We start from the raw sequence: 55,935 nt of genomic DNA on the forward strand, positions 1-55,935 counted from the left end.
TTTTTACTTAACAAAGCCCCAATCAACACCCCGAGAAAATAGAATGACTGCACAAGGCCAATCGTATCGGTATCGATCTGCTCCAGACCCATGCGCACAGGCATCAGGACATTAATCAGTCCATTTGCAGTCAAAAGAATAAAGCAGCTGCTAAACAGCGCCACAAAGGAGAGCAAAGTTGCGCGCACGATCGTACTCCATACAACACGTTTAAGTGTGTGGGGTTAAAGTCATCACACAGCCACCAGGGCTGACTTTCATTGGGTAATAGCAATGTTTGACGAGAATGAACGTCGATGGGTCAAATGAGAGAACGCTTAAAGCCCCCCTGATACCCGAAATACACGCCAGAACTGACGAGCTTGAAAGTAGTTTAGAATGCTATTCGCTGCGGATATTAATTTAGACTAAAGTCACAAACCACTAAGAAAAACTTATCATTCAATAAGTAATACTTACCGCGTAACACACTGATCTATAAGAAAAAAGCCAGCAATCATGCTGGCATAAAGGGAATGACTAGGAGTCTTAGGTAAATCGTTAAGGCACGGCAGCGTATGCCACCACCTCGCAAAGCATCTCTTCTCGAGCAAGCCCTGCCACAATCATCGCAGCACGGTTTGGATAAGGGGCTTCAAAATATTCAGCATAAACCTTATTGAAGACCGGTAGCTGGTCACGGGCAGTTACGTAGATCAAGACCTGAGTCACATCCGCCATCGTCAGACCTGCTGCTTCAATTGTATGTTTGAAGTTATCCATTGTCTGGCGTGCCTGAGCTTCTATGCCCCCATCAACTACCTGCCCCTCTGCATCGATTGGAATCTGTGCAGTGGAGAGTTGACCATTAGCAATAACCGCCCATTCCAGAGGCGCTTTAGATGCGAATAATTCAGTTTTAACAGCTTGTTTCATAATGTTTCACTATTTAACTTGATAGATAGGAAGCGGCAGATGCCGCTTCGTTCTTAATCTCCAGATGAGGAGTTATAGGCCCTGCTCGTCAGCCATTTTTCGAGCGATCTGTGGTGCTGTCCAAAGAGATGGCAGCAGTACCAGAGAGACCGGTACAGCGGTCACTACAATGAACGACTGAAGCGCTGAGATACCACCGGATCCGATTGAGATCAGCAGTGCAGCAACCACACCCATCATGATCCCCCAGAACACGCGCACACCGCTCTGTGGATGATCTGTGCCTGTCATAACCATCGACACTGCATAGGTCATAGAGTCACCGGTTGTAGCAACGAAGATCGTTGTCAGGATCAGGAACAACACTGAGATAATGAAACCCATCGGCAGTTGTTCAGTGATCGCGAGCAGCGCAGCAGGCAGGTTGAAACCGGTAAACGGTTCAGAGATCACACCCGGGTTAGCCAGTTCAAAAGCCAGACCACTTCCGCCAACGATAGTGAACCAGAAGCAGGTGATCACAGGGGCAACAATTGAGATCAGCAAGACCATCTCACGGATCGTGCGTCCTTTAGAGATACGCGCGACAAACATCGCCATCAGGGGCCCATAACCCAGGAACCAACCCCAGAAGAACACTGTCCACCAGTCCAACCAACCTGGGCTGGCACGGAAGGTCGCCATCGGGATGAACTGATCCAGATAGATGCCAAATGAGTGCAGGTAGCTATCGATAATAAAAGAGGTTGGACCAAAGATCAGAATGAACGCCATCAGAATGACTGCGAGGATCACATTGGCACGACTGAGAATCTGAATCCCTTTAGTCACGCCGCTGACAGCTGACAGCGTATAGATTCCGATCAGTCCCACCAGAATCATTACCTGGGTAGTGTAGGTGTTTGGAATACCGAATAGCTTCTCAAGACCGAAGCTCACCTGCAGCCCCAGGAATCCGATCGGGCCAACCGTACCTGCAACAACCGCTAATACACAGCTCGCATCTACGATCGCACCTAAAGGTCCGGTCATCACTTTGTCGCCAAATACAGGATAAAGCAGCGTTCTCGGTTTCAGTGGTAATCCCTTCTCATAATGAAGGTACATGAACACGATACCGGTCAGGCTTCCCAAAATTGCCCAGGCCAAAAAGCCCCAGTGCATAAAGCTCTGCGCCAACGCATTGTATGCTGCTTGAGTCGTTCCACTCTCTTCACCTGCAAATAGAGGTGGAGCAGAAGTAAAATGCGCCATCGGTTCTGCTGCAGCCCAGAAAACACCCCCGCCGGCCAGCAGCGTACACATGATCACCGAGATCCACTGGAAGGTTGGCATCTCAGGAGTTTTAACACCTCCCAATACAACCGAACCGGTGCGACCCACCGTCAGGAATAGGCCGATCACAAAGGTTAGTAGTAACAGTACCTGCCAGTAGGCACCGAAATATTTAGTTGATGTTGCAAAGGCGGTATTAACCAGCCCGGAAACCATCTCGATATCGTAGATGGCCAGTGCTGCAAACAGCACCAGAACACCACCACTGATCAGAAAGACAGGAAGATCAACCCCTGATAGAAAGTGTTTATCACTCACGGCGGCCTCACTGTCGGTCATTGGCGGTTGTTCATCCACAGAAACTTGCATGGTGTTACTCATTTTAGTTCTCCTGACGGATCTTTATATTTATTAGTTATCAGGTAGGCCTGGAGCAGAGAGGCTGACCCAGGCCTTCGTAGGGCGTTAAATCAGTTTTGAGGGGTGAGCCCCTTCTCCAGGAACTCAAGCCAGTTAAGTCCCATGATGCGTGCGACCTCATCTGCGCTGAAGCCACGATCAATCAATCCCTGAGTGATATTTGGAAAATCCCGACTGTCACGGAACCATGAGAGAGGTCGAGGCCAATCCGCATTGGATTTAGACCCTTCGCCATAATCCATCTCTTTCGACCAACGGCCGTTGCGCATCCATTCCAGCACAGAGATCGGTTGCTCCTGACAGAGATCAGTGCCGATACCGATCCGTTCGATCCCCATCAGATCGGCGGTGCTCGCAACCATGTCGCAAAAATCGTTCAACGTGCAATCGGGACCATTTTTCAGATGGAACGGATAGAGACTGAAACCTAGCAAACCACCGGACTCGCCCAACGCTTTCAGCACCTTGTCTGATTTGTTGCGCTTCGCTTCATGGAAGCTCAGGGGATTTGCATGGGAGATCACGATCGGTCTTTCAGAGATCTCGATCGCTTCCAGCGTGCTACGCTCGCCGCTATGGCTCATATCGACAATCATGCCAACACGGTTCATCTCTTTGATCGCCTGATGACCGAACCGGGTCACACCGCTGTCCTCATCTTCATAACAGCCACAGGCCAACAGGCTCTGGTTGTTATAGGTCAGCTGCATGATCATCAGGTTCAGCTCACGCATCACCTCAACCATGCCGATATCATCTTCAATCGGTGAGCAGTTCTGCGCACCAAACATAATGCCCACTTTACCGAGCACTTTTGCTGTACGTATATCAGCCGCACTTTTCACCGGCATGATCAGATCGCTGTTCATCTCGAAGTGACGATTCCACTCGGCGATACGCATCAGAGTTTCGCGAATCTGCTCGTGGTAAACGATGGTGGCATGCACCATCGTTACACCGCCCTCACGCAGCTGTTCGAAGATCTGGCGATTCCAGTTGGAATACTGCAGGCCATCGATCACTATTAATTCATTATGCATAACAGTTACCTTTCGATGCTGTTTCAGGCACTGATGTAAGTCGTTTTAACAACGGTGTAGAACTCTTTCGCGTAGGTACCCTGCTCACGAGGACCAAAGCTGGAGTCTTTACGGCCACCAAACGGAACGTGGTAGTCGGTACCTGCAGTCGGCAAATTCACCATCACACAACCTGTCTTGGCGTTGCGCTTGAAGTCAGATGCGTATTTCAATGACTGAGTACAGATACCACCGGTCAGACCGAAGTTGGTATCGTTAAGTGTCGCCAGCGCCTCGTCGTAGTCCTTAACCTTGATCACACAGGCGATCGGCGCGAACGCCTCTTCACGGTTAATGGTCATTTCATTAGTGGTTTCAGTGAACAGTGCCGGCTGCATGTAGTAGCCTTCCGTCTCCTCAGACAGCACTTCACCACCGCATACCAGATTGCCGCCCTCTTTCTTAGCCAGCTCCAGATAATCAAGGTTCTGCTCCATCTGACGGGCATCAGCAACCGCCCCGATATTGACGCCCTCTTTCAATGGGTGACCCACAACCAACTTCTTCATGCGCTCAACCATCGCTTCAACAAAACGATCGTGAATACCTTCGGTGACAATAAGACGGGAAGATGCAGTACATTTCTGACCGGTACCGCCGTAAGCACCGCCGACCGCACACTCAACTGCGTTATCAAGATCAGCGTCGTCCAACACAACCAAAGCGTTCTTACTGCCCATCTCCAGTTGGCACTTGACCAGATTGACAGCGGTAGCTGCGGCAACTTTACGGCCAGTTTCCAGAGAACCTGTGAATGTCAGTGCGTTAATATCACGGGAGTTGATCAGTACATCACCAACCTGAGAGCCAGGGCCCATCACCAGGTTGAAAGTACCCGCAGGCAGATTCTGGCGAGAGATAATCTCTGTCAGCGCCCATGCAGAGGCAGGCACTTGATTGGCAGGTTTCCATACAACCGCATTACCAAATGCTAGCGCTGGCGCGATCTTCCATGCACCGGTTGCCGTCGGGAAATTCCAGGGAGTAATAATGCCGACAACGCCTACAGGCTCACGACGGGTTTCAATCTCAATACCTGGGCGAACCGATTCTGCGGTCTCACCCATCTGACGCAGTACTTCAGCTGCGTAGTAGTGGAAGAACTGGCCGGAGCGGTAAGTTTCACCGACACCCTCAGCCAGTGTTTTGCCCTCTTCGCGTGCCAGGATCTCACCCAACTCATCTTTACGTGCGATCAACTCATCACCGATCGCCATCAATACAGAATAGCGCTGTTCCAAACCACTTTTAGCCCACTCTTCCTGGCCAGCCTGTGCTGCAGCAATAGCTGCTTCCGTCTGTGCTTTGTCAGCCTGAGCGTAATATCCAATCAGATCGCTGGTGTCAGCAGGGCTGATGTTTGCCACACTGCCAGTACCTTCTACCCATTCACCAGCTATAAAGTTACGAAAAACTGAATCAGACATATTTACCTCCACTAAGTTGTTGAATTCATCTTAGAGCTCACGAGCTGATAATAAAAATTAATAAATAATATTTGACGATAAGTAATCCTTATCTTTATATTGAAATGACAACGGTTACGGAGTTAACCCGTTATATCAGGGATGCTGATTAACGACCGATACAACAATAAAAGAGAGAGTGTCCGATGCTTCCTGAGTTAAAGATCACGCAGTTACGTCATTTCGTCTGGGTAGCAGAGCTTAAAGGTTTTCATGCCGCTGCGGAGAAGGCCCATCGGACACAACCGGCTATCTCGCTCTCTATCCGTGATCTTGAGAACAAGCTGGGCGAATCACTTTTTGAAAAGCGCAACGCCAAAACAGCGAAAACGGAACTGACACCCTTTGGTCAGTATTTCCTACCTAAAGCCAAAGAACTGATCGAGCACCATGACCGGGTTTCTCAGGATATGACGCTGCTCGCAGAGCACAAAACCGGTCACCTGCGTCTTGCCTCTGTCCCCTCTATCGCCAGCCGAATGCTTCCCAGCATACTCTCTCGCTTTGTTGAGAACGCACCGAATCTGCATATCAGCTTTTATGATGATAATGCTGGTGCGGTACTGAAAATGGTGGAGAACCAGCAGGTAGATTTTGGGATTGCCAGCATGTGGGAGGAAAAAGAGCATTCCGATAAAGTATTTACACCGATCTGGGAGGACCAGATCGGTGTTGTATGTAGACAGGACCACCCTCTGGCGGAAAAAACTGAGGTCAACTGGGAAGAGTTACAACAACACCGATTGATCAGTAACGGCACCTCCCGCTTACTCAGAGAAACGGATGCAGAACCGCTACTGGCCAACTCTCAGTTCTATATCTCTAATATGATCTCGCTAATAGCGATGCTCGAAGCAGGTATGGGGATCACTACTCTCCCCGGCTTTGCCTTTCCACAGCATAACAGTGAGCTGGTCTTTATCCCCATGACAGAACCTTATATTGTTCGCAAAATCGGGATCATCCAGCTGAACAACCGCTCCCTGACACCCGCTGCAGAATCACTGGTCGAGTTTATACTCACTCAAGCAAACAGCTGAGCCGCTGTTTAAGATCGATCCTTTGAGACAAACCCGAGCCGGGTCAGCTAACAGGTTGTGCACTGAGTCCCCAGTACACAACCTGACTGGTCAGTAATGATCACCTTTTTTACGCTGGAACACCTCATTCTTAACTGACCGATAGAAGCGCCCCAGAGAGCGATCTTTAGCTCTCTTTTCGGCCAAACTGGCTGCGTTGAACGCATGCTCTCGCTGAAGTTTGAAGTAGTTTTCAACTCGGCGTGGATCCAGTTCCGAAGCATTCACTGCTTTCTGAACTGCACACCCGGGTTCAGTTTGATGCTGACAATCACTGTAACGACACTGTGTGGCTAACGCACTGATATCAGAAAATACCTGATCAATACCCGCCTCACATCCAACCAGTTGAAGCTCTCGCATCCCCGGCGTATCCAGAAGTGCACCGCCATCAGGAATAAAGTGCAGTGACCGCGCCGTTGTCGTATGCCGCCCTTTATCATCAGCCGATCTGGCTGAACCGGTGAGCTGATCCTGCTTTCCTGACAGGGTATTCACCAGTGTCGATTTACCGACGCCCGAAGAGCCTAGTAGTGCGACTGTACTTCCTGGAGAACACCAGGGATCAAGCACGCTTGTACTCTCAGGGTCCAGTGCATTGACCACCTCAACCATCAGCATCGGATCGATAGCACGCACCTGATGCAGGTAATGATCGGGGTTATCACAAAGATCTGCTTTAGTGAGCACCACCACTGCATCAGCCCCCGCTTCACTGACTAGCGCCAGATAACGTTCAATCCGGTTCAATGAGAAATCCTGATTGAGCGCGGTTGTGATAAAAGCGGTATCTACATTCGCAGCGATATTTTGGATGCTAGTGTTTTTTCCTGCTGCCTTACGGGTAAAACGGGATCGTCTCTCCAGCATACGATGAAAGGTGCCGTCAGGCTGTAACAGAACCCAGTCACCAACCATCAGGTCATTGATTTCTGCCGTATGCGGGGTAACGATGAGCTTTTGCCTGCCCTGCTCAGTGTAGATCTCAAGCTGAGAGCGATGCTTTGCGATTATCCGGGCTGGGGTCGCGGCGGTGTACTCATCAAGGGTGAGTTGTTGTTGAAAAAAAGCGTTCCATCCCAGTTGGGATAGTGGGTAAATTGTAGTCATAATAAGCCCTGACGCAGCAGTAAAGTGCGTCCGATAAATGAGTTATCTGGGGCTGGGTGCCCCGGCTATAACACCGGGCAGAAAATTCAGCGAAGGCTAAATTCAGCTTACTGCCCGGAAGGTTTTGACTACAATCATGTTTACCCTCCAGCGTGATGTTGATTAATTACATAGCCATGATCATCTAAAGCGCCAACGCGGTCAAGCCTCGCTGCTTTAAACCTGCCTCTCACCCACTGCGGTGTCGGAGATCCTCAATTCGCCCTTCGTTTTGCACCGTGCGCGCTGATTTTTTACTTTGTCATTGCTGTTTCAGCTGAAGCTAACCATAGAAAAAATAATGGGTTAACTCAGTTTGATAAGTTCTGCTTATCGAATGATATAACCTTTTGATTTGTGTGAACAAAGCTTTTTAGCCCATGATGAATGTGTTGCCAGAACGGTTTTTCCGACCGGATGGTGATAATCAGATTCTGTTTTTTAACGCTCTGATTTGTTAACACCGTGATTAGGGTTAAAGCTTAACCATAAGGTGTGGCTCTCTCTGTAGAAAATAATGAATGCGAAACCCACAGAGAATAAGAGTTGATTGGTTTCCACACATCTATGCTGCCACCGGATATAACGCCGGAAAATAAAAAATTAAGATGTGTAGCACACGAGGATAATAATAATGACTTCACCTGCATCGATCCAAACCGCACTCAGAGGCGAACAGGCGCTACCGCTTCGCCCAGCCAGTCAGGTTATGGACCTAGAGCGTTTGGGCGCCTTGCACCAAAGCCGTCTCAGTTTTATGCGGACATTAGTACGCCGCATTATGACCGAACGCTGGCAGATCACACCGGCTGTTTTTCAGCTTGATGAGAATGGCTACGGCACTGTGGTTTACAGTGTTCAGGCACCCCATGGCCTTTTCAGTTTTGTACTCTTTTCCGATCACCTCTCTCCTGAAGAGCGTAATGACCGCGTCATCGCCACTAAATGGGATCTGACTATGGCACTGGTCGAAGGTGCTGTAGATGAGGTTTATCTGGAAAAGCTTCGCCAGAATGTTCCCAAACAGGAAGCTGGACGGGTAGATTCACGCGTATTTGTTCTCTCACGGGCAAATCGCAGCGCGCGCAACTTCGATTACGTAGTCGATCAACTGGCTCAGGGCAAACAACCAGATGTTCAGAAGATCGCAAAAGTGGGCTACTTATACCGTACAACAGCCGTCTATGGCAGCGGCAAGCTGGGTATGGCTGACTGGGAAAAAGTACGCAGTAAACATATCGATTTTGCACGACCTTTTGCTGGCGAGATGTTTGTCTGCCTGATGCTACGCAATTTCAGCCTTATCCAGGCGGAGCATATTGCCCGACACCGCTCTGCGGAGACATTCCAACCGATGGCAGCGGAGATAAAACGCTACTTCGGCATCGGTAACTCCACTGGATTGGGGATGGCCCCCTACCTGGTCAACCATCCACTTCTGATTAACCAGTGGATCGAGATGCGTGAACTGGCTCTGGCCAAAGTGCGCTCCCTTGGCTATATCGGTCCCAAAACTAAGGGCCTGTTACTTGAACTGATCGATCGTTGCGAGAACCACACCCGTGAAACAGAAACGGAAGATGAGTGGCAAAGCAATAACAATCTGACCGTTGTCCAGGATCTTCAGGCGCTGAAAACCTACGTTGAACAATCTTTTAGTGATTGGAATGATCTGCTCGCATGGAGCGAAGCACACTGCTCACTGCAGGGTCAGGAGATGCTGGTATCCATCATGCTCGAGCTTTACCCCGAGCTGGTGGACGAACTGGAGGAGTTCCACAATGCAGAGGAGTTTCTTGATCTTGATCCGTTGATGCCTCTGCAAACGCTGAAGTCAGTCATTGAGACCCGTTACAACTGGGCGCTTGAGATCGACTTTACCGCTCAAGGTGCACGTGAAACCTGCTGGTATCGCTCCGAAGAGAAGATGGAACCCCGTATAGGCAGTGCTGCCGATCTGGAAGCGAAAGACAAACAGATGGCGCTGGGTGTGGGTTATGCGGTTCACAAATGCTACGGCTTACTGTGCGATTATCTGAAATCTCACCCTGAGCATACGACGGCACGTTTCATGGTCGCCAATCCTAAGATGCGCGGTATTGTTCGCCGCATCCAGAGTATGAATCGCTGCATCTACGGTGATATTCAAGCTAACCTGCTGGATGAGAACGTACTACCGATGCACCTGCTGCGCTGTAAGCTGGCTTTCTTCGGTGTCAGCAAATTTGATCCACGCTCCAGACTTTGGGTCCGGAATACGATGTTCCAGGGTGCCCCTCTACTTGATGAGATCGGCCAACCCTTTAACGATGACTGGTTTATGCCATTAGCACCCAAACAGCAGGGAGATGCATCATGAATATTTCGATGAATGAACTCAATGCAGCCCTGCGACGCTGCTTTGAAGCAACAGGTTATTTCGTGGGTAACTATGAAGATGCCGCCAATATGATTCTCTGGCTGGAGAAACATGGCCTGAAAGGGTTGGAGGAGTTTAAACGCGCCCTACCCTATATCGATGCTGATCGCGAAAAGGTATTGAGTAGTGTCGTCTACGAAGATCGCACCTCCGCCATTATCGACAGTCAGGGCCGCAGCGCCCTTAACTGTATCGCGGCATCGGTTGATCTGGCCCACGCAAAAGCACTGGAAAACGGTATTGCGACCATTACCGTTCACAACTGTCACAACCGTAAATTCATCCTTAAAGCACTTACCGATTGTGGTCGTCGTGGCATCAGTGTGGTCGCTTACTGGCAGAACGGAAACTCAGTGGTTACCGAGCACACTGCGGCTATCAAAGCGGGTGATCGTTACCCCTGCTACAGCGAGGCGACAACCGATCTTGAAATGAGTGAAGTGGATGCACAAGCGCTGACAATCATCTGCAGCTCCCGTGTCGATCTGACCTCATCCCTGCAACAGTCTAAAGGTAACACTCAGGCCATCTATCTGGACTCGCAACAGGTTGCGGTCAACAAAGCGAAGACCGTTGAACTGGGTATCGATATCGATCCAGACCTTTGGGCAGAGATCAATCGACTGGGTACGGGTATTCTGGTGAGTAACAGCGAACAATCACGCCAGGGTGCCGGTGGCCGATAAGCAGTTCCCCTTTCCTATGCACTAGCAGCTCTCAGCTAGCTTTAGCCCTCTTCACAGAGGGCTTTTTTATCTCCCATCCGTAACACAGTAAAACCTCTGACAGTGCTAACCGATTAACACAAACATGGAACAGCTTTGAATTGTGCTTGGCCTGTTATCGTCTAGGCTTAACGGGTAAGACCCTACATATTGCAGGAGGCTGAACATGTCTGACCATCACACCTATAAAAAAGTGGAAGTTGTAGGCTCATCGCCTACCAGCAGTGATGAAGCGATCAAAAATGCGATCGCCGAGTGCGGCAAGAGTATTAAGAATATGGATTGGTTTGAGGTGATTGAGACCCGTGGCCATATCCATAATGGGCAGATTGGCCACTTTCAGGTCACCCTGAAGATCGGGTTTAGAATCGAAAACAGTTAAGTCTGAGTCCTAACGGTTATCGCCCGAAATACTGGTCGATCATCTCAGGGAGTTCATCAAATACGTTCATTTCGAACTGATCGATCTCCTGATCGAAATGAGCCAGGTAACGTTTAGCGTGTTCGCGCCCTAACTGACGGCCGTTAATGGCAAAATCCATCTCAGGCAATGTCTTATCATGCCGGGGAACCACAACCCAGTTGAGATAGGCTGGAAACAAGCTCTCAAACCGGCTTTGTGCGTAGCTGCAGAACTGATCGACATGAGAATTGCCTTCAGGCCCTAAACATCCCGATTCGATTCGAAAAACAATCGACAATTTTTTATCGTCAGCCAATCCCATTTATCTTCTCAATTCAGCAGGTTACAGATTGCCCCTACTATAAATCAACCTGCGCGATTTTGCATATTCAACTTAATTATGTGAACCCGAGCCGATATTAAAATCCGGTAACTAAATAGTTAGATTTGTTTTATAATCGCCGGTTTTCCGCGCAAGCCAGAGAGCACCCTATGAAATTTTCAGCATTAGACCTTCATCCATCGATTCAGCAGGCGCTGGATGAGTGCGGCTACTCTGATATGACTCCGATCCAGAAACAAGCGATTGTGCCTGGTCGACGCGGTAAAGATCTGCTGGCCAACGCACAGACAGGCACCGGTAAAACCGCCGCTTTTTCGATCCCGATTCTGCAAAAGATAGCGGATAACCCTGCTGAACTCGGTGAAGGACAGGTACGTGCCATCATTCTGACCCCCACCCGAGAACTGGCCCGCCAGCTGGATGAGACGATCAGTCGCTACAACCTGCACCTTGGCCTGCGTGTACTCTCTGTCTACGGTGGCGTTAATCTTGAAACCCAACAGAAAAAACTACGCCGTGGCGCTGATATCCTGATCGCTACCCCTGGGCGGTTGATCGAACATATCACTGCCTGCAGTGTGAACCTCGGTACTACTGAGTTTGTTGTCCTTGATGAAGCTGACCGTATGTTGGATATGGGCTTTGTATCGGATGTGATGGCGATTCTGGATCAAACCCCAGCCTCCCGTCAGACCATGCTGTTCTCTGCAACCCTCTCTGAAGCGGTTCATAAACTCTCACGCCATATTCTGAAACGCCCTGAAAAAGTCAGTGCTGCGCGCCAGAACACCATCGCTGAAACCGTAGAACATGTGGTCTACCCGGTTGAAGAGAAACGAAAAGCAGACCTGTTTGCAGAACTGATTCAGGAAGAGAACTGGTTCCAGGTATTGGTATTCACCAGCACCAAGGCTCAGGCTAATGAACTGATGATGGACCTGAAATATGACGGAATTGAAGCGGTCATCTGTCACGGCGATAAGAGCCAGGGCGCTCGTCGTCGTTCCATTGCCGATTTCAAAGCGGGTAAGATACAGGTGCTAGTTGCGACCGAAGTGGCAGCACGTGGTCTTGATATTCAGGGGCTTGAACATGTTGTGAACTACAACCTTCCCTACCTGGCGGAAGATTACGTCCACCGCGTTGGTCGTACCGGCCGTGCGGGTCAGACAGGAAAAGCGATCTCCTTTGTCAGCCGTGAAGAGGAAAACGCCCTCGACAGCATCGAACGCCTGATCGGTGCGCCCATTCGCCGGATTTTCCGTAAAGGCTATGAGGTGGGTAATCGTGAAGGCCTACGTAAGCGGATCCATAAGAAAGGCCCGAAAAAACGCACCAATAAGGCAACACGCACTCAGGTGATTGGTCGTAAATCACGTAAAAAATAGCCACCACCGGTATCTAAAGAATCCCCTTCTAAAGAAGGTAGCTTTGCATAAGCCACCTTAAGGGGGCATTTCACTACTGCAGTGATATCAGGCTCTTCGAAATTTATTTTCTTGATACATTCAATGCCATATCCGTAGGAGCGGTGTCCCACCGCGATCATTACACATGACTTTCGCGGTGAGACACCGCTCCTACAAAGTTTTATTCAGGCAAAGCCTATAACGGATGAGCACCACCGACGGAACTAGCGGCTTTAGGGCTGTAAACCAAAAAGAGCTACCGGTCATACCTGTAGCTCTTTTTTTTGGGGGGGGGAACCGCTAAATTAACAATGTTCGAAAGGCTCTGACAGCTGACGCTTCATTGCACGCTGTGCCATATAATCATCCAGCGGTTTTCGGCGTTTATTTTTCTGCTGTTTCTTTCTCTGGCGAGCCCCCTGCTCCTCACTATGATAATCACTGTCGTGATCCTCATAATCTAATACCAGATCATCCAACCTAAGCTTGCTACTCATTATTCTACCCTGATCGATTTCATAACCGTCTGCACACACAGACCTGTCTATAAAACCCTCTTTATATGACGCAGATATTAAAAATTGATGACCCGACCCTATTTTTTAACGATGGAGGCCACGATGCACTCTGATCTCAGACCTATCTGAGTTTTTTGTTATATTCCCTCTCGACACCCACTCTTTTAAAGCTCTCATCGAGTATGAGTTTAATAACATCGTCATATGAAATTTTATTTTCGATTTCACATGCTCGTGGAAAGTAGCTGGTACCGTGGTTCATTCCGGGAACCAGATTAGCTTCCATAAAATAACAGACCCCGAGACCGTCCATCTTTACATCAATCCGGCCAAACCCTCGAGCACCTAACCCCTGAAAAGAGGCAACGGCCAGTGCATTAACGGATGCAATATCATGGGGCTCGATTTTTTTAAGTGTTTCTGTATCACTCATCTTGGCGGCGGCTCCAAGTATCTTTAACCCTCCTGACGATTCAGGAGGAGCTATTTCGATTGCAGATATTGTTATTTTTCCAGATCCGTTCTTAATAACTGCCACCGTAAACTCTCTACCACTTAAATACTCTTCTACTAACACTGGCTGCTTGTATATCTCATATAAAGACAATACTTTTTCGCGAAATTCGCTAAAGCTTTCAACAAAAGAGCTGTCATCAACGCCATTTCCATTAGCGGCATCTAATGGCTTAAGAAACAGCGGAAATAAGATCGGCAACTCCTCTTCTGACTGATACTGATCGGGTATCGCGGTAAAATACTTTGCGGTTTTAATACCTAGATTTGTTAGGCGCTCTTTAGCGGAGACCTTATCTGAGTCATACCTCAGTGTTTCACGATTTGATCCCGAAAATGTGATGTGGTTTTGTTCAAAATAGTCTGAAAACCACATATCGTCCCGCCCTTCAACTGGCATGTACTTAGCTGCCAAAACCACCATATCTGGGGCGCGTCTGACAACGTTTTCTAAATCTTCAAGCGTTTCACAAATGGTCACTAAAACAGAATGCCCCATACCTTCTATAGAGCCCAGAACGTCATCACACGCATGTAACGAACCAAAACCAGTTTCCTTTAATTTAGAATTTCGAGACGTAATAATTTCTATATTCATTTCATATTTCCATTGGATGAGACCCAACTGGGTCGGAAGTCGGTGATATGAAATGAATTCAAAGAAGATGGATTGAAATCACAAAATCGACAGCGAGAGTGTCAACTTATCGAGGAGAAAAAGATAAGTCATGCATACTAACACGGTGACCTCTATTTAGATATTAGAAGACCTCCATGACCTGATGTGATGGAACAGCGAAATCCCTCTTTCTGGACGGCGACGAACAGGCGCTGCATCGCATAAAAAGAGCGCTCAAGGACAAGTATCATTGATCTGTTAGGAGGGGCATGCAACCGACATGAACGGACAAAAGTTGAACGACTAATATGCACTCTACCTGCGATTAAGCCACCCCTCTTATCTCAAGCGCAGTAGGCGCACCTTTCTCTGAGGCAACGCGAACCAGTTCAATCCGTGGGACTGTTTCCCAGCGAAAGTTAGAGATAATCTCTAGCTGGTCAGCATCGAGAACTACTTTCGTTGTCCTAACGTCCATTATTCCGATGAAGATGAACAGGGCCAACAACCACAACGCAATGTTCGTGTAGTTAGCCCCCTCCAGATTGGCCAATATCACAGCGAACACGACCAAAGCGACTAATGGGTGCCCCCATTTATCACTGTCTGTATTATTTTTAAGCTAGAAGCCCAATTACGCTGATTGGCCGTTATAGGTAAGAATAAAATTATTGATAGAGCGTGCCTTGATGCTTCAACCACCCATGTTCATGGGTATCCCGTGGGTCATGATGAGTCCAATGCACCACTCCACCTTTAGCATTCCATTCATACTCTCCATAGAACTCGACAAAATCACCTTTATTTAAACCATCTATTCGCGGAGCAAGATCGATATTATGTGAGATAAGAAGTGTCTGACCAGAAGACAATTTTAAAATGAATTTTTGATGCTGGCTGCCTACCGTATCATCAGGGAGAATCCGGATAACTTCACCAGAGCCCTGCACCTGTAGATCACTAATACCCTTTTGAAATGCATCAGCAATCTGCTGGTCACTGGCATGATTTGCAGTAACCGATGAATTTAAAAGTTTCGGATTATTTTCAAAATATCCATAAACAACAAAACCCACGATTAAGATTAAGAGTATTTTTTTCATCTGATCCCTGATTGTTTAAGTGGAGCGGTTATTCAACGTCTGTTATCACTCGCTGGTCACGTCCACGATATTGTCTTGATCTGATTCCCACTGATCGGAGGTCATTCGATACAACCGCACTGATCGACCGTGAAAATCGATAGATTCGAAACTGGAAAATCCAGTTTTTTCAGCCACCCTCAACGAGGCCAGATGCTCAGGTTCAATGATGACGAACACAGAGTGGAACTGTTTCTTTACGAAGGCGAAATCTAAAACAGCTCTGACCGCCTCAGAGGCTATCCCCTTGTTCCAATAGCGTTTAGCCAGGCGGTAGCCAAGGTTGATCACCTCTGCATCATCGACCTTCTCAGGCCCAACACCACAAAAGCCTATAAGCTCTGACGTTTGCTTATCAATGAGTGCCCACGGCCCAACCCCTTGTGACGCGTAACAAGCTAAACACCACTCTATAAATTTACGAGTGGCAGCTTCATCACAAACACCCTTAACCGAGTGTTTCATTACTTCAGGATCACTGAGAATGTCTGCTAACTCGGGCAGATCACCGAGGGACAACGACCTAATAATCAGCCGCTCAGTTTCACATATTTGCACCATCGCTTCTGTCCGCACCTAATTCCTTTATTATGTTTCCTGATCTTTAGGCCCTACCCAGAACAGCGGATTATGTGCCACCTCCCACAGATGACCATCGAGATCTTTAAAGTAACCACTGTAGCCCCCCCAGAACACTTTTTGAGGTTGCTTAACCAAGGTTGCCCCTGCCGATACCGCTTGCGCAACGACCCGATCAACCTCTTCTTCTGATTCGACATTGTGAGCTAACGTGAACCCTTCGAACCCAGTACCTTCGGCAGAAATCTCTGCATCTTCCGCTAATGCTTTACGACCATATAAGCCAAGCCATGAGCCATTGAGTGTGAAAAACGCAACATCAGGTGGTGATTCAGAGTTTATGTTCTTTGGCATCTAAGTTTCCTGACTATTGCATTTATATTTTTGTATAACATTTTGTTATAAGTAATTTACTCTGTACTTTACTTGAACAAAGTCGTTTGCAAAGGCCGTTGCTTCAGAGTCCACCAACTTTATTTGGTTGTCGAGTTTGCCAAAAAGAGGAATACCATCCCCCAACAGCAGAGGAACCCTAGTTATTGTCATTTCATCAATGAGACGACGATTGAGAAACGAGGTGATTGTAGAGCCACCGTCAATATAAGCGTGCTTAAATCCTTTGCTGTCCAACTCCCTTACCAAATCAGTAATTTCACCTGAGAACATCTCTACTTTGCCCCTAAGGTTCTCGGGCGGTGTTTTTATAGTGTTACTCAAAACGACGATATGAGTATCGCCATAAGGCCAATGTTCAGGAGACAGATTCATATTAGAAATCATTTCCATGCACTTACGCCCCATGACCATGCAATCCACCGATGCCATAAATGCGACAAAACCCATGTCAGCGTGGTCACCCATATCTGCTTCCGAGTTCCCTGCACTATGGAGCCAGTCCACGCCTCCGTCGGGAGTTGCGATGTATCCATCAGCACTTGTAGCAATATATACCGAGCATTTCATTCTCTATTCCTAAGTCTAATTCTGAGATTACTTATAACGCCCGCAGCACAGGCCGGAAAACCGCGTAGCGGTTTGGAGGTCCAGCCCACGGAGTGGGCGATTGTGCCTGCGCTTGTTATGCGCTGAACTCAACATCGTCTCTGACTAGATCATTACCTTGTAGATGAGCCATTTCACCCAACCTATTAAGGAGTTCATTAAATGCTCCTTGGACAGCATCAGCACCTGGAGAAAAATCATGCCAGTAAAGCTTGCCTTCTGATGGGGCAAATACCCATGGGTGATCCAAAACTTCAAAATCCCCTAACTCCCGACCGCGAAGATAAATCTTTTGTTCCTCAATTCGTAATTCAGGAGGCCAATAAACACCAAAGTGTTTTTGATTCATATGCTGGTAAAGCTTAGTTAGTTGTGGAGCACCACCAATTTCTCGAAAATGTCTAGATAAAAGAACTTCGAAAAAGGCTTCGGAAGGCACCATATCCAGTTTAAAGTCACTCTCAGTGTGCATTTTTACTTTTTTCGATATACGACGAGAAATGGCACTAAGAGGCCCTTTATCACCGATTATAGTCAATAACTCACCATTGATTTTTTTTGCCGCCCGAATTTCAAACTTTCGACGCTTAGAGTGAAAGACAATTCTGCTTAGGATGAAATCTTGCTTACGAGCTGAATAGCCAGCAAAAATGAACTCACAATCAGGCACTTCCAATGACGGATCCGCCGCATCGGAAACAAAACTGAGCGATTCGTTCAACATACGAATTATTTTATCGCGAACATCAATGAAATCTATCACCCGCTCTCGTAAGTTAATAAAAGACTCTACATAGGATGTGACTTGTGCGATAAGAGGATAACTCCAAGCTGTATCACCGGCAAAAGCGATTACAGCATCACTTCGACCTGTTCCAAATATCTTTGGGCCATAGTCCCAACACTTCCCGCCACTAAGCCTACTGTCTGACATTACCAACAGCTCGCGACCAGTTTTGGTTTTCCTTGTCCACGAAACTACGACTGTCATAGCTTTCCTTTTTAAATTTTAATGAATGACGAGAGTACCAGTAGACTAACGCTTCTAGCAGAGGCGCTAGTTTCGCTAACTTCCTGCTGACTTGGATTGTTAGGCAAGATCACGAGCTGCCCCTTCTATTTCACGTACAACATAACCTGATATCCGGATAAACTCTCGTGCAGAAGATGAATCTAAATCAAAGTCTGAAGCATGTGCCGCTTTGTTTCTTAGCAAACGTAATTCTTGGTATTGGGTCAATATATGCTCAATTGGACTACGGATATTTGAAGGTAGTCTACGCAAGCCTTGATAGGAGTACTTCTTTTCTAAACCTGAGCTTACAAGGTAATTTTCGGTGGCTTTTTCTATCTTTATCCAAGCCTCCATTATTGCTGCGCGGGGCGAAACCTCTGCTAGCTCTGAAAGAGAGACCGTTTCGGGATTGGTAGTATCAACAGGCTCAGGCTCTATAATTTCTTCATCTGCAGGCCTAATATCTTCCAATGTTTCTCGAAACTCCGCTTCAAGATCTTTGTATTTGAAACGAGAAACTCGATCCAAAAGCTTTCCCACCGGCTTGCGTAATATGTAGATAAGCGAGCCAACTAGGATAGGCCATGCTAAGGAGTCTATGGCCGATGCTAAAAATTCAAGAAAATCCATTCTATGCATCCATGTATATGATTGCCTAACGCATGTGGCACGGGCAGACGCGCAGCGGCTGTCCTAGCCAGCTTTGCTGGCTGATGTGGCCACCCTTGTTATACGGAACCACTTTCTTACTCAGCAAGATAATTGATAACCCATACAAAATTTTGAATGACAACCCAGCCAATAAGGATAAAACCAATTACGTATGCAGACAGGCAGATAGTGAAAGAAATATTCCTCTCTTTGTCTGCTTTATGGTGAATATTCCAAAAAAGGCTTTGGGTAAATTCTTTCCCTTCTAAAACTTCAATATGACCGTCTTCCATTGCATACTCCATTGTTTCCCGGTAATCGCTGTAATCTAGGCCAATGTCATGTGCATAGTCCTTAAGGTGCCACTCAGGCTTGCCTTCTATCTCAAAGGAAGAATATGTAGGGTATTCTTTTATAATTCTCGGACATCGTGCTTGATAAATTAAGGTTGCCAAAGCAAACGATAACGCTGAAAAATAAAAAACCTGCCAAGAAAATGGTAGTGACAAATGAACTGCAAATTGATATTTGAAGATTTCCAATGTTGCAACATTATCTGCCAAGGATAATAACTTAACAGCTATTGGAACCAAGAATATCCAAATATACATAGAGGATATGAGCTTGATCCCCCTGATCTGATTAAGTTGAGACCAATTCAACTGTATATCTTTAGTTTTATTTTTAAAGTCTGAAACTAATTTTTTGTAAATCTTTGCTAAATCCATTTGAATTTTTCCCTGAACTCGAGCGTTAGATCGTATAACAGCTAAATATACGTCAGAGTGTCGTGTTTAATCACGACAACTTGACGTATATCTATTTTTGAAAAAAACAGGGATGGCGTGTATCTGTTTGATCTGCATCAGCTTTCCCTGCCTGAGGTTTTCTCCTCCATGGAGAAAAGTACAAATGTGTCCCTATATCCTGACATAAGCCTCAACAGGAGGAAACACTGTTTTTTCAAACAGCTTTTTAAGGGATGGAGGCTGACGATCTATAGGTTGTGCTGTATCTATTGACCTATACGCCGCTTACAGAAAATAGAAGGTATTGTCTGCATTTCAAGAGTGGTTCAGGATCAGCTATTTTTGTACTGGATGATAAACTCCACCAGCGACTCAGGCTGGTTAAGATCAAACTGGGGCAGATCCCGTGGCAGTTCGATCACGGTATCGGCGGCGATCGCGATGATGTTCTCATCATTTTCACAAAGGAGTGGCTTACCTAACGAAGCACGATGCAGCTCTATTTTCGGAATGGCGTTATGCCGGAACCCCTCCACCAGTACCAGATCCAGTAGTTCATGATCCATGCGGTTCAGCAGATGATTGAGTGAGGGCTGATCCCCCTGATCCTGTTCGACCATCAGTGCCCAGCGCTGCCCTGAGCTGATCAGCATCTGATCGGCCCCGGCTTTACGCAACTCATAGCTGTCTTTACCCGGATGATCGATATCGAATTTATGGTGGGCATGTTTAATCACCCCAAGACGGACCCCGCGCGATTTCAGGCGTGGAATCAGCTGTTTTAACAGGGTGGTTTTCCCTGTTCCGCTCCAGGCCGCAAAGCCCAACAGCTTTGGCATCTTCTGCAAGCCTGCCAGATCATCACGATGATTAACATTGGTGAACGCTTCGGGATGATCTGAGAAATCCACCTGGGTTACCCGGTGTTTGGCGTACCAGCGTTCAACTTTACGCCCTCCCGCTGCAAGATCGGCTTTGACACTCTCCAGCAGATCCCGTTTGATCAGGGCAACCACCGATTGCAATCGCACACCGTCATGCGCAACGGCGATATCGGCCCCCTCCTTTTCAGCCTGCTCTAACATCCGTTCTGCAAGGTTGCGCGGTAGATAGGGGCTATCACAGGGTACAAACAGACCCCAGGGATCTGTCGCGTGCTGAAGCCCGGTGGCGATCCCCATCAGCGGCCCCTGATAGCCTGCATCAAGATCCGCGATGACCGGACAGCTCAGCGTACTGTATGCATCCAGGCTTCGATTGGCGTTGATCAGAACACGGGGGACCTGCGGTGAGATGATATCCTGTACATGACGTATCAATGGTTTTCCATTCAACTCCATCCAGCCTTTATCAACCCCTCCCATCCTGCGGGCCTGACCGCCGGCAAGGATGACAGCTGTTATCTCAGGGTTCTGCATGGTTTACCTCGTTCACAGATGGGGGATGCCTCGCCCCCTGACACTCTCAGTTTAGTGGATCACAGATGCTCAACATCGACGGCAGTCGAGAATTTATTCCGTCGTAGTGAGATTAATGATCTGAATTTTCGCAAATGGGTATCGCTGGCCAGATCACGGCGTGCAAACGCTTCATAGGATTCGATATCGGTGACCATAATCACCAGGACAAAATCAACATCACCGGTCACCTGATAACACTGCGTGACCTCGGGCGCGTTCTGCATCTTACGCATAAATCGGTCATGGACATCGATCGAATCCCGGGTCATCTCAACCTCAACAATAATATTCAGCATCCTGCCGATCACCCGGGGATTCACCAGCGACACGTCCGCCATGATCACCCCCTCATCGCGCAACCGTCGGACACGGCGCAGACAGGCAGGCGGCGACAAGCCAACCTCCCCTGCCAACTGCTGGTTGCTGATGCGGTTATCCTGCTGAAGACAGCGCAGAATATGTTTATCGATCCGGTCAATATCCATAATTTAATATTATTCCGTAAAAATCCCACTAGACGTAATTTAATTAAATTATGCACAGATAAATTAAATTTATAAAACAGAAATACACTTTAAATCTAATCCAGTTAATGCCATATAAACTAAACTACCCGGTCTGAATTAACTGCTTCCGGCCACTGATGAACTCTCCACATCTGTTACAGCATCTGTTCAAGAGCACTCTGCCAGAGCTTGGCAGAGAGATCTTCGATGTCTGCATCCTGCTGTTTCGCTTAACCATACCGATCATTGTGGTGGTTAAACTGCTTGAGGAGCTGGGGGCGATCCCCTATATCAGCGCAGTGCTAGCGCCGTTGATGACACTGGTCGGCCTACCCGAATCGATGGGTGTTGTCTGGACGACCACGATGCTCACCAACATCTATGCAGGGATGGTGATCTTCTTTCAATCACCCGAAGCACAACAGCTCAGCATTGCGCAGGTCACGGTATTGAGCAGTATGCTGCTGATCGCACACAGTTTGCCGCTTGAGTTGAGAATCACGCAACGCGCTGGGGTAAGGCTGCTGTTTGCGCTTGGTCTTAGAATCGGTTCAGCCCTGCTTTTGGGTATGGCTCTACACTATATCTATTCCGCAGGCGGATGGCTAAACACGCCGGTTACGCTTCTGTGGCAGCCTGAGATGCCTGATGAAGAATCTCTCTGGCAGTGGGGTCTGACGCAGCTTAAAAGCCTTGGTATGATCGTGCTCGTTGTTAGCGCACTACTCAGCCTGCTTCGTCTGCTACGCTGGCTCCATATTGAACGGCTGATGATCTGGTTGCTGCAGCCCTTCCTGAAATTGATGGGGATCTCCCCTCAAGCGACCTCACTGACAATCATCGGTGTCACACTGGGGCTCTCCTTTGGGGGTGGACTCCTGATCCGTGAGGCTGAAAGTGGGCGGGTCAGCGCGAAGGACTGTTTCTCTGCGCTCTGCCTGCTGAGCCTCTGCCACAGCATCATCGAGGACACGCTACTGGTGCTGACCATGGGTGCAGATCTCTCTGGTGTTTTATGGGCTCGACTGGTTTTCAGTGTACTCTTTGTCTCCCTGTTGACCCGCTTAGTCAGCCGGATTAGCCCAGCGATTCAGCACGCCTATCTTTTTCATGATGTGTCACGCATATCAGTACCCTCTCAGGAGCCCCGCTAGATGATCAACCTGAAACCCGAATCTGAACATACCAAAGGGGTTTACTTTGCACTGGCCGCGTTTCTTATGTGGGGGTTGGTGCCGGTCTATTTCAAATCAGTTGAACATATTACTGCGCTGGAAGTGGTGGCTCACCGGATCCTCTGGTCCTGTGTATTTCTGGGTGCTTTTATTGTTGTGACACGCCGCCTCGATGACATTATCAAGCTCAGCCGCAGCCCCAGAATCATCTACGGCTTAGGGCTTTCAGCACTGGTGATATCGATCAACTGGCTGGTCTTTATCTGGGCTGTCTCTCAGGATCGAATTATAGAAACCACATTAGGGTATTTTATTAACCCATTGATAAACATACTTTTTGGAATGATTATTTTCAAAGAACGGCTACGGATCGGGCAATGGATCGCGGTTGCTCTCGCCGCAGTCGGTGTGCTCTATCAAGTTGTGATACTCGGTCAACTTCCCTGGGTTGCTCTAGTACTGGCATGCAGTTTTGCGATCTACGGTGTGCTACGTAAAAAGATCCCGGTCGATTCAATCAGTGGCTTATTTGTTGAAACGCTCTGGCTGCTACCAGCTGCGCTGATCTATTTTGGCTGGCTGATCTGGAGCGGCAGTTTGCAGTTTATAACTGAAGGGAGCAACACCACCCTGCTGCTGCTCAGTGCCGGTCTGGTCACCAGTCTTCCGCTGATGGCTTTTGCCTCCGGTGCTCGCCGCCTGAGCCTGACGCTGGTGGGGTTACTTCAGTATATCGGCCCAAGTATCGCCTTTCTGATTGCGGTCTTCTACTACAACGAACCGATGGATATTCATCGCCTGACGGCGTTTCTAATTATCTGGACCGCGCTGGTTATCTTCAGCGCTGAAGGTTTAATTCAGCAAAAACGCAGTCATATAGCACCCGCCTGAGCGATCCGGATTCGACTTCAGACTGAAATCCAATGCTCAGACAGGTCAGAGTCTACCCATTGCCTTAAAACCAAAGTAAAGTTCACGCCGGATAAATTCAGTTTGGGCAGACTATGAACTTTCAATCGCTACAAGACCGTTTTTATGCGGTGCGTAACAATCGTATTTTTGAGTTTTTTGTTGTCGGGGTGATTCTCTTTTCTGCGCTGGTGATCGGCGCTAAAACCTACGACATCCCTGATCATGTTCTCGCAATGATCGGCTGGCTTGATACCGGTATCACCCTGTTCTTTCTGATTGAGATCACGATCCGTTTTATCGGTGAGCCGGATAAGCGCAACTTCTTTAAAAACGCATGGAACATCTTTGACACGCTGATTGTTGTGGTCAGTCTGATCCCTATACAGGACAGCGAGATGGCGCTGATCGGTCGCCTGATACGTATCTTCCGTGTGTTGCGTATGGTCTCGATTGTGCCCGAACTGCGCCTGCTGCTGAACTCGCTGATCAAAGCCCTGCCGCAACTAGGCTATGTGATTCTGCTGATGTTTATCATCTTCTATATCTATGCAGCGATCGGAGCGTCTTTCTTCGTTGATATCAATGAAACGCTGTGGGGTGATATCTCCATCGCCATGCTGACCCTCTTCAGGGTGATGACGTTCGAAGACTGGACGGACGTGATGTATGAAACCATGACGGTCTATCCATTTAGCTGGATCTACTACCTCACCTTCATCTTCCTGACGACATTCGCCTTCCTCAATATGGTGATCGGTATCGTGGTCAATGTGATGGAGAATGAACACGCTGAGGAGGAGAAAGAGCGTGCCATTGCCGAGGGTGATCTGACACTGGAGGATCTGTCACAGCAGATCAATGAACTCAAAGCGATTATCGAAGCTCAGCAGAAAGAGCGATAGAATAAATCTGAGGGCGGATACGATGTTTATTCGCCCTCGATCACGATCTCGACATCAAACAGATCATGATTAAGAGCTTCAGACCGGCAGAACAGCGTATCGCAGATACGGCACCAATCTTTATTATTGGCATCCCCTATCTGTTCAAGTGTTTCGACAATCTGCTGACGATCATTTCGATCAAGTAGCTTGATACAATCCTGACAATGCTTATCCCTAGCCAAACCCATCTTCCTTTGATGATTTTCAGACCTGTTTTGAGAGCATTCGATTAAAACAAAAGTCGCATGAGTTTGCAGCAAAAAAAGTGGGGTTATTTAGGCTGGTAGGCGCAGAAGCCGGGTTTTGGGCCGACCTTTGGGTGATTACGACAGGTATCAGGGCGCTGCTCATAGATCGTACACAGGCGTGTCTTCTGATCCAGATAGATACAATCATCATTAGCATAGCGAGAGAGCGTATAGATCTCGCTCTTATGATTGAAATGACCGACCACCCCTGCTTTCATCAACCGTTTCGCTAAGCGCTTAGCAGGTTCATCCGCTTCAAACTGATCAACCACTCCCATACGCACCAGATCTTTAAAGCGCACTTCTACCGGCAGGCTACAGCAGGTGCCCCGGCAACTCTCGCAGTAACGGCTTTTATATTTAACCCAGGTACTCAGGTTATCGATATTGGCAGCAGGGATCGGTTTACTCATGGTCTCACAGGGGTTCTGGAAATTAGCGAGCTGGAAATCAGGCCGCGATCATAGCATCATTTACCGAGGGAACAAGCCCCGTAATACTGAGCGGATTATGCAGACACCAGACGACTACCTTGCGATCTACCAATCTCAGCCCAGATGGCGACTGATCAATGAACCACCCGCTCCCGACCCGGATGCCGCTTTAAAGCGCGATACAGAACTACTCAAAGAGGTCGCTGCGGGTAAGCGTGGCGCAACCGCCAGGCTCTGGGAGGTGCCCCAGTGTCTGGTTGTCACTCGCAAAGAGACCCGATTCCCCCACTTTGCCGATGCAGTAGCGCAGCTTTCCGATCAGGGCTGGCCTGTGATCGTCAGAGACAGCGGAGGAACCACCGTCCCGCTGCATCTGGGTATCCTGAATTTCTCCCTGCTGTTTCCTCAACAGGAGGGGGAGACATTCGATCTCGATAGCGTTTATACCGCTCTGTGTGAACCGATTCGCGGCGCGCTCGCCCAGCTTGGTTTAATTGCTGAGTATGGTGCTACTGAAGGCTCCTACTGTGATGGCCGCTATAACCTGAATATTCAGGGGCTGAAAGTCACTGGTACCGCTCAGAAGCTCATGATCTCTCCGCCCAATCCCAAAGGGGTGAAACAGGGCATTCTGGCCCAGGCGATGTTGATGGTTGAAGCTGATGCCGCTCAGGGGACCGAGTGGGTCAATCGATTCTACCAACTTGCCGGTAATGAGCGCCGTTTTGATCCGATGGTGGCCACCAGTATTGAATCGCTGCTGCCTGAGACAAAACCGCAAGGCGAACTAACGCTGCAACTGCGTCAACAGATTGCAGAATCGTTTTCTCATCTGGCTGCAAACTAATCATCACACTCCTGTCATATTAGGCTGTTAAGATGGCCTTAATTCATGGACAAGAACACATGGACAGGCAAAGGATTGCCACCCCATAACTTTCTCCCCCTCCTCGCTGTTTTATCTCTCCACTTCCTGCTTTAATTAATCGCAAAATAATAATTAAAGTGATTCGGGCTATGCGCGCACGCAAAACTTACTCTCAGGGTGATCTGCAAAAGGTGATCAACGAACTGGCGATGATGCTGGGTGACCGCATTCATCTCTCAAAGTCGATCTGCGAACAGCATGGACAGGGTGAAGATAGTTACGGCTGCATGCCCCCTGACGCAGTAATCTACCCTTTCAGTAATGAGGAGGTCGCGAAAGTTGTCAGCCTCTGTAATCGCTACAAGATTCCAGTCATCCCTTACGGTGCCGGCTCCTCTGTTGAGGGACACCTACTAGCCGTTCATGGCGGGATCTCACTTGATCTCTCCGAGATGAATCAGATTATCGAGATTAACCCGGCAGATATGGACTGTCGGGTACAGGCCGGTGTAACCCGTGAAGCGCTCAACATGGCGCTACGTTATGATGGCCTCTTCTTCCCGGTCGATCCCGGTGCAAATGCATCGATTGGCGGTATGGCCGCCACCCAAGCCTCCGGCACCAACGCGGTCCGTTATGGCACCATGAGCGATGCCGTTATAGGTTTAACCGTTATTACCCCCTCAGGTGAGATCATCCGAACCGGCACACGCGCCAGAAAAAGCTCTGCCGGTTACGACCTGACACAACTGTTAGTCGGCTCCGAGGGCACACTGGGTGTGATCACCGAGGTGCAACTCCGTCTGCATCCGATCCCTGAACAGATCAAATCAGCCGTCTGTAGCTTCAACACTGTTGCCGATGCAGTGGATACCGTTATTAATGCGATGCAACTGGCGATCCCACTCGCCCGTATTGAGCTGCTCAATGCCCTTCAGATGCAGGCGTGTATCAGCTACTCCAAGCTGGAGACCTTAACCCCTGCCCCAACACTGTTTCTTGAGTTTCATGGTTCAGAAGCCGCTGTCTCGGAACAGATCGCCATGGTGCAGGAGATCTGCCATGAGTTTGGGGGGAGTGAATTTCAGTGGGCAACATCGGCCGAGGAGCGTAATCAGCTTTGGGCGGCAAGGCATAGCGCTTACCTTGCAGCACATCACCTGCTACCCAACAGCCGTGTACTGACAACAGATGTCTGCGTGCCGATCTCTAAACTTGCACTGAGCATTCTGCATGCAGAGGCCCTCGCTGAAGAGACCCAGCTACTCTGTCCTATCGTCGGCCATGTCGGTGATGGCAATTTTCACCTGTTGATCGTCTTTGATCCGGCTAACAGTGCACAGTTTCAAGAGGCTAAAGCGCTCTCTGAAAAGGTGGTACAGAAAGCGCTTGAGCTTGAGGGCACCTGTACCGGTGAACATGGTATAGGTATCGGTAAAAAAGCACACCTTGAAGCTGAACACCCGAGCAGTATCGGTGCGATGCGGCTGATCAAACGCGCACTGGACCCAAACAACATTATGAATCCGGGCAAAGTGATCGATATAAAATAGCCTTTGATTTCAACGATAAAACGCTAAAATCAAAAAGATGGAACGCCAACTCATGACTAGTCAGGATCAGCATTAATGAAAATAATTACATCCATCCTCGTCGTGCTCATGCTGACTGCATGTAACGCCAAACCCCTGAAGGTGCTACCCAGCGACCGCTATCTGGTCGATCTTGAGGTAGGTCTGATGTGCCGACATATGGATTGTTATGACCTCTCCCTAATCATCCCCTCCTTCCACGAGATGAGAGTGATCAAAGCGTATGAGCTGGATGCATCCATCCTCTCCTGGAGTGAGGAGGCACTGGTTGAGATCCTGCTGAATCCCCCTGGCAACCAATATCAGGTGACACAGTTATCAGAGGTAGAGTTTGATCTGCCAGCAAACCCTCAAACTGATGTGATCTATGATCTGCTTCAAGATGAATTTAACCTGCTTTACGCCAGAACCGGTGATCGTATCGTCGATATCACCAACTCTGTAAAAGGCTTAAAGATGAACGATGGCTCCATAGAGCAGCCCATTCACTAAACTTACTAGACACTGATGCCCTCAGCGAAATTCTGAGGGCTTGTAACATTTAGCCCACGGGTTTAAAGATACGTTTACTGTTCAGATAAGTATTAAAAAGTCCTGCCGTCTATAAACTGTCGATAGCGGATAACTTTCTCAGGCTTCCCATCTGCAACAAGCCGGTATTTATAAAACTTTTCTCCCTCTCTATAAATACTCCTGCAACTAAAGGGCTTACCCTGCATTGCGAGACAAATTTCACCTTTGTCATTGATTTTCCAGAAACCATTGCGTTTTTCCCAATACCGTTCCTGTTCAACGCTACCGTCAGGGTGGTAGTAAGTGAAACTCGTACTTCCCGATATAAGATTAAACGACTCAACAGTTTTTCCTATGAATAAAGAGGAAACTTCTTTAGGAGACAGTTTTTCAGGTTCGGTATTTTCCGGCTTTATCTGACATCCGGTAAGCGTTACAGCTACCAGAAGAATTCCAACCTGTTTTAAGCAATACATACTTTTTCCCTCTCTATCTCTTTCCAGAACGATTCAATATGGAACATCATCCCACCTGATTCAGCACTTGCTTTAAAGTCATGTCCAACAGCGGGTAATTGCCTAAACTCAACCAAGCCGTCAGAGGACTGTTGTTTTACTTTGTTAACCGCATCAACCCAGTTAACAGCCCTCTCTACCCGAGTTCGACCTTGTTGGGCATCCAGAGCCTTAGATTGCCGTAAGCTTTTCTCCCTCTTTGTATCTAGCTCCCCCACCATCACCAAAGTCGGTAATTTCATCATCTCTTTGAGTCTGAGTTTACCGAGCCAAGTGGGCCAATTTGATACCCCATAAGGGAACTCAAATTCGGAATCCGGGTAGGTGTACCATCCAGCGCTACAAAGCACTAGTGAAGCTATATTCTGCGGATGCAACATTGCGTAGCGATGCGCAAACTGAGCCCCGCCGGAGTAGCCGCAAAGATGGATTTTGAGAAAGGGTTGTTGCAGCTGAACTCTAAGAGCAATCAAAAGCGTATTCAGTTCGGTATCTGCTCTCTGGCTGCCTGCATCTTTTGCAAGCTGCTGGTATCGAGGAAAAGTTGCCCGGCTAAATTCCGGGACCAACAATCCGCATCCCAGTTTATCTGCAAGCTTTCTGTACGCAGCAAAGTGGTTCTGATAATCGCGGGAGATACCATGTACCGCAACAATTATGCGGTCCGGCTGCTTTATTTTTTCTGGCAGATAGATCCAAACTGGCAGCGCCCTCGCCGCTGGAATAACAACCCTTCTCTCTTTACCTGCTACTGGCAACATCAACCTTCTCCCTTAATGAGTGACGGTTTCATAAACACAACATTACCGCTACCTGATTGTTCAAGCGTATTCGCTACAATGTTGTCTTCCAGATCCCAGTGGGCTGTGTAAAAGCGAGTCAATTCTGGAATCTGTGCGGCAATAATAATCGCACCATCAAAGGTTGCGAAAAGCTCTCCCAGAATACTGATGCTTTTAGGATCTTTGAGAGCAGGCTCATTATCGATTAGCAGCAAATTTGGCCGACGTAATAACGCCCTGGCAAGTTTAAACCGGAATGAAAAACCATCGGACAGATTGCGCCCTGATTCAGAAATTGAAACCTGATCGAGTTCCTCATCAGTTATTCCGGTAAGCTTTAAAACTTTATCGGTGTACTCTGCCTGCTGTTTACGGGCTCCATAGAAAACATTCTCTCGAAGATTTCCTTTAAGTAGCGGGAGCTCAGGGCTGATAAGGGAAACGGTTTTACCCCATAAAGATGGATGAAACTTTGCACTGTCCCTACCATTGAACACCAACATCCCCTTACTTAAGGGTAAAAGCCCAGCTAAAACCATTAACAATGAACTCTTGCCAGCACCCTGCCCACCTGTCAGAACAACCCGCGAAGACTGCTCCAACATCGCTGAAAAGGGACCAACACGATGCGTTACTTCAACATTCGTTAATTTAACTTTGAGTGATGTTGAAGGCAGTGACTTTCTGCCTTCTAAACTTTCAGGTGTACGATTAAAAAATCTAGAAAGTTTATCCACTGCAACCTGCTTCAAAGTCCACAATTCATATAGCCTGCTGAGCCGCCTCATCTGAGAAAGAAGGTATAAACCCGCTGTCAAAAACACAGCGATGGATTCAACAGAGATCAGCCCTTGTGCCTGAAGTTTCATGGCACTTACAAACAGGACTAAGAGCGTTCCAAGTAAGGCAGCCTCATTAAAACCGCGGATAAAAGCTGATACTTTGGCTTTAGCTATCTGGTGCTTCCATAACCTTTTCGACCGTTTTAGAAATTGGCGTTTCTCTTTTCCCTTCTGATTAAATGCTTTAATCAAGTAAAACTGCCTTAACATCTGAGCAGTGTTACGGATTAAATTCCCCCTGCTCTTTCTGGCACGCTCAGACGAGCTATATAGAAAAGTACCTATACAATAATTGCCTGCCACGGTGACTAACAAACAAGGCAGCAGAATCAAACCCAATATCCAATGAATCTGTACCAGTCCAGTCACTGCGATCAGTAACCAGACACTCAACACTGTCAGTGGCGCTAATCCTTGTACAACCCAGTTCCTTATCGCACTCATATCATTGGTTAACCGAAGTAGCGTCGCACCGCCATTCAGAAGCTCTCTATCAGATGCCGGCAGACTTAGAGAAAACTCAAAAATCTGCTCTCTGAGTTGCATGACGTAATGTTGCGCAAATTTCTCAGCAACATAGCGCTCCAGAAAGCGCCCAATCGCTAAGATCAAAATGACAGAAACGACACCGATCCCCTGAGAAAGGGTCAGGACGTAATCACCTGACTCTACGAATGTTTTTGCTTCATAAACCAAACCCAGAAAACAGAGTGACTGCACTATCCCGACAATAATCAGGATCAGAAACAGAGCGCCACGCTGCTTAGAAAGCGCAGCGAAGGCCATTGTCTTGCTCTCTGGAAACTAAATTCATCAAATAATTAGCGGTAGCTGGCCTCTGGAGTTCTTCCAAGCGATATACCGGGAGCCCCAGCTGTAAACCCACCTCCTCTGAAGAGAGTTCTGATCTGGTAAATAGCCCCCCCAGGCCGTGTACAGGAATACCGTGTTGTATTAAGCGCTCACAACAATACACCGCTGCAGTAGCGCTATCTGCGGCAACAATCGCTCCTGAAATCTCTTGCAGAAACCTGGGATCAGAAAGCAGCTTTTGGTTCTCTGGTTGCAAAACGCCATCAGCTATCTCAACAACCAATACATCAGCATCGCTTTGTTGCGCATCAGATTTGATGATCCTAAGTAGATCTATCAGCTTATTTACAGACAGCCCGACCGTACTGGGGTGACCATTATCTACAAAATCTCTGACCCGAAATGCCCCGGCATCCAGCATTTTCCAATAATCTGGCCCCGCACCGGTACCCGTCAATTTAGCTCCAGCAACTTTCAGCCCATCGCAACTTAAACCTTTGATTGTCGAACACGCCATGGACGTCTTGCCGCTATTCATATCGCTTCCCAACACCATCAGAACAGGGATAGATGCTGTATTGGGGTGAATGTAAGATGGCTGCAACTTTCGGTAATCTTTCAAGTTAAGTTTCTTTCCAGCCTGATCGATTAAGGTGCCGAGCAAAGTTATCTCGGTAGCGGGTTTAACTTGAGCACTTTTGCCAACGACATTAGCAGCAATGCCTCCTGCGGCCACCAATTGACAGCTCCCTAATTTATTGGGCGTAACAGCATGAAATTGATCCGTGGCATACCGATTACCAGCCACTAAAATCAATTCATCTCCCTTAAACAGATGGACTCGTCGACCATCAACATTCTCCAACCGTCCGTGTTGTCTTATTCTGTCGACCCTTGCCAGAACTAAGTCTCCCTCTTCTGGCACTTGAGAAGAGAGTGAGTGGCCATCGTTCAGATTCACGTTTCTGGTGACAAAGCTTCTTTTAGCGGTGTGAATTCTAGACATGCATCACCTCAATTATCGTTTCTAAGTTTATAGACAGTTCGCGCGATACGCTTAGCGGTCACTTTTTCAGGAGGGAGTAATTGAACCAGTTTGATACGCTTCGTCTTACCTTTAGAATCTACGAGTTTACGATCAACCACCAGCTCCAAAGTCGGTGAATATTTAATCCGCAGCTGCTCTTTCCGGTGAGGGTATATATCTTTCTTAAGGGTAAAACGAGCACAGTCATAGTTGTGCGTTTTGTATTTTTTAGACCCTAATTTAAAACTACCTTGGCCATCATAAGAGCACCTCCAGTATTTTTTACTTGTAGTCCCCTTGGAGGTTTTAACCAGCTCATACGTAACCGATGCTTCGTCCCCTATTGGCTTGATTCTATGAGGAATACCAAACACAAGTTCTTGCAGGTAACCATCGCCTATGTCGGGAAATTTCTGGTATTGAAGGACAGGCCAATGAGGGTACTTCGCTTCTTTGTATTGTCTTTTTCTTTGATCTTCCCAGAGGGCCCAGTCCTCATTATTCTGCAATAACTTTTTCACTGTGCCATCTGAATAAATGGCTACTGAGCCAATCTGAGTACTTGCTTGTCCAACCTGCGTTAGCATTAAAAGTAAAGATGTCGTAAGCAGCCTGATCATGGTGTTGTTCCCCTTGGCTATTCAACTAAATTATTTTGTACAGAAACATCGACCCTCAAACCTCCAAGGTCACTGTTACTGAAGCTGATTGTTCCGTTATAACTATCGACGATCGCCTGACAGATCGATAAACCCAAGCCATCACCCGGACGTGTATTCTGCTCATCAATACGCGTCCCTCTTTGGTTTATTTCATTAAAAAATTGAGCTGGCACACCCGGCCCATTATCATCAATACGGATCGAAAACTGTTCACCCACCGATCTGATACTCAATTGCACCTGATTGCTGGCGTATTTCCAGGCGTTATCCAAAAGGTTACCTATCAACTCAAGCGTGTCATCCCTATCAAAAGGCAACTGTTCGAGTTCTGAGTCATAGGTGAACGTAATTTTCTTGTTGTAAATTCGAGTCAACAAGTCCTCTAAAACAGGGAGCTCTTCAGCAACATTAAATAAGTTACCGGGCATTGGATTTCCAGAGATACGCGCGCGTTTCAGCTCTGCATCAATCTGCCCCTTTAATTGCCTTATAACCTTATTCAAAGTCTCTTTCTGTTTAGGATCATTAAGGTCGGATGCAACAATCTGAAGCTCCTGCAAAGGCCTTTTAAGCTCATGTGCAAGATTCCCAACAGACATCCTTGAACGAGCGACCTGACGAGAGGATCTGTCCACCAATAAATCAATAGAATTAACTAAGGTCGCAATCTCTTCAGGAACCTCATCAGGGAAGTTTAACTCCCCGGAAACCCGATTCTCTTTTATCGCTTTTTTGACAGGTTCAAGTAGGGCAAACCCTTTGTTTAATACCCTTCTTTGCCAGAGAATAAACACACAGGTAAACAGCAGAAGAGCAGCTGCAAGAAAGTACTCATAAGATTTCTGTTTTTGATCAATATCGGAGATATCTTCTGCAATCCATAAACTGAAGACTTCGCCTTGTTTTATAAAGGGTTGATGATGAACGACCCAGAACTCCCCATCAATCCAGAAATACAGGTAATCCTCTGTATCACCCGGGATAAAATTCACAGGGTCAACGTGCATATCCCACAGTGATCTGGAACGAATCTCACCCCCATTCCACTGTAAGATAAAATAGTGTCCAGACTTAGCTCTCCGGTATACCCCTGGTAAGGCTTCAGCGTCCACTTTCCAACCCTCATCGGATTGGGCGACCGCGGATACCAGGCTTAGGGCATCATGTTGTAAGCGCTCTACGACAATTTCATCTATCAGTAGGTGAATACTTTTGTGAATAATGAACATCAATACGAGAAGTAAAGGCAACATCAAGATAATCAGTCTGTACCTGATTCTTTTTTCTAATGAGAAATTTATCTTCTCTGATGCTCTGTTTCTCATATCTTAATCCTTAAGGCGGTATCCCTGGCCGCGTAGAGTTTTAATAAACTCTTTACCAAAACGCTGGCGCAACCGATTGATATAAACCTCAATAACATTACTGTCACGAAGCTGTTCCTCTTCGTAAACGTGCTCACTCAATTGAGTTTTAGATATCACTTTCCCAGGGTTAAGCATCAAGTATCTAAGTAATTTAAATTCAACACCTGTCAGGTCATGTTGGTTTTCTGATGAATCCAAAGCTGACTGACTATCCTGGTTCAACCGAACACCCGCATGCTGCAATTCAGGGGACGATTGACCATACTTACGCCGAATCAAGGCTTCCAAACGCGCAATAAGCTCTTCAACATGATAGGGCTTACCTAAATAATCATCAGCTCCAGCTTTAAGCCCATCCACCCTTTCCTGCCAGGTATCCCGAGCAGTCAGTACTAAAACAGGCGTGTCATTTTTTGCTTCTCTCATATCCTGCAGGAGATCCAGCCCTGATCTCTTAGGTAGTCCTAAATCAAGAACGATCGCGTCAAACTCCTCTTCCCTAATTCTGAATGCTCCATCAAGACCATCCATAGCTACCTCAACCGCATAACCAGCCTTGCTTAAAACTGGCTTCAAGCTATTAACCTGAACTAAATCATCTTCCACCAAGAGTAAACGCATAATTATTCTTCGAACTCTTCTCTGACCAGTTGACCTGTAGACGCATTTATTTCTAGCTCTATGACAAGGTTTTCTTCCTGAAGAATCTCAAATTCATAGATCAGAGTTCCGTCATCTTCACGCTCAAGCTCTATATCGAGTAAACGAGAATCTGATAAAACCGGGTATAAACTTATGATATCTGACAGGGGTAAGACTTGACCGGTATCCACCAGCGCTAGCGCATCATCCGCCCCTAAGCTTTCCGCCTGACTGTTAGTTATCAGCAGTGATAAGAATATAAATGGGTAAATCGACGCCTTATGGATTCTCATCGTTAATTCATTCACAACATATTGATAGTGATGGATACATTGTAGATAAGCTAACTTAAATCAAGCTTAAAACGTTCATACTTATCGAAAATATTTGGGGAGGGGTCGATTGAGTATCAGTTCCGCTGCTAGCAGATAGCCGTGTTTCTATTATCCCAACCGTATGAATAGCTAACTGATTATTTGGGTAATCACCGATTCCAACAAGATAACTTGGTTAGCAATTTAATCTGAGCCTGATTCCATTCTGAACTAACCTGCCACAGGTGACTCCAACCGATATACATACCTACGCTGCCATCCTGGCAACGGCCCGCTCCGGAAGCCAATGGAGATTTTGTTATGAAATCTTTGATTATATTAACTGCTGCGACTCTACTCTCAGCCTGTATCTCATCACCCCGCATGCTCCCCAGTGACAGCTATCTGGTGGATACCCAAAGGGGGCTGATGTGTCATGTGGGAAAATGTTATTACATCGATCTGATACACCCCTCCTACAATGAATTAAGAATCGCCAAAGCCTACCGTCTGGATACCAGAGTCTATTCATGGGGAGCCGATGAACTGGCCGCCCTGATGTTAAAACCGCCACATCAGCAATATACCGTCACCCAGCTATCTGAAACCGAGTTCAGTCTACCGATCACCTATGAGACTCAGACTGCTTTCTATGTGCTTGAAGAGGAGTACAACCAGCTGTACAAAGGCGGAAAAGCAAGACATTGATCACCGTGAGGCATAAAAAAGCGGCCCATAAAGGGCCGCAAGAAACGCAAGAAGCTAATGAATAGCTTAAGTGAGAACCTACCTGTTTCGAAGGCGGGTTCTCCGGTTGGCCTTCCTTAGAAGAAGCCCAGAGGATTAGCGCTGTAGCTAACCAGCATGTTTTTAGTCTGCTGGTAATGCTCAAGCATCATCTTGTGAGTTTCACGACCTACGCCTGATTTCTTGTAACCACCGAATGCAGCGTGTGCAGGGTACAGGTGGTAGCAGTTCATCCATACACGACCGGCCTGAATACCACGACCCATACGGTAAGCGATGTTAGTGTCACGGGACCATACGCCAGCACCCAGACCAAACTCAGTGTCGTTTGCGATAGCCAGAGCTTCCGCTTCATCTTTAAAGGTTGTGACAGAAACAACTGGGCCGAAGATCTCTTCCTGGAAGACACGCATGTCGTTGGTGCCTTTGATCAGCGTAGGCTTGATGTAGTAACCAGAACCGAATTCGCCTTCCAGCTGCTCAACGCCGCCACCCATAAGGATCTCAGCACCCTCTTCACGACCGATGTCCATGTATCCCAGAATCTTATCGAACTGTTCCTGAGAAGCCTGAGCACCCACCATGGTTTCAGTATCCAGCGGGTTACCACGCTTGATCTGACCTGCACGCTCGATCACTTTCGCGATGAACTCATCAGCAATATCTTCCTGAACCAGAAGACGTGAAGGACAAGTACATACTTCACCCTGGTTGAAGTAAGCCAGAACCGCACCTTCAATCGCTTTGCTTACAAACTCATCTTCCTGATCCATTACATCTTTGAAGTAGATGTTTGGAGACTTACCACCCAGTTCAGTAGTAGATGGGATGATGTTCTCAGCCGCACACTTCATGATGTGAGAACCAACCGGCGTAGAACCTGTGAACGCGATCTTAGCGATACGTGTGCTGCTTGCCAGAGCCTGGCCTGCTTCCGCACCGAAACCGTTTACTACGTTCAGAACACCTGCAGGCAGCAGGTCACCGATGCACTCCATCAGAACCAGAATAGAAACAGGCGTCTGCTCAGCTGGCTTCAGTACGATACTGTTACCTGCAGCCAGAGCTGGCGCGATTTTCCATGCAGCCATCAGCAGTGGGAAATTCCATGGGATGATCTGACCCACAACACCCAGTGGCTCATGGAAATGGTAAGCAACGGTTGTCTCATCGATCTCACCGATTGTACCTTCCTGTGCACGGATACAACCCGCGAAATAACGGAAGTGATCCGCCATCAATGGTACGTCTGCTGCCAGTGTTTCACGGACAGCCTTACCGTTGTCCCACGTCTCGGCTACTGCCAGACGCTCAAGATTTTCTTCTATACGGTCTGCAACTTTAAGCAAGAGGTTAGAACGCTCAGCTACAGACGTTTTGCCCCATGCTTCCTGCGCTGCGTGAGCAGCATCCAGAGCCGCTTCAATATCTTCAGCTGAAGAGCGTGGGATTTCACAAACTGCTTCACCCGTTACCGGGGTGCTATTCGTAAAGTACTGACCGTTGATTGGTGCAATCCACTCACCATTAATAAAGTTGCCATAACGTTCTTTGAAAGAAACTACAGAACCTTCTGTACCTGGCTTAGCGTAAATCATCTTCTAAGTGCCTCTTGTTTTTATCTACTGTCGGTAAAGGTCTGACAGTACTGTTATCTTTACAGATTCATATTAGCTAGCGATCCTGAAACTCAGGTATCATCCCTTGGCATCGAAAAATTACTTATTTGGTAGTACATAGGGCGGCCCCCGTATTACATAACTAATTGCCACCACTGAATTTAACGCTTAGATCCAAACCCTATCCCATTGAATAAAAAAGGGTTTATTCATATTAAACAGCCGCAACTGTCATTAATGGCATATCTAATAATCCTCTCATTCACTATAGTGTTGGGTAAGCAAACTAAATCACTAAGTATTGAATATAGAAGTGGATAGTCGTCATGACAAAGTTGTATGAAGTATCGAGCTGGCAGGAGTTTCTCTCACTGGTCGAATCTGAGCATCTTCGTGGCTGGGCATTCCGAGGACAGCGTGACGCTGAGTGGTGTCTAGAAAGCTCGCTGAGCCGAAGACTGAAACAGTTTGTCCCGGCGGAAGATTGGGCCGACCGTGAAGATAGAGCTATCCGCGTATTTAAACGCAAAGCCCACTATTTCCTGAACGATACCACTTCGCTGAAAGATGATTTCCGCTGTCTCGCACTGATGCAGCACCACGGCGCCCCAACCCGGCTATTAGATTTCACTAAATCCCCCTATGTTGCCAGTTATTTTGCGCTGCAATCCTGCACCACCCCTGCCGCAGTTTATGCGGTGAACACGCCAGCACTCTGGCATGAAGCGACACCACCGGGCCTGCCAGAACTGACCCGTGATGCGATCGACCCCCGAACCTCCGACAGTTTACGAAAGTTCTATCTCTCCAATGATTATCCGGTTGTCTGGCCGGGAGAGCCCTGGTCGATGGATCGGCGTATCGTTGCTCAGGCGGGCACTTTTATGCTTCCGGGGAAAGTTGATGTCTCGGTTGAAGATCTGCTCAATAACTACGAATACGATCAGCCGTTACTCGCCAAGATCGTGCTGAGCCCCGAGATCCGTCAGGAGGCGATGGATGCTCTCTATCGAATGAACATCAGTAGCGCAACGCTGTTCCCTGATCTGGATGGCCTTGCCCGCTCCATCTCCTATGAGCTAGAGGTAAGTTGGGTGGGCTCCTCCGGGTCTCATCGATAACTGAACTCACGCATAGATTCGTGGCATAACAGTGTTAAAATGTGCCTCTTTTAACATCTCTGCGGTAATAATCTATGTATTCTGAAGCCCCCATGATTGAGCCTATAAACGCGTGGGGTTCCCCCCTCTTTGTTGCCGCAAATCCAGATCACGAGTTTCTCAAACAGGATCTGTTGGATTACATCTACAACTACCAGCAACAGCAGGAACAGGCAGTTGCCAGTGAGGTTGCTGTCACAGCAAAGCATCAGCTATTTGAAAGTAAACTGTGCTTTCTGGAAGCGGAAAACCCTACCATTATGGAGCTTCGCAGGATGCTGGAGGAGCTGATCTCAGCGGTGGCAACTGAGGTGAATGCACCCTACTGGCCTGAAGGTGCAGAGGGTGATGCAACGATCATCGAATCCTGGTTCCATGTGACCAGGAACGGTGGCTATCACGATGTTCATTCACATCCGAACTGCTCCTGGTGTGGTATCTATTATCTGGATCCGGGTGAGTGTGAACTGGGATCACGCAATGGGGTAAACCGCTTTTATGATCCGCGAATCAACGCGGATCACTATGGCGATCCCGGTACCGCCTATCTTGGTGAACAGGGGTTCTGGGACTTTGAACCCGTCGAGGGTCAGATTGTGATTTTCCCCTCCTATCTCAAGCACTCAGCCCTGCCCTATTTCGGGGATAAAGACCGGGTCATTGTCGCCTTTAACAGTGTTATTGATCTCTGCTAAAAATGTGAATTTGGGACGGGCGTGTTAATCTTCACGCCCGCTCTCTTTGAGTTTAAAGCAGAGGTAGGCTGCGCTGAGTATACCCAGCAACCCGGCTAATTGAGCCGCTGCTGCCAGACTGACCAACTTGATCGCAGAACCGATCACAAACGGGCCTGCCGTCGATCCCATATCGGTCATCAGACGCCACACCCCGATAAAACCACCCCGGTTACGCTCAGGCGCAAGATCAGCGCCAATCGTCATAATCACACCCGCAGAAAAGCCATTCCCCAGCCCCAACACAACCGCAATTACCACCAAGGTGTAAAACCCCTCTGCCAGCGGCAGCAACATCAGGCCTGCACCTAAAGCAAACAGACTGGTGATCAGAATCGGTTTGCGCCCTACTCGGTCCATCAAACTCCCTGCCGGATAGAACAGCAATGTATCTACCACCGCCCCACAAGAGATCGCCAGACCGATACTGGACTCATCCAGCGCCAACGCCGCCCCTGCCAGTGGTAAAAGGAGTGCACGGGAAGATCGCACCAGCATCAGAGCAACAGCACCGACACCCGCCGTTGCAAACACACCCCGGTGCTCAATCATCACCTCTTTGATCTTTTTGAAGCTGTGGCCGTCATCACTCTTATGCTCAGGAATATGGTTTTCCACCCAGCCCAATACAAACCCCGCAACCAGAACCGTACTCACAGCAAAAACCGCCAAGGTGACACTGTAACCCTGCCAGGCGATCAACAGGCCTGCCAATAAGGGGCCGAGAACACTGCCAAACCGGATAATCCCGGCAGAGAGAGCCATCACCCGGCCCCGTTCCGAAGGCAGTGCAGCCAGCCCCACATAGGAGACACGCCCAACCAGCCAACACCCATGTGCAAACCCTAAAAGTCCGGCTGAGAACATCAGAACAAGCGGATCAGGGATCATCGCCATCAACAACATAGCGATAAAAAACAGCATGGCAGCCACCAGCATCATCCGCTTATCGCCGATCTTCTCGATCAACAGACCTGCGGGAACATCTGCAACCATCATCCCCAGACCACGCAGAGCAACCACCGCAGCAGCCTCAGTCATCGAGCCACCCAGATGCAATATATACAGTGGCAGCACCACAAGCAGGCCCTGCTGCACAATCGCAATGACGATAGAGGGACAAAAAACAGGGAGGAAAAACTTAGAGAGAATGGTGCGCATGCAATGAGAGCTTCCGAAACTAATTAATATATTAATTTTAACCGATTAGGGAAGTTATTAAGAGCGTTTGCGGATGCTGAATATGAAATAAGCTCAATCGTGGCAGGTAGAGCACCAGCTGCAGGCGTTTAGAATCACAATCTTTGATCGAGGAAGGTATGAGATAACCCTTCCTCTCAAAGGAGCTTGAATGACTGTTTGATGAATAGGTCAGTCATCATCCTGCATCGGAATTAAATACTGACCCGACGCGAGACCGGATAAGCGCACAGCAATGCTTGCCCCCTCTGCGTCAGATAAGACAATTGATTCATTGTCAGGTTGAAAATAGTACTCATCTTTAGCGCCATCATACTTTATCTTACCGAGTATCTGGCCTTCACCACTGATGCAATCCAGTTCTTGCTGGATTGGGCAGAACAACACCATCTGAAACCTCATTTAAAACGTATCTTACGCAGGATGATAATCGCAGATAATGCTTGGCTCAACGCTCAAGTCGATAAGCGCACTTTCTGAGAGCAACAGCAAACATTCTATCGAGGCAGTAATGACAGAACTGAAATACCCGTAATGCTTGTACCCGACGACAGCCCAAAGGCGCGCCTTTGAGCTGTTAGGGTGTAAACCCTGGTAAATTGATCGCTTCTGAAATGGGCCGTGGGCTACTTAGGCTCGTAGACCTCCATAACCGTAACTTCAGGCGGTGCCGTCAACAACCCTTGTAGCGTAGGCATAACTTTCTCACGGATCGATTGCCCACCGGCTTCTGCGGTCTCTCTGGATTGCCAAACTGAAAACGCACCATAGGTGGTTCCCTCATCCGACATCACATAGGTCGCGCTCACAAAACCAGGTAAGGTCACTGAATGACGATAGATATCATCTGCCACCTTTTCGATCGCCGGACGGTTTTCTGCAGTAGAGTGAAAGGTAAAATAACGTGCAAACATATATCCTCCCCGATTTATCCGCTTTGCTTACTGTTGCTCATTAACCTGGCTCTAACGGCCAGGTCATCCGCACAGAATGTTTTGATCTGTAAAAAGCACTGTTCTTAGCGTAGCCCCCTCCGGCATAAAGCACCCAAAACCGTCCCATATCGGTACAACTTTTAGGATATATATAACCTTAAGTGAGTTATTAAAAACCTGGGCAACATCTCAGCAGCGTATCGAGCCGACGCTGCATTCACTCAGCAATTGATAGCAGTGATTCCCAGCTTTCAGCTGCGCTGTGCTGCAATCAGTGGTAGTATTCGCACCTGCACAAGAACCCTGATACAAAATTCAAACCGCTTTAATGTAAGGCAGCACCTATTTCAGGAATCTGTGTAAGAAACTAAGCGTGAAACTGGAATCAATTGATTCGCTCTACTGACATCCTCTCCTACCAAGAAGATATCTGCATAATACTGACCACAGTCAGTCACTTTGTCCCCGTGTAAAAGTTTGAAGCGGGCTGAGCATAAATCACACAACGCCTGTCATACCACAAGAGAAATATTAATGAAGTTTGCTGATCTGGGCCTATCTAAGTCGATCCTGAAAGCTGTTTCGGAAAAGGGTTACACCACCCCTTCCCCTATTCAGGCACAGGCTATTCCACCCATTATTCAGGGTGAAGACCTCATGGCTGCGGCTCAGACAGGTACCGGAAAAACAGCAGGCTTTACACTGCCTATACTGCAACGTCTCGCTCAGGGAAAAGCCGCAAAACCGGGTCAGGTCAGGGCTTTGATTCTAACACCGACCCGTGAACTGGCCGCTCAGGTTGCAGAGAGTGTAGAGACTTACTCGAAACACCTATCCTTGCGTTCAACCGTGGTATTTGGCGGTGTCAAAATCAACCCTCAGATTAAGAACCTGAGAGAGGGTGTCGATATTCTGGTCGCAACACCCGGTCGATTGCTCGATCTCTTCAATCAGGGCGCGGTTAAATTCCCTGAACTGGAAGTACTGGTGTTAGATGAAGCCGACCGGATGCTTGATATGGGCTTCATTCATGACATCAAAAAAATTATCGCCATCCTGCCGAAGCAGCGTCAAAACCTACTGTTTTCCGCAACCTTCTCTAACGAGATTAGAAAACTAGCGCAGGGTCTGGTTAACAACCCTGTTGAGATTTCGGTCACACCGGTGAACTCGACTGCGACAACCGTGAAGCAGTGGATCTGTCCGGTAGATAAAAAACAGAAATCTCCGCTACTGATTGAGCTGATACGTCAAAACGACTGGCATCAGGTACTGGTCTTTTCCCGCACGAAACATGGCGCTAACCGACTGGCCCGCCAACTCGAATCAGCCAAAATATCGGCCGCAGCGATCCATGGCAACAAAAGCCAAGGCGCACGCACCCGGGCCTTAGCTGATTTTAAAAGCGGTACGGTTAGAGTGCTGGTAGCCACCGATATCGCAGCGCGTGGTCTGGATATCGACCAACTACCACAGGTTGTCAATTTTGATCTGCCCAACGTCGCAGAAGATTATGTTCACCGTATCGGCAGAACCGGACGCGCAGGCGCAACCGGGCAGGCAGTGTCACTGGTTTCTGCCGACGAATTCGATCAGCTGGCAGACATAGAGCGGCTGATAAACAGCATACTGGAACGCGAAATCGTAGATGGCTTTGAACCGGTACACGACCTACCCGAATCAAGCCTGAGTAAGAAGCCCCAGCGCAAGAAAAAACCGGCTAACAAAAAGCCTGCACCCAGAAGAGATAAAGCGGCTAAAGGCCATCAGGATGGGCAGCGCTCAGGTGAAAATGCCCGTGGTCATAAGCCACAAGGTAAAAACAGATCACACCGTGCAAACTCATCATCCAGTGGCAGCAGCACTGATGCGAATCGCACATCAAAGCCGAAAAGAGCTAAACGTAAAAACCCGTCAACCACTGCTGGCCAAGCCCCTGCAAAAACAGGTGCACAGAAACAATCCGGCACTCAATCAGGCAATAGATCAGCTACACAGAAGCCAGTACGCCGTACCCGAAAAAGGCCGACAGCCCATAATCAATAAACACAGATCGGCCCTGCTTTAAGGGCCGTATCTATTTCGACTTTGACGCCTTAAAAGAAATTTGAGATGAAGCAGTCTCGCCTGCTTGCGAGCGTCTGTACCGCGCCTTGTTAAACTGCATTACGACCTACTTTCATATGAATGAGCACAACACGGTTGCCGTTGTGATCAATCCGCTCTTCCAGATCGTAAGGCCGGAAACCGAGCTTCTTATACAAAACCAAACCACCAATATTTTGATTGAAGCATGAGACGGTGACCTCTTGTGCCTGGTGCTTATCAAACGCCAGCCTTGTCATATAGTTGATGAGATAACTAGCGACACCGGCACCTCTTACACTCGACGCAACAACGACATTCCCAATAGAACACCGCTCCGGCCCCCAACGATAGAAGTTAGCAAAAGCTACGACTCGACCATTAAGCTCTACTACAGTTGAATCGGACCGCTCCGCTATTGCTTTGCTGACATTTTCAGCTGTCAGGGGAAAAGAAGCTCTAGGAAAACAGTAAAACAGCTCTTCAGCACTTTCCGGTAACAGACAGATCCTGGGAAGATCCGATTCTCTTACTTGACGACTCTGCACCATGCTCTCCATTGCAGTTTAATGCCGCACTCAGCTGAAACAAGTGAGCGCGTGCGTGTAGTTAACGATAAACCAACTTGTTATGTGGTACTCGTCGTCGATGAAACCAATTTCAGGCCCACGATTCCTGACACAATGAGCAGCAAACAAATTAACCTCAAGATGTCTCGTGATTCGCCTAGTAAAAGCATGCCCAGTATCGAGACACCTACCGCACCAATTCCCGTCCAGATTGCGTAAGCAGTGCCTACAGGAATCGTTTTCATGGCGATCGATAAAAGCCAGAAGCTAATGGCCATAGCAGCCGCGCAGTATGCATCGGATGGCTTTTCTTGTTAGCTGCCTAGCCGCACGATTTAGTAATGGTAACGACACGAAATGATCGTGATAGCCCTTTCATCTACGGCGTAAACGAGCCTATTACTATCGTCAATCCGCCTAGACCAAAAAAAAGATAAATTCTCCTTAAGAGATTCTGGCTTGCCAATACCATCAAATGGCGAACGCTTTACGTCCGTAATGAGCTTATTGATACGCTTAAGTGTCTTTTTATCCTGAGTTTGCCAGTAGAGGTAGTCACTCCATGACTCGTCAGTCCAGCTCAGTAAGCGACTACCCATCAATTAGATCTCGAGGAGTAGCTTTGCCCGCATTGTATTGAGCTATTGAGCGGTTTAAGTGCTCCGCATTTGCAGGAGAACGTAACAAGTGGACTGTTTCCATTAGGCTGTTGTAATAGTCCAGCGACATAACAACAGCATCTTCAGTATCTCGGCGTGTGATCACTGTTGTATCTGCGTCATTAATCACACCATCTAGGACAGCCTTAAGCCCATTGCGTGCTTCTGTAAAAGAGACAATTTTCATAAGACAAACCCCACATGTACAATTAATAAGACAAGTATAAAAGGCTGATACAAATTGTACAACTAAGCAGACAACTAAAACAAAGGCAGCTAACGCCCGCAATAACGGGACGGAGCCGCACCGCGGCGGAGTTCCAAGTCCGAAGGGCTAAAGTTGATTGCCTTGTTAGGAGGTTGACTGAACATCTTTCACCTCTGGGTGTTTGAATACATACAGTGCTCTCACCAAATATGGGCTGATAGCGATGGTTATTAACACGGTGTTATCAAGCCATGAGGGTGCGCCTTTGGGTACAAGCCATGCTGCTGGGAACGCCAGTAAAAATGGGGCGAGAAATGCGAATGCCGCATAGGTTAATTTCGTGCCAAAGCCAGACCTATTTCGGTATAGCAATATCATTACCGCTGTGATCAGTCCGAATACGCTGACGAACAGCATCAGAAAAATTGGCACTCCGGCTCCAGCTACCCCACCGACCACGAAATCCTCCTAACGCCTCAAACACCGGCTTGGTGAAGTTGGCGGCTTTTTTGGAACAAAAAAGGTGACAGCTTTACCAAGTCCGAGTGCTTTGACTTGTTAAGCCTTATTTTATATTTGTGCTGAAACCCATTAATTTCCAGCCTAGCCCCTCATATATGTATTTTTGCTCAAAGTGAACTTGATTAGGCTCTGTTGGATAATGTCCGGCAATAACTAGCACGCCATTTTCATCAATGCTTGGTTTGACTTTAAATTGAGGGCTGTAATTAGACAAAACTGTTAGATCTACGCCTATATCGTAGAAACCACCAAATGCTTCATTAAATTTCTCGATAGTGAATTGCTGTTGCCATAAATTAGAGACATGTGAATGGAACTTAGCCATGCTTTTTTCATTAACAGATTCAGCAAATATCTGCATCGATTTTGAAACAAGCTGAACCTGCTCTTGTTCGGATGGCATTGCAATCGGAGACGATTCTTCTTGTATGCCAGAAGATGGTTTTTGAATTGAATAGATTTTCCAGCCATTTTCACCCTTCACAAAGCTCAAGGTAATTGGAACTACGCCTCCAGATTCGGTAGTTATAGAACCGATTAAACTGCCACGACCACCATTAATTGAACGGGACTCCCAGCTCGCTTCTTTGAATTTGTGAATAAGGTTTTTTTCAAGGTACGATTCTAAATCAGATTGGCTAGTGCTGGCTTGAAAGTCCTCAGATAAATACGTATACGCTTTATTCATCTCCTTATTCTTTACGGCAGCAAAGAACTCATCAGCTGATGTGACCATATCCGCTGTAAAGTAGAAAATAGCAACAATAGCTAAGACGAATACCCCAACTATACCCAACAGGATTTTTACAAGTTTGTTCATTTTTACTCCTCTGTTTAATGATTAGTGGCTTAACGCCTTGCTCAGCGGAAAAATGCGAGCGTGAGCGAGTAATTTTTCCGATGCAGCAACTTGTTAGCTGAAAATTACGCTACCATTATTCCTGTAGCCAATATTTATAGTCATCAGTATAAAATTTATAGTCTTTCCCAAGCCTACTTTTTATTACTATTTCTTTACCATCAATAACATCTATATGCTTAACAGCTGGTCTGACAACTATATAATTCAATGAAAGATCCTGTGCATATTCCTTTAATTCAGATAAGACAACTAGGGCCTCTTCATCGATAAGTTTCAATTTTTCTTCGGCTGCCTCTAAAGTAACAGATGAATTGGATATGTACTTTGAGTCATAGTGAATAAAAAGCGCCTCTTTTTTATTGAATTTTTTAGCAAGCTTGCTCTCAATAGGATAAAAGAAAAAACAGTTGCTTTGCATGACACCAGCCAATGCGTCTTTAGGTTTAATCCTTTTTATTTCTGAACGATAATCTTTTGGAGAAACAATATCTCGTATTAATATTTTGCGTACATCTCTATTCGATGATTTGATGTACTCAGAAAACACATAGTCTTTAGTAAGTACCTTTGCATATCTTCCACAATTATCTGCTAATTTGTCATTATCATCTGAAGCAAACAAACTGTTTGACAAAAACATGAGGGTGAAAAGTAAGATTTTATTCATATTTCCTAAGCTAACGCTCAAAGCAGCCGCGCAGCATGCGTCGGATGGCTTTCTTTGTTAGAGGGAAAGTTGGAACCATAAAATGCAACTTGTAACAGTAATTAATGGAAAAATGGCAAAGAACCAAAGTAAAGGACTGTTTTCAGGGTTAGGGGTGCCGTACTTATTTTCCGCTTTGTCCCCTGGGACACTACCTAAAATCAAATAAACTAAGGGTTGCCCTGGGGTTAGGTAGGAGATTGACCAGAAACCATTAGCTCCAACGTCGTGATAACGCTGAACTGCAAATTTACATCCAATAATTAAACCTAGCCCACCAAATACTAGGGAAATATTTGTATGATCTCCGCTTGGAAATAGAGTGGTAATGCTTAAAACTACCAATATTAGAAAGCCAAATACAATATTCGTGTAAGCAAGAAAACGTACTCTGTTGAGCCTTCCAAAACCTAATAACAATTCCATGTTTATTTATTCCTCTAACGCCGCGCTCTGCGGCAAATTTGGAGCGGAGCGGAAAATTTGTCCGACAGCAGCGCCTTGTTATATGGTGTCATCACAGGCACTCCCATCCGCTTACTAATCCTGCCTCATCAAATTCGACGAGCAATTCCTTCGATGATAGAGCTCTACGCCTAGCTTCTCTCGATAGAGAATCGAAATCATTTGAAGTCCTAAATGCGCGAACACTACTTCCCCTATACTCTTTCCATTTATTATCAACAAATTTAATAGTTCTGAATTCTATATCGTTGGCTCTAAGCTTTACGCCATTCCTAACAAAGTCGTCATCATTCTCTAGTAGCTTATGAATTGCTTTTGAGAGCAAAGCGTCAAATGTTATCGCTATAGCGAACGCCTCTTTCACAAATTGCTTAATATCTGTCGGTGGTGTATCTGCTCCGGCAACATGTGCCGCTTTGTGTCTTCTCAACGAGGCACTCTTGAATATCTCAGCCAACGATAACGTTGCAGTCAACCCTAGATCAGATGAAATTTTTGACATTTGACGCCACGGGTCTTCAACATTAAAAGATTTCAGAATATCTCCTATTACGGTATTGCTTATATTGGCTTGAGAATGAGCAAATGTATGACTAGACAATTCATAGTTTGGAGTTGCTGTGGACGAAATTTTAAGAGCATGATCTTGAATATATGAAGGCTTATCGTCTTTATCCATTAGGCCCAACTGGTAATTCAATGCTGAAAGCACCTCGTATGTTGCTGCTCTTTGCAATTTCTCTGGCAACTCGACAAATGCGATGGTACATCTGCTGACTTCTTCCATGGCTTCTGAAGATCGTTTTTTAATAAAATCCTCTAACGATGCAAAGCTCACTACTGCTAGTCCGTTTCTGAGCATTCTCGCAATTGAGTTATGCTCTCTCTCAGTTAATGCTCTGTTCTGAACAGCATCCGTTTCAATTGAAGAATCAAGACACCTGATACGCTCAATAAAGTCTGTCTTTGCTGAAGGCATGTCAAACCTCAACAGTTTCAAGCATATCTTTTAGCTTTGATACTCGATTTCTAATGGCTAGTGTGTCACCTGTAGCTTGTGTCACAGCTTTATGAAACTCAGGATCATTTTCATATAAATCTCTGGTTGCAGATAGGATGGCATCTTGCGCTCCGTCCAGCTCCTGAATCCTAGCCGGATCTATAAGAGAAACGGCTACCATTTGGGCATCAAAAAGAGGGGCGATAAGTTGTTCTCTCCAGCCATTATTCAATGGTTTTTGAAAAGAAAAATCTCCCCATAGCTTCTGGCAGCCTTCTATCGAGTATTGAAAAAGCTCCCGCAGCTCATTGACTTTTTTATCCTGATATTCAGCCATAAAGTCATCCATTGCCACAGATATTTTTTTACCAAAGTTCTCCCATCGACTATGAATTGTAAAAAACCTTAAAACTAGTTCCAGGTCATCCATGCTTCTATATGCAGCTGACTTATTTGAAGTTATCTTTAACTTCGATTTTAAAAATTCATTTTCAGATAGCTCAAAAAGCAAGTCATTTAATGGGCCTGCGAACGCAACATTTCTAATCTCTTGAGCTTTCAACTTCTCCCCACCAGTATTTAGCCTCAAGAAAACTTCATATTTCAATTCTGGATCAGATTGTTTGAGTAGCGTTATTACACGCATGAATGGCCTAATAGAAAGTGCTCTCTTTAATTGAGCAGGCAGCTGCTCAAATGTAAAACCGTTTAGCTCGGGAACTTCTTTCAAATCCTTTAATTTGAATCTTCCAGATAGAAATTCGTAAATGGCTGTTATCCTTTGCTTTCCATCGATAACCGTATATGTGCCATATTCATCTTCGGAGAGATAAACAGGTGGAACGGGTATATTTAGAAGAAAGGACTCAATTAATGCTGACTGTTTCTCGATATGCCAACGATCTCTTCTTTGATAATGCGGGGTTATATCTATTGACTCAAACCTAACCATCTCCGCTATTGCCGAAAGTGAGAAATCAGATTGTTGAGTAACGAGGCTTTCCTGTGCTCTGGCAAATTTATCTAGTATTTCTTTCATTTCATATCCAAGTTTTCAATCTGACTTGTTGGTGTCAACTTAAACCATATAACAGCTAAATATACGTCAGAGTGTCGTGTTTAATTACGACAACTTGAGGTATATCTTCTTGAATTAAAATCAGGGATCGCTTGTATCTATTTGATCTGAATGAGCTTTCCCTGCCCGAGGCTTTCTCCTCCATGGAGAAAAGTACAATAGTGTCCGTATATCCTTGCACATGCATCCACCAGATGAAATACTGTATATAAAAACAGCATAAGGATATGCTATGACTTCCCCTTTTATACAATCGCTAAGGGACCATCTTAGGGCCCGTAACTATAGTAAACGTACAGAAAAGACGTACATTTACTGGATACTGGGTTATATCCGATTCCATAACCGCCAACATCCCAACAACCTGAATAAGCACCACATCGTTCAATACCTTGAGCATCTTGCGTTAACACAGAAGGTGACCCCATCCACGCAGAAAACAGCATTAAATGCCGTGATGTATCTGTATAAACGCTTTCTTAAATGGGATGAGAATACCCTCGATCTGGGGGATTTCAGTCGTGCTCAAACACCCAAAAAACTGCCCGTGGTGTTAACGCAAACAGAGATTCGATCTTTATTTTCCCATCTTCAGGGTGAACACCTCGCATGTGCGAAAATGATGTACGGCTCGGGTTTGGGATTCAGTGAAATATCGCGGTGGGACACCGCTCCTACAAACCGGAAGCACAAAGGGATGTTATACCTATTGATCTGGGTGATTCAGGACGGGGAAGCTGAAACAAAAAAGCCAGCACGAGGCTGGCTTTTTATGCTGGGACAGGCTGGACACTAACAGGTTAGTGCCCAGTCATAAGCATCGCTTATTTTGGTAGTTTGAATGTCCAAACAGTGCCACCCTGGTTCAGGTGTTTAACACGTTTAGCCACTTCACCACCCCATAGAGGTACTGCACCACCCCATCCGGATACTACAGATAGGTACTGCTCGCCGTTCTGCTCCCAAGTTACTGGAGAGCCAACGATACCGGAACCTGTGTTGAACTCATATTCAACTTTACCGGTCTTAGCGTTCAGGCCTTTCAGGTAACCCTCTGGTGTACCGAAGAATACCAGATTACCTTTTGTTGCCAGTACACCACCCCAAAGAGGTGCGTAGTTTTTGTAACGCCATACCTCTTTACCGGTTTTAGGATCCATCGCACGCAGAACACCGATGTACTCGTCGTTCATTGGTTTGATGGTAAAGCCTGCACCTAAGTACGCTGCACCTTTCTTGTATGCAGTTGGCTCATTCCAGATATCCATCGCCCATTCGTTTGAAGGAACGTAGAACAGCTCAGTATCCTGGCTGTATGCGATTGGCATCCAGTTTTTACCACCCAGGAAGGATGGGATCGCCAGAACGGACTTACCTTTCTTGCCATCTTTGGAGTTAGCTGGGTTGCCCGGACGGTTTGCATCATCATAGATTGGACGACCGGTCTTAGGATCAAGTCCTTTAGCCCAGGTGATCTTGTCTACAAATGGGAAACCACGGATGAAGTCACCGTTCTCACGGTTCAGGACATACATGAAGCCGTTACGGTCAGCCGTTGCTGCTGCTTTAACTGTTTTGCCGTTAGCTTTGTAGTCGAAGGAAACCAGCTCGTTTACACCATCGTAATCCCAACCATCGTGTGGCGTAGTCTGGAAGTGCCATACGATTTTGCCGGTATCAGGATCGATCGCCAGACGTGAAGAGGAGAACAGGTTATCACCAGGACGCAGGTGAGAGTTCCATGGTGCAGGGTTACCTGTACCGAAGAACAGCAGGTCTACGTCAGGATCGTAGGTACCGCCCAACCATGTTGCAGCACCACCGGACTTCCATAGATCGCCAGGCCATGTTTTACCTGCCTGACCACCGGAGATTCCGTTTTCGGTTTTCTTGCCATCTTTCCAGATGTAACCCATGTGACCTTCAACGGTTGGACGAGTCCACGCCAGTTTACCGGTCTTCGCATCGTACGCTTCAACTTTACCTACGATACCGAATTCACCACCGGATACACCTGTGATCACTTTACCTTTCGCGATCAGAGGTGCCGCAGTGATAGAGTAACCTGCTTTGTAGTCTTCAACCTTCTTCTTCCAGACTACTTTACCGGTCTTAGCGTTTAGCGCGACCAGTTTAGCGTCCAGCGTACCGAAGATCACAAGATCATCATACAGGGCTACACCACGGTTGATTACGTCACAGCAAGGCATGATGCCATCAGGTAGACGTGCATTGTATTCCCACAGCTCTTCACCTGTATTAGTGTCGACTGCGAAAACACGAGAATAAGATGCTGTAACGTACATTACACCATCTTTAACAATTGGCTGTGATTCCTGACCACGCTGTTTTTCACCGCCGAAAGAGAACGCCCAGACAGGACGCATATCTTTAACAGTTTTCGTGTTGATTTTGTCCATTGGGCTGTAACGCTGGCCGCGAGGGCCCATACCATTCGTTACAACATCTTCTGGAGTCATCTGGTCGTTAATGATGTCTTTATCAGTAACACCAGCTTGTGCCGTGCCCGCAACAGTCATCGCTGCAACTAAGGCAGACAGTGCGAATGTTTTCATTGTACGCTCCTCTACGGATATTTTTATTGGCGTTCAGGAGAGAGCCGGGAAATTTTCCCGAATCATGTAGCAATTGTTTGGCTTTACCGTTTTTTCAACAATTAAACAGCGGAAGTAGTTTTCTCATCACTTGGTAGTAATACCAGAAAGCATCGACGCCACGGGGGCTACAGCGGTGTTTCTACACCTGTGCAGGTCATGATTTCAAACATCTGAAGAGGTCTGTGCAGTCTCTATTTTGTTTCTTTACACAGATTTACATAGCTTTACATACTAAGGTCTTATCTCACTGAAGGGTTTGCCGGATAATCAGGCAAAATTTACAGGGAGAGAATGATGCAACACTCAACACAGCTACCTAAACCGATGATCGGCCTTCACTGGATCATTGCGATCCTTATGATTGGCAGTCTTGCTTTCGGGATCTATCTGGAGGAGCTGCCCCGCTCTGCAGATAAAGGTGACCTGATCGGGTTACACAAATCTTTCGGGATTTTGGTTCTGCTCTTAGCAATTCTGCGTATATTCAACACACTACGCACCGGCTTCCCGCAGCCGCTTACCCCGCCTACCACCTGGCAAAGCCGTATCGCTTCGGGCACTCATATCATTCTGCTGGCAGGCACTGTGTTAATGCCTGTTTCTGGTGTAATGATGTCAGTCGGTGGTGGCTACCCTGTCGCATTCTTTGGCGTTGAACTGATCGCTAAAGGGGCTGAGATAGAGTGGCTAGGAGGACTGGGTCACATCGTTCATGGTGTAGGTGCAAACTTGATTATTGCGGCCATCGTTTTACATGTTGTCGGTGCTCTGAAACACAGCCTGATCGATAAAGATGGCACAATGAAAAGAATGCTGGGCCGATCTGTATAAAAAAATAAGGCGCTCAGATGAGCGCCTTCTCTTCAGAATACCGCCTCCTCATAGCGGGCGTAGATATGCGCCACGGTGCGCTCAAACTCCCGCTGGCTTAACGCAACAGTACGGTACTCCTCTTTGATTGGAATGCGGATCACCTCGGTCATACTCATACCCGACTCTGCAGCTGCCGACAGCGTTTCGTCCAGCCAGGCCAGATATCCCTCCATCTGCTCAAGCGCTTCCATCCCTTTGACCACCGGCCCATGCCCAGGAACCATCAGTTTGAAGTTGAAAGCCTTCATCTCTCTTATCTCCTCCAACCAGACTTTGAGGCCCGGTGTATGCGGTGTGGTTAACGCCCGCTGGTAGAAAACAATATCAGATGAGAACAGCACGCCGGTCTTCTTATCAAAAATCACCAGATCTGATCCGGTATGACCGCTGTATGCCATCAATTGCAGCTCATGACCGCCAAGTGCTAGCACCCCGGGTTCGACGGTTTCAGTCGGCAGTTTTACCTCTGTTGAGCGCATCCAATCCCCGATCATGCGGTACATATTCTCAGCAAATGCATCCCCATGCTGTGCTAACTGAACCTTGGTTTTGGGCAGTGACAGTATCGGCAGATCACTAAACGCCTGATTCCCCAGAAAGTGGTCAGGGTGATGATGGGTATTGAAGACATATCGGATCGGCTTATCTGTCACGGTAGCGATCACCTTACGCATAGCTCTGCCATACTTTAATGAGGGACCGGTATCGATAACGACCACTCCCTCATCCGTGACTATAAATCCCGTATTGACGATATTCCCGCCATTTTTGTTACTAAAATCCTCAAGTTTGCCTACCAGTACCCAGGTATCTTCTGCCACCTGCTCAGCCTGTAGTTTGTACTCAAGCGGCGCCGCAGTAGCTGTAAGCGACAGCACCGATATGATGGCTATCATGAAGCTGACTAAGTTCCTCATATCACCTCCTATAACGCCTGCTCAAATTCGTTACCACCGTTGTCACGCAACCAGACCGAGTGTTTTTGTGTGTTATCACGCACATCAAAGGTAATGACTGGGTTTTCGCTCACCGGCTGTGAGAGCTTTAAGCGTGCAAGATCATCTCCCTGATCTGATCGAACCACAACCTGCTCGATATAGAACTCAGGGATCGCATCTACTAAGCCCGTATCCATAGGATGGATCACTTTAAACTTATAGCGGCCGCCTTGCTCTCTGGGGAAGAACTTACTTTTCATCTCACCCAGATGGCTCTCCCAGTAGGGGTTACCCGCTGCAGCACTGGGGGTTGTACAGCCACCCCCGGCGGCATCAAGGTAACTGCCACCAACATGCCAAACACCCTCTTTGGTCAGTACTGCTGCACGAATTGCGGTGCCCTGCTGGACTTTTATCCGTAAAGAGACACGAGGAATAATCTGCGGGTGGGGGTAATAGGTAAAGATATGCTGGATCGGGTTGAGATCTGCCCAGGCGACAATGCGCTGAATATTCCCTTTCAGCGCTTCGGCATCCACGGTCACAGGCACCTGCGTCGGATCTTCTGCAAACTCAGGCAGATTAACTTTGATCCGATCATCAAATCTGTATGGGTCCTGTCCAATAAACTGCTGGCGCATATAGTCCCACAACGGGGACTCCAATGGATCAGGCTCTGCAGCCAGGGCCAGCGTGGGAACTGCTGCGCTTAAAAACAGAGCAGCTATTGTGCGTTTCATCATCTCATCCCTCTTATTTTTATTGTGACGGATCAGGTTACTGTGGCGTCTAAGGCTGCTTTGCAACCTCCTGATAGAGTGCCGGTAGCTCATAACGTAGGCCATAACGCTGATAGATCGCTTCCATCTCGCCGGAACGAACCATACCGTCAACAACCTCCTCTATGGCGTAACCCAACTGGCGATAGGTGTGTTTGATCGCCATACCGATATCCCATTTCTGCTTACCCATCATCGGATAGCCGTTTTCACCGAGCTTATATTTACTTTCACTCTGTTGAGAGACCAGCCAGTCAACCTCTGCACGCATCGCCATCACAGCATCCACTTTTCCGGATTGCATCCCGCTGAACGCTTCTCGCGCATTGCTAAAGTGATGGGTTTTATCACGCATACGACCACCAAAGGCCGAGGTCAGATAGAACGCAGGCAGGCTATCGATCTCTACACCGATCGGGTGATACTGGAACACAGCAACTGTGGAGACGTTATCCAGTTTGGTGCTGTCATAAACCACCTGCCAGCTTTCACGCTGATAGGGGCCAAACATCACAACCATTTCGTTGATCACCGCACCGGTTGAATCCTGCATGTAGCTGTATTCACGGTCATAGGGCACGCGCATCATCACATCTGCAAGGTTCTTAAGCGCCAGAGGCTGCTCTTCATTCTTATCGAGATAGTGCCCTTTCCAGACATTATTTCTCAGATCATCATCAAGATTTTCATCCGGTGTAATCCAATGAGGTTTAAAGGTTACACCCAACCCCTTGGCGATCCGCTTCCCTACTTCCACATCAACCCCGGTAGGCTGACCATTTTCGATATAGGAATACGGCGGGAAATCTCGATAAAAACCCACTTTGATATAACCACTGTCGATCACGTCATCGTAATAACGCGCTTGCGCCAGGCTGCTAAGCAGGCTGGCGCAAGTGAAGACTGCAGTGCTAATTACAGTGAATTTATTCATCGGTATAACGTGTTTCCAGGTATGCACGAATAGCCCAAAGCGCTTCCTGGCTCAGGTGCTCTGCCATTTTAGGCATGTAGACACGGCCATCACGAACCGCACCGTTCACTACACGATACTGATACCACTCATCACCTTCGATTCCCGGCTCAAGGTAA

65 protein-coding genes (2 of these 65 cut by a window edge) are annotated in these 55,935 nt (G+C 47.2%); 17 read left to right on the top strand and 48 right to left on the bottom strand.

What is annotated here, in order from left to right; all coding sequences use genetic code 11:
- The 5 genes from Q0882_RS05295 to Q0882_RS05315 all read right to left on the bottom strand — a co-directional run.
- A protein-coding gene (locus Q0882_RS05295) for an MFS transporter (RefSeq protein WP_299178827.1) crosses the window boundary here: on the bottom strand, positions 1-188 show its start. It extends 1,045 nt beyond the left edge of the window; the window shows 188 of its 1,233 coding nt (coding positions 1-188); the start codon lies at positions 186-188; the stop codon falls past the left edge of the window.
- A gap of 352 nt (positions 189-540) precedes the next feature.
- A complete protein-coding gene (locus Q0882_RS05300) occupies positions 541-915 on the bottom strand; it encodes a RidA family protein (RefSeq protein WP_299178829.1) in 375 nt (124 codons plus the stop codon).
- A 72-nt stretch (positions 916-987) separates the two neighbouring features.
- Complete coding sequence (locus Q0882_RS05305) at positions 988-2,571, bottom strand: BCCT family transporter (RefSeq protein ID WP_299178831.1); 1,584 nt, start codon at positions 2,569-2,571, stop codon at positions 988-990.
- Between the two features lie 89 nt (positions 2,572-2,660).
- Positions 2,661-3,650, bottom strand: coding sequence for a dipeptidase (locus Q0882_RS05310; protein ID WP_299178833.1), 990 nt, complete (start codon positions 3,648-3,650; stop codon positions 2,661-2,663).
- A 23-nt stretch (positions 3,651-3,673) separates the two neighbouring features.
- Complete coding sequence (locus Q0882_RS05315; RefSeq protein ID WP_299178835.1) at positions 3,674-5,116, bottom strand: aldehyde dehydrogenase family protein; 1,443 nt, start codon at positions 5,114-5,116, stop codon at positions 3,674-3,676.
- A gap of 185 nt (positions 5,117-5,301) precedes the next feature.
- Here Q0882_RS05315 and Q0882_RS05320 point away from each other — a divergent pair, with 185 nt between their 5' ends.
- A complete protein-coding gene (locus Q0882_RS05320; protein ID WP_299178837.1) occupies positions 5,302-6,195 on the top strand; it encodes a LysR family transcriptional regulator in 894 nt (297 codons plus the stop codon).
- A gap of 90 nt (positions 6,196-6,285) precedes the next feature.
- Here Q0882_RS05320 and rsgA read toward each other — a convergent pair whose 3' ends face one another.
- Positions 6,286-7,344, bottom strand: a complete 1,059-nt coding sequence (rsgA, locus tag Q0882_RS05325; RefSeq protein ID WP_299178839.1) for a ribosome small subunit-dependent GTPase A — start codon at positions 7,342-7,344, stop codon at positions 6,286-6,288.
- 673 nt (positions 7,345-8,017) lie between these two features.
- Between rsgA and Q0882_RS05330 the strand changes: the two genes are divergently transcribed.
- The 3 genes from Q0882_RS05330 (at position 8,018) to Q0882_RS05340 (ending at position 10,909) form a co-directional block, all read left to right on the top strand.
- Positions 8,018-9,742, top strand: a complete 1,725-nt coding sequence (locus Q0882_RS05330; protein ID WP_299178841.1) for a hypothetical protein — start codon at positions 8,018-8,020, stop codon at positions 9,740-9,742.
- On the top strand, positions 9,739-10,488 hold the full coding sequence (locus tag Q0882_RS05335) for a DUF3726 domain-containing protein (protein WP_299178842.1): 750 nt from the start codon (positions 9,739-9,741) through the stop codon (positions 10,486-10,488). The genes Q0882_RS05330 and Q0882_RS05335 overlap by 4 nt, the downstream gene beginning before the upstream one ends.
- A gap of 205 nt (positions 10,489-10,693) precedes the next feature.
- Complete coding sequence (locus Q0882_RS05340; RefSeq protein WP_299178844.1) at positions 10,694-10,909, top strand: dodecin; 216 nt, start codon at positions 10,694-10,696, stop codon at positions 10,907-10,909.
- Positions 10,910-10,925: 16 nt separating this feature from the next.
- Here the strand turns inward: Q0882_RS05340 and Q0882_RS05345 are convergent, their stop codons facing one another.
- The gene (locus Q0882_RS05345; protein WP_299178846.1) at positions 10,926-11,252 is read right to left on the bottom strand and encodes a hypothetical protein; all 327 of its coding nucleotides are present in this window, start codon (positions 11,250-11,252) and stop codon (positions 10,926-10,928) included.
- A 170-nt stretch (positions 11,253-11,422) separates the two neighbouring features.
- Between Q0882_RS05345 and Q0882_RS05350 the strand changes: the two genes are divergently transcribed.
- Positions 11,423-12,661, top strand: coding sequence for a DEAD/DEAH box helicase (locus Q0882_RS05350; protein WP_299178848.1), 1,239 nt, complete (start codon positions 11,423-11,425; stop codon positions 12,659-12,661).
- Between the two features lie 326 nt (positions 12,662-12,987).
- Here the strand turns inward: Q0882_RS05350 and Q0882_RS05355 are convergent, their stop codons facing one another.
- From Q0882_RS05355 to Q0882_RS05410, 12 genes are all read right to left on the bottom strand, one after another.
- On the bottom strand, positions 12,988-13,179 hold the full coding sequence (locus tag Q0882_RS05355; protein WP_299178850.1) for a hypothetical protein: 192 nt from the start codon (positions 13,177-13,179) through the stop codon (positions 12,988-12,990).
- Between the two features lie 142 nt (positions 13,180-13,321).
- Complete coding sequence (locus Q0882_RS05360) at positions 13,322-14,311, bottom strand: hypothetical protein (protein ID WP_299178852.1); 990 nt, start codon at positions 14,309-14,311, stop codon at positions 13,322-13,324.
- A gap of 346 nt (positions 14,312-14,657) precedes the next feature.
- Entirely contained in the window at positions 14,658-14,900 is a 243-nt protein-coding gene (locus Q0882_RS05365) for a hypothetical protein (protein WP_299178854.1), read from the bottom strand.
- Between the two features lie 100 nt (positions 14,901-15,000).
- Positions 15,001-15,435: a DUF3465 domain-containing protein gene (locus tag Q0882_RS05370; RefSeq protein ID WP_299178856.1), complete on the bottom strand. Its 435-nt coding sequence runs from the start codon at positions 15,433-15,435 to the stop codon at positions 15,001-15,003.
- A 45-nt stretch (positions 15,436-15,480) separates the two neighbouring features.
- The gene (locus tag Q0882_RS05375; protein ID WP_366915911.1) at positions 15,481-16,050 is read right to left on the bottom strand and encodes a GNAT family N-acetyltransferase; all 570 of its coding nucleotides are present in this window, start codon (positions 16,048-16,050) and stop codon (positions 15,481-15,483) included.
- Between the two features lie 12 nt (positions 16,051-16,062).
- Positions 16,063-16,407 carry a VOC family protein gene (locus Q0882_RS05380; protein ID WP_299178858.1) on the bottom strand — a complete coding sequence of 115 codons (345 nt, stop codon included), beginning with the start codon at positions 16,405-16,407 and terminating at the stop codon, positions 16,063-16,065.
- A gap of 45 nt (positions 16,408-16,452) precedes the next feature.
- Positions 16,453-17,016: a dihydrofolate reductase family protein gene (locus Q0882_RS05385; RefSeq protein WP_299178860.1), complete on the bottom strand. Its 564-nt coding sequence runs from the start codon at positions 17,014-17,016 to the stop codon at positions 16,453-16,455.
- Positions 17,017-17,131: 115 nt separating this feature from the next.
- Positions 17,132-18,046, bottom strand: a complete 915-nt coding sequence (locus Q0882_RS05390; protein WP_299178862.1) for a hypothetical protein — start codon at positions 18,044-18,046, stop codon at positions 17,132-17,134.
- Positions 18,047-18,145: 99 nt separating this feature from the next.
- On the bottom strand, positions 18,146-18,700 hold the full coding sequence (locus tag Q0882_RS05395) for a hypothetical protein (RefSeq protein ID WP_299178864.1): 555 nt from the start codon (positions 18,698-18,700) through the stop codon (positions 18,146-18,148).
- A 116-nt stretch (positions 18,701-18,816) separates the two neighbouring features.
- Complete coding sequence (locus Q0882_RS05400) at positions 18,817-19,449, bottom strand: hypothetical protein (protein WP_299178866.1); 633 nt, start codon at positions 19,447-19,449, stop codon at positions 18,817-18,819.
- Positions 19,450-19,802: 353 nt separating this feature from the next.
- Positions 19,803-20,888, bottom strand: coding sequence for a molybdenum cofactor guanylyltransferase MobA (gene mobA, locus Q0882_RS05405; protein ID WP_299178868.1), 1,086 nt, complete (start codon positions 20,886-20,888; stop codon positions 19,803-19,805).
- A 59-nt stretch (positions 20,889-20,947) separates the two neighbouring features.
- Positions 20,948-21,415 (bottom strand): Lrp/AsnC family transcriptional regulator, encoded by a 468-nt coding sequence (locus tag Q0882_RS05410; RefSeq protein ID WP_299178870.1) that lies wholly within the window; start codon positions 21,413-21,415, stop codon positions 20,948-20,950.
- Positions 21,416-21,573: 158 nt separating this feature from the next.
- Here Q0882_RS05410 and Q0882_RS05415 point away from each other — a divergent pair, with 158 nt between their 5' ends.
- The 3 genes from Q0882_RS05415 (at position 21,574) to Q0882_RS05425 (ending at position 24,425) form a co-directional block, all read left to right on the top strand.
- The gene (locus Q0882_RS05415) at positions 21,574-22,590 is read left to right on the top strand and encodes a hypothetical protein (RefSeq protein ID WP_299178872.1); all 1,017 of its coding nucleotides are present in this window, start codon (positions 21,574-21,576) and stop codon (positions 22,588-22,590) included.
- A complete protein-coding gene (gene rarD / locus Q0882_RS05420) occupies positions 22,591-23,502 on the top strand; it encodes an EamA family transporter RarD (protein WP_299178874.1) in 912 nt (303 codons plus the stop codon). It abuts the gene before it with no gap.
- A 113-nt stretch (positions 23,503-23,615) separates the two neighbouring features.
- The gene (locus tag Q0882_RS05425; protein ID WP_299178876.1) at positions 23,616-24,425 is read left to right on the top strand and encodes an ion transporter; all 810 of its coding nucleotides are present in this window, start codon (positions 23,616-23,618) and stop codon (positions 24,423-24,425) included.
- Positions 24,426-24,451: 26 nt separating this feature from the next.
- On the opposite strand, the gene Q0882_RS05430 is transcribed toward Q0882_RS05425, so the two are convergent.
- Positions 24,452-24,649: a hypothetical protein gene (locus Q0882_RS05430; protein WP_299178877.1), complete on the bottom strand. Its 198-nt coding sequence runs from the start codon at positions 24,647-24,649 to the stop codon at positions 24,452-24,454.
- 89 nt (positions 24,650-24,738) lie between these two features.
- The gene (locus Q0882_RS05435; protein ID WP_299178879.1) at positions 24,739-25,128 is read right to left on the bottom strand and encodes a YkgJ family cysteine cluster protein; all 390 of its coding nucleotides are present in this window, start codon (positions 25,126-25,128) and stop codon (positions 24,739-24,741) included.
- Positions 25,129-25,225: 97 nt separating this feature from the next.
- On the opposite strand from Q0882_RS05435, the gene Q0882_RS05440 reads away from it, so the two are divergent.
- From Q0882_RS05440 to Q0882_RS05450, 3 genes are all read left to right on the top strand, one after another.
- Positions 25,226-25,996 (top strand): hypothetical protein, encoded by a 771-nt coding sequence (locus Q0882_RS05440; protein ID WP_299178881.1) that lies wholly within the window; start codon positions 25,226-25,228, stop codon positions 25,994-25,996.
- Between the two features lie 170 nt (positions 25,997-26,166).
- Positions 26,167-27,570, top strand: a complete 1,404-nt coding sequence (locus Q0882_RS05445; protein WP_299178883.1) for an FAD-linked oxidase C-terminal domain-containing protein — start codon at positions 26,167-26,169, stop codon at positions 27,568-27,570.
- A 75-nt stretch (positions 27,571-27,645) separates the two neighbouring features.
- Positions 27,646-28,101: a hypothetical protein gene (locus Q0882_RS05450; RefSeq protein WP_299178885.1), complete on the top strand. Its 456-nt coding sequence runs from the start codon at positions 27,646-27,648 to the stop codon at positions 28,099-28,101.
- Positions 28,102-28,193: 92 nt separating this feature from the next.
- On the opposite strand, the gene Q0882_RS05455 is transcribed toward Q0882_RS05450, so the two are convergent.
- From Q0882_RS05455 to Q0882_RS05490, 8 genes are all read right to left on the bottom strand, one after another.
- On the bottom strand, positions 28,194-28,598 hold the full coding sequence (locus Q0882_RS05455) for a hypothetical protein (RefSeq protein WP_299178887.1): 405 nt from the start codon (positions 28,596-28,598) through the stop codon (positions 28,194-28,196).
- Positions 28,586-29,398: a hypothetical protein gene (locus tag Q0882_RS05460; RefSeq protein ID WP_299178889.1), complete on the bottom strand. Its 813-nt coding sequence runs from the start codon at positions 29,396-29,398 to the stop codon at positions 28,586-28,588. The genes Q0882_RS05455 and Q0882_RS05460 overlap by 13 nt, the downstream gene beginning before the upstream one ends.
- Positions 29,398-31,047, bottom strand: coding sequence for an ABC transporter ATP-binding protein (locus Q0882_RS05465; RefSeq protein WP_299178891.1), 1,650 nt, complete (start codon positions 31,045-31,047; stop codon positions 29,398-29,400). The genes Q0882_RS05460 and Q0882_RS05465 overlap by 1 nt, the downstream gene beginning before the upstream one ends.
- Complete coding sequence (locus Q0882_RS05470; protein WP_299178893.1) at positions 31,025-32,080, bottom strand: hypothetical protein; 1,056 nt, start codon at positions 32,078-32,080, stop codon at positions 31,025-31,027. The genes Q0882_RS05465 and Q0882_RS05470 overlap by 23 nt, the downstream gene beginning before the upstream one ends.
- 8 nt (positions 32,081-32,088) lie before the next feature.
- Positions 32,089-32,721 (bottom strand): hypothetical protein, encoded by a 633-nt coding sequence (locus Q0882_RS05475; RefSeq protein ID WP_299178895.1) that lies wholly within the window; start codon positions 32,719-32,721, stop codon positions 32,089-32,091.
- A 17-nt stretch (positions 32,722-32,738) separates the two neighbouring features.
- Entirely contained in the window at positions 32,739-34,016 is a 1,278-nt protein-coding gene (locus Q0882_RS05480) for an ATP-binding protein (RefSeq protein ID WP_299178896.1), read from the bottom strand.
- 75 nt (positions 34,017-34,091) lie between these two features.
- Positions 34,092-34,751: a response regulator transcription factor gene (locus Q0882_RS05485; protein ID WP_299178898.1), complete on the bottom strand. Its 660-nt coding sequence runs from the start codon at positions 34,749-34,751 to the stop codon at positions 34,092-34,094.
- A gap of 2 nt (positions 34,752-34,753) precedes the next feature.
- Positions 34,754-35,065 carry a PepSY domain-containing protein gene (locus Q0882_RS05490; protein WP_299178900.1) on the bottom strand — a complete coding sequence of 104 codons (312 nt, stop codon included), beginning with the start codon at positions 35,063-35,065 and terminating at the stop codon, positions 34,754-34,756.
- 342 nt (positions 35,066-35,407) lie between these two features.
- Here Q0882_RS05490 and Q0882_RS05495 point away from each other — a divergent pair, with 342 nt between their 5' ends.
- A complete protein-coding gene (locus Q0882_RS05495) occupies positions 35,408-35,794 on the top strand; it encodes a hypothetical protein (RefSeq protein WP_299178902.1) in 387 nt (128 codons plus the stop codon).
- Between the two features lie 116 nt (positions 35,795-35,910).
- On the opposite strand, the gene Q0882_RS05500 is transcribed toward Q0882_RS05495, so the two are convergent.
- A complete protein-coding gene (locus tag Q0882_RS05500; protein ID WP_299178904.1) occupies positions 35,911-37,431 on the bottom strand; it encodes an aldehyde dehydrogenase family protein in 1,521 nt (506 codons plus the stop codon).
- A gap of 347 nt (positions 37,432-37,778) precedes the next feature.
- Between Q0882_RS05500 and Q0882_RS05505 the strand changes: the two genes are divergently transcribed.
- On the top strand, positions 37,779-38,573 hold the full coding sequence (locus Q0882_RS05505; RefSeq protein ID WP_299178906.1) for an FRG domain-containing protein: 795 nt from the start codon (positions 37,779-37,781) through the stop codon (positions 38,571-38,573).
- Positions 38,574-38,647: 74 nt separating this feature from the next.
- Positions 38,648-39,307 carry a putative 2OG-Fe(II) oxygenase gene (locus Q0882_RS05510; protein WP_299178908.1) on the top strand — a complete coding sequence of 220 codons (660 nt, stop codon included), beginning with the start codon at positions 38,648-38,650 and terminating at the stop codon, positions 39,305-39,307.
- 24 nt (positions 39,308-39,331) lie between these two features.
- On the opposite strand, the gene Q0882_RS05515 is transcribed toward Q0882_RS05510, so the two are convergent.
- From Q0882_RS05515 to Q0882_RS05525, 3 genes are all read right to left on the bottom strand, one after another.
- Positions 39,332-40,507, bottom strand: a complete 1,176-nt coding sequence (locus Q0882_RS05515; RefSeq protein ID WP_299178910.1) for an MFS transporter — start codon at positions 40,505-40,507, stop codon at positions 39,332-39,334.
- A 210-nt stretch (positions 40,508-40,717) separates the two neighbouring features.
- A complete protein-coding gene (locus Q0882_RS05520; protein ID WP_299178912.1) occupies positions 40,718-40,948 on the bottom strand; it encodes a hypothetical protein in 231 nt (76 codons plus the stop codon).
- 224 nt (positions 40,949-41,172) lie between these two features.
- Positions 41,173-41,460 carry a hypothetical protein gene (locus tag Q0882_RS05525; RefSeq protein ID WP_299178914.1) on the bottom strand — a complete coding sequence of 96 codons (288 nt, stop codon included), beginning with the start codon at positions 41,458-41,460 and terminating at the stop codon, positions 41,173-41,175.
- A 555-nt stretch (positions 41,461-42,015) separates the two neighbouring features.
- On the opposite strand from Q0882_RS05525, the gene Q0882_RS05530 reads away from it, so the two are divergent.
- The gene (locus tag Q0882_RS05530; RefSeq protein WP_299178916.1) at positions 42,016-43,527 is read left to right on the top strand and encodes a DEAD/DEAH box helicase; all 1,512 of its coding nucleotides are present in this window, start codon (positions 42,016-42,018) and stop codon (positions 43,525-43,527) included.
- Between the two features lie 110 nt (positions 43,528-43,637).
- Here Q0882_RS05530 and Q0882_RS05535 read toward each other — a convergent pair whose 3' ends face one another.
- From Q0882_RS05535 to Q0882_RS05580, 10 genes are all read right to left on the bottom strand, one after another.
- Complete coding sequence (locus tag Q0882_RS05535; protein WP_299178917.1) at positions 43,638-44,114, bottom strand: GNAT family N-acetyltransferase; 477 nt, start codon at positions 44,112-44,114, stop codon at positions 43,638-43,640.
- Positions 44,115-44,194: 80 nt separating this feature from the next.
- Positions 44,195-44,413: an SMR family transporter gene (locus Q0882_RS05540; RefSeq protein WP_299178919.1), complete on the bottom strand. Its 219-nt coding sequence runs from the start codon at positions 44,411-44,413 to the stop codon at positions 44,195-44,197.
- A gap of 57 nt (positions 44,414-44,470) precedes the next feature.
- Positions 44,471-44,734: a Txe/YoeB family addiction module toxin gene (locus Q0882_RS05545; protein ID WP_299178921.1), complete on the bottom strand. Its 264-nt coding sequence runs from the start codon at positions 44,732-44,734 to the stop codon at positions 44,471-44,473.
- The gene (locus Q0882_RS05550) at positions 44,727-44,981 is read right to left on the bottom strand and encodes a type II toxin-antitoxin system Phd/YefM family antitoxin (protein WP_299178923.1); all 255 of its coding nucleotides are present in this window, start codon (positions 44,979-44,981) and stop codon (positions 44,727-44,729) included. Before Q0882_RS05550 ends, Q0882_RS05545 begins: the two co-directional genes overlap by 8 nt.
- Positions 44,982-45,146: 165 nt before the next feature.
- Positions 45,147-45,434, bottom strand: coding sequence for a hypothetical protein (locus Q0882_RS05555; protein WP_299178925.1), 288 nt, complete (start codon positions 45,432-45,434; stop codon positions 45,147-45,149).
- Positions 45,435-45,567: 133 nt separating this feature from the next.
- Entirely contained in the window at positions 45,568-46,344 is a 777-nt protein-coding gene (locus Q0882_RS05560; RefSeq protein ID WP_299178927.1) for a hypothetical protein, read from the bottom strand.
- Between the two features lie 115 nt (positions 46,345-46,459).
- Positions 46,460-47,053, bottom strand: a complete 594-nt coding sequence (locus Q0882_RS05565; protein ID WP_299178929.1) for a hypothetical protein — start codon at positions 47,051-47,053, stop codon at positions 46,460-46,462.
- A 57-nt stretch (positions 47,054-47,110) separates the two neighbouring features.
- A complete protein-coding gene (locus tag Q0882_RS05570) occupies positions 47,111-47,518 on the bottom strand; it encodes a DUF805 domain-containing protein (RefSeq protein WP_299178930.1) in 408 nt (135 codons plus the stop codon).
- Between the two features lie 91 nt (positions 47,519-47,609).
- A complete protein-coding gene (locus Q0882_RS05575; protein ID WP_299178931.1) occupies positions 47,610-48,536 on the bottom strand; it encodes a HEPN domain-containing protein in 927 nt (308 codons plus the stop codon).
- Position 48,537: 1 nt separating this feature from the next.
- Positions 48,538-49,596, bottom strand: a complete 1,059-nt coding sequence (locus Q0882_RS05580) for a DUF262 domain-containing protein (protein ID WP_299178933.1) — start codon at positions 49,594-49,596, stop codon at positions 48,538-48,540.
- Between the two features lie 271 nt (positions 49,597-49,867).
- On the opposite strand from Q0882_RS05580, the gene Q0882_RS05585 reads away from it, so the two are divergent.
- Positions 49,868-50,431 carry a site-specific integrase gene (locus Q0882_RS05585; RefSeq protein ID WP_299178935.1) on the top strand — a complete coding sequence of 188 codons (564 nt, stop codon included), beginning with the start codon at positions 49,868-49,870 and terminating at the stop codon, positions 50,429-50,431.
- Positions 50,432-50,459: 28 nt separating this feature from the next.
- On the opposite strand, the gene Q0882_RS05590 is transcribed toward Q0882_RS05585, so the two are convergent.
- A complete protein-coding gene (locus Q0882_RS05590; protein WP_299178937.1) occupies positions 50,460-52,211 on the bottom strand; it encodes a PQQ-dependent methanol/ethanol family dehydrogenase in 1,752 nt (583 codons plus the stop codon).
- A 333-nt stretch (positions 52,212-52,544) separates the two neighbouring features.
- Here Q0882_RS05590 and Q0882_RS05595 point away from each other — a divergent pair, with 333 nt between their 5' ends.
- A complete protein-coding gene (locus Q0882_RS05595) occupies positions 52,545-53,084 on the top strand; it encodes a cytochrome b (RefSeq protein WP_299178939.1) in 540 nt (179 codons plus the stop codon).
- 32 nt (positions 53,085-53,116) lie between these two features.
- Here the strand turns inward: Q0882_RS05595 and Q0882_RS05600 are convergent, their stop codons facing one another.
- The 4 genes in view from Q0882_RS05600 to pedF are tightly spaced (at most 46 nt apart) and all read right to left on the bottom strand, a layout consistent with a single transcriptional unit that may run on beyond the window.
- Positions 53,117-54,043: a quinoprotein relay system zinc metallohydrolase 1 gene (locus Q0882_RS05600; protein WP_299178941.1), complete on the bottom strand. Its 927-nt coding sequence runs from the start codon at positions 54,041-54,043 to the stop codon at positions 53,117-53,119.
- 8 nt (positions 54,044-54,051) lie between these two features.
- Positions 54,052-54,807, bottom strand: coding sequence for a quinoprotein dehydrogenase-associated SoxYZ-like carrier (locus Q0882_RS05605; protein ID WP_299178943.1), 756 nt, complete (start codon positions 54,805-54,807; stop codon positions 54,052-54,054).
- A 46-nt stretch (positions 54,808-54,853) separates the two neighbouring features.
- Positions 54,854-55,777 (bottom strand): ABC transporter substrate-binding protein, encoded by a 924-nt coding sequence (locus Q0882_RS05610; RefSeq protein WP_299178945.1) that lies wholly within the window; start codon positions 55,775-55,777, stop codon positions 54,854-54,856.
- On the bottom strand, positions 55,770-55,935 hold the final stretch of the coding sequence (pedF, locus tag Q0882_RS05615) for a cytochrome c-550 PedF (RefSeq protein ID WP_299178947.1). The gene runs 278 nt beyond the window's last position; only the last 166 of its 444 coding nucleotides appear in the window; its start codon lies beyond the right edge, outside the window; the stop codon is at positions 55,770-55,772. Before pedF ends, Q0882_RS05610 begins: the two co-directional genes overlap by 8 nt.

The organism is uncultured Neptuniibacter sp. (assembly GCF_947498015.1).
Lineage (GTDB): Bacteria > Pseudomonadota > Gammaproteobacteria > Pseudomonadales > Balneatricaceae > Neptuniibacter.

Bases quoted from the DNA above. Each gene is read 5' to 3' on its own strand.
- Q0882_RS05590 (WP_299178937.1), bottom strand. From the start codon at position 52,211: ATGAAAACATTCGCACTGTCTGCCTTAGTTGCAGCGATGACTGTTGCG.
- Q0882_RS05500 (WP_299178904.1), bottom strand. From the start codon at position 37,431: ATGATTTACGCTAAGCCAGGTACAGAAGGTTCTGTAGTTTCTTTCAAA.
- mobA (WP_299178868.1), bottom strand. From the start codon at position 20,888: ATGCAGAACCCTGAGATAACAGCTGTCATCCTTGCCGGCGGTCAGGCC.
- Q0882_RS05310 (WP_299178833.1), bottom strand. From the start codon at position 3,650: ATGCATAATGAATTAATAGTGATCGATGGCCTGCAGTATTCCAACTGG.
- Q0882_RS05540 (WP_299178919.1), bottom strand. From the start codon at position 44,413: ATGGCCATTAGCTTCTGGCTTTTATCGATCGCCATGAAAACGATTCCT.
- Q0882_RS05345 (WP_299178846.1), bottom strand. From the start codon at position 11,252: ATGGGATTGGCTGACGATAAAAAATTGTCGATTGTTTTTCGAATCGAA.
- Q0882_RS05395 (WP_299178864.1), bottom strand. From the start codon at position 18,700: ATGGATTTTCTTGAATTTTTAGCATCGGCCATAGACTCCTTAGCATGG.
- Q0882_RS05450 (WP_299178885.1), top strand. From the start codon at position 27,646: ATGAAAATAATTACATCCATCCTCGTCGTGCTCATGCTGACTGCATGT.
- Q0882_RS05530 (WP_299178916.1), top strand. From the start codon at position 42,016: ATGAAGTTTGCTGATCTGGGCCTATCTAAGTCGATCCTGAAAGCTGTT.
- Q0882_RS05410 (WP_299178870.1), bottom strand. From the start codon at position 21,415: ATGGATATTGACCGGATCGATAAACATATTCTGCGCTGTCTTCAGCAG.
- rarD (WP_299178874.1), top strand. From the start codon at position 22,591: ATGATCAACCTGAAACCCGAATCTGAACATACCAAAGGGGTTTACTTT.
- Q0882_RS05465 (WP_299178891.1), bottom strand. From the start codon at position 31,047: ATGGCCTTCGCTGCGCTTTCTAAGCAGCGTGGCGCTCTGTTTCTGATC.
- Q0882_RS05440 (WP_299178881.1), top strand. From the start codon at position 25,226: ATGCAGACACCAGACGACTACCTTGCGATCTACCAATCTCAGCCCAGA.
- Q0882_RS05305 (WP_299178831.1), bottom strand. From the start codon at position 2,571: ATGAGTAACACCATGCAAGTTTCTGTGGATGAACAACCGCCAATGACC.
- Q0882_RS05380 (WP_299178858.1), bottom strand. From the start codon at position 16,407: ATGCCAAAGAACATAAACTCTGAATCACCACCTGATGTTGCGTTTTTC.
- Q0882_RS05485 (WP_299178898.1), bottom strand. From the start codon at position 34,751: ATGCGTTTACTCTTGGTGGAAGATGATTTAGTTCAGGTTAATAGCTTG.
- Q0882_RS05330 (WP_299178841.1), top strand. From the start codon at position 8,018: ATGACTTCACCTGCATCGATCCAAACCGCACTCAGAGGCGAACAGGCG.
- Q0882_RS05370 (WP_299178856.1), bottom strand. From the start codon at position 15,435: ATGAAAAAAATACTCTTAATCTTAATCGTGGGTTTTGTTGTTTATGGA.
- rsgA (WP_299178839.1), bottom strand. From the start codon at position 7,344: ATGACTACAATTTACCCACTATCCCAACTGGGATGGAACGCTTTTTTT.
- Q0882_RS05580 (WP_299178933.1), bottom strand. From the start codon at position 49,596: ATGAAAGAAATACTAGATAAATTTGCCAGAGCACAGGAAAGCCTCGTT.
- Q0882_RS05335 (WP_299178842.1), top strand. From the start codon at position 9,739: ATGAATATTTCGATGAATGAACTCAATGCAGCCCTGCGACGCTGCTTT.
- Q0882_RS05480 (WP_299178896.1), bottom strand. From the start codon at position 34,016: ATGTTGCCTTTACTTCTCGTATTGATGTTCATTATTCACAAAAGTATT.
- Q0882_RS05595 (WP_299178939.1), top strand. From the start codon at position 52,545: ATGATGCAACACTCAACACAGCTACCTAAACCGATGATCGGCCTTCAC.
- Q0882_RS05340 (WP_299178844.1), top strand. From the start codon at position 10,694: ATGTCTGACCATCACACCTATAAAAAAGTGGAAGTTGTAGGCTCATCG.
- Q0882_RS05355 (WP_299178850.1), bottom strand. From the start codon at position 13,179: ATGAGTAGCAAGCTTAGGTTGGATGATCTGGTATTAGATTATGAGGAT.
- Q0882_RS05445 (WP_299178883.1), top strand. From the start codon at position 26,167: ATGCGCGCACGCAAAACTTACTCTCAGGGTGATCTGCAAAAGGTGATC.
- Q0882_RS05475 (WP_299178895.1), bottom strand. From the start codon at position 32,721: ATGATCAGGCTGCTTACGACATCTTTACTTTTAATGCTAACGCAGGTT.
- Q0882_RS05350 (WP_299178848.1), top strand. From the start codon at position 11,423: ATGAAATTTTCAGCATTAGACCTTCATCCATCGATTCAGCAGGCGCTG.
- Q0882_RS05460 (WP_299178889.1), bottom strand. From the start codon at position 29,398: ATGTTGCCAGTAGCAGGTAAAGAGAGAAGGGTTGTTATTCCAGCGGCG.
- Q0882_RS05565 (WP_299178929.1), bottom strand. From the start codon at position 47,053: ATGAATAAAATCTTACTTTTCACCCTCATGTTTTTGTCAAACAGTTTG.
- Q0882_RS05600 (WP_299178941.1), bottom strand. From the start codon at position 54,043: ATGAGGAACTTAGTCAGCTTCATGATAGCCATCATATCGGTGCTGTCG.
- Q0882_RS05455 (WP_299178887.1), bottom strand. From the start codon at position 28,598: ATGTATTGCTTAAAACAGGTTGGAATTCTTCTGGTAGCTGTAACGCTT.
- Q0882_RS05315 (WP_299178835.1), bottom strand. From the start codon at position 5,116: ATGTCTGATTCAGTTTTTCGTAACTTTATAGCTGGTGAATGGGTAGAA.
- Q0882_RS05550 (WP_299178923.1), bottom strand. From the start codon at position 44,981: ATGAAAATTGTCTCTTTTACAGAAGCACGCAATGGGCTTAAGGCTGTC.
- Q0882_RS05525 (WP_299178914.1), bottom strand. From the start codon at position 41,460: ATGTTTGCACGTTATTTTACCTTTCACTCTACTGCAGAAAACCGTCCG.
- Q0882_RS05515 (WP_299178910.1), bottom strand. From the start codon at position 40,507: ATGCGCACCATTCTCTCTAAGTTTTTCCTCCCTGTTTTTTGTCCCTCT.
- Q0882_RS05575 (WP_299178931.1), bottom strand. From the start codon at position 48,536: ATGCCTTCAGCAAAGACAGACTTTATTGAGCGTATCAGGTGTCTTGAT.
- Q0882_RS05390 (WP_299178862.1), bottom strand. From the start codon at position 18,046: ATGACAGTCGTAGTTTCGTGGACAAGGAAAACCAAAACTGGTCGCGAG.
- Q0882_RS05415 (WP_299178872.1), top strand. From the start codon at position 21,574: ATGAACTCTCCACATCTGTTACAGCATCTGTTCAAGAGCACTCTGCCA.
- Q0882_RS05570 (WP_299178930.1), bottom strand. From the start codon at position 47,518: ATGGAATTGTTATTAGGTTTTGGAAGGCTCAACAGAGTACGTTTTCTT.
- Q0882_RS05360 (WP_299178852.1), bottom strand. From the start codon at position 14,311: ATGAATATAGAAATTATTACGTCTCGAAATTCTAAATTAAAGGAAACT.
- Q0882_RS05610 (WP_299178945.1), bottom strand. From the start codon at position 55,777: ATGAATAAATTCACTGTAATTAGCACTGCAGTCTTCACTTGCGCCAGC.
- Q0882_RS05545 (WP_299178921.1), bottom strand. From the start codon at position 44,734: ATGGGTAGTCGCTTACTGAGCTGGACTGACGAGTCATGGAGTGACTAC.
- Q0882_RS05495 (WP_299178902.1), top strand. From the start codon at position 35,408: ATGAAATCTTTGATTATATTAACTGCTGCGACTCTACTCTCAGCCTGT.
- Q0882_RS05320 (WP_299178837.1), top strand. From the start codon at position 5,302: ATGCTTCCTGAGTTAAAGATCACGCAGTTACGTCATTTCGTCTGGGTA.
- Q0882_RS05425 (WP_299178876.1), top strand. From the start codon at position 23,616: ATGAACTTTCAATCGCTACAAGACCGTTTTTATGCGGTGCGTAACAAT.
- Q0882_RS05470 (WP_299178893.1), bottom strand. From the start codon at position 32,080: ATGTCTAGAATTCACACCGCTAAAAGAAGCTTTGTCACCAGAAACGTG.
- Q0882_RS05435 (WP_299178879.1), bottom strand. From the start codon at position 25,128: ATGAGTAAACCGATCCCTGCTGCCAATATCGATAACCTGAGTACCTGG.
- Q0882_RS05490 (WP_299178900.1), bottom strand. From the start codon at position 35,065: ATGAGAATCCATAAGGCGTCGATTTACCCATTTATATTCTTATCACTG.
- Q0882_RS05605 (WP_299178943.1), bottom strand. From the start codon at position 54,807: ATGATGAAACGCACAATAGCTGCTCTGTTTTTAAGCGCAGCAGTTCCC.
- Q0882_RS05400 (WP_299178866.1), bottom strand. From the start codon at position 19,449: ATGGATTTAGCAAAGATTTACAAAAAATTAGTTTCAGACTTTAAAAAT.
- Q0882_RS05510 (WP_299178908.1), top strand. From the start codon at position 38,648: ATGTATTCTGAAGCCCCCATGATTGAGCCTATAAACGCGTGGGGTTCC.
- Q0882_RS05505 (WP_299178906.1), top strand. From the start codon at position 37,779: ATGACAAAGTTGTATGAAGTATCGAGCTGGCAGGAGTTTCTCTCACTG.
- Q0882_RS05585 (WP_299178935.1), top strand. From the start codon at position 49,868: ATGACTTCCCCTTTTATACAATCGCTAAGGGACCATCTTAGGGCCCGT.
- Q0882_RS05385 (WP_299178860.1), bottom strand. From the start codon at position 17,016: ATGAAATGCTCGGTATATATTGCTACAAGTGCTGATGGATACATCGCA.
- Q0882_RS05300 (WP_299178829.1), bottom strand. From the start codon at position 915: ATGAAACAAGCTGTTAAAACTGAATTATTCGCATCTAAAGCGCCTCTG.
- Q0882_RS05520 (WP_299178912.1), bottom strand. From the start codon at position 40,948: ATGAGGTTTCAGATGGTGTTGTTCTGCCCAATCCAGCAAGAACTGGAT.
- Q0882_RS05560 (WP_299178927.1), bottom strand. From the start codon at position 46,344: ATGAACAAACTTGTAAAAATCCTGTTGGGTATAGTTGGGGTATTCGTC.